51 protein-coding genes and 9 tRNA genes (1 of these 60 running past the window's edge) are annotated in these 57671 nt (G+C 39.0%); 12 read left to right on the forward strand and 48 right to left on the reverse strand.

The features are described 5' to 3' along the window. Positions 1–748: 748 nt before the first annotated feature. The 7 genes from JEP40_RS11275 to JEP40_RS11305 all read right to left on the reverse strand — a co-directional run bounded on the left by JEP40_RS11275 (position 749) and on the right by JEP40_RS11305 (position 1495). Positions 749–824, reverse strand: a tRNA-Val gene (locus JEP40_RS11275). A gap of 14 nt (positions 825–838) precedes the next feature. Then, positions 839–914: transfer RNA gene (locus JEP40_RS11280), tRNA-Lys, on the reverse strand. 40 nt (positions 915–954) lie between these two features. Beyond that, positions 955–1030: transfer RNA gene (locus JEP40_RS11285), tRNA-Lys, on the reverse strand. A 38-nt stretch (positions 1031–1068) separates the two neighbouring features. Next, positions 1069–1144, reverse strand: a tRNA-Lys gene (locus JEP40_RS11290). Positions 1145–1185: 41 nt separating this feature from the next. Continuing rightward, positions 1186–1261 (reverse strand) — tRNA-Val (locus JEP40_RS11295). A 43-nt stretch (positions 1262–1304) separates the two neighbouring features. Beyond that, a tRNA-Val gene (locus JEP40_RS11300) sits at positions 1305–1380 on the reverse strand. A 39-nt stretch (positions 1381–1419) separates the two neighbouring features. Then, positions 1420–1495: transfer RNA gene (locus tag JEP40_RS11305), tRNA-Val, on the reverse strand. Positions 1496–1816: 321 nt separating this feature from the next. Here JEP40_RS11305 and gltX point away from each other — a divergent pair. The 3 genes from gltX (at position 1817) to JEP40_RS11320 (ending at position 3571) form a co-directional block, all read left to right on the forward strand. Further along, on the forward strand, positions 1817–3235 hold the full coding sequence (gltX, locus tag JEP40_RS11310; RefSeq protein WP_109407295.1) for a glutamate--tRNA ligase: 1419 nt from the start codon (positions 1817–1819) through the stop codon (positions 3233–3235). Positions 3236–3392: 157 nt separating this feature from the next. Beyond that, a tRNA-Ala gene (locus tag JEP40_RS11315) sits at positions 3393–3468 on the forward strand. 27 nt (positions 3469–3495) lie between these two features. Beyond that, positions 3496–3571, forward strand: a tRNA-Ala gene (locus tag JEP40_RS11320). A 58-nt stretch (positions 3572–3629) separates the two neighbouring features. Here the strand turns inward: JEP40_RS11320 and JEP40_RS11325 are convergent. Next, positions 3630–4385: an SDR family NAD(P)-dependent oxidoreductase gene (locus tag JEP40_RS11325; RefSeq protein ID WP_198623635.1), complete on the reverse strand. Its 756-nt coding sequence runs from the start codon at positions 4383–4385 to the stop codon at positions 3630–3632. 179 nt (positions 4386–4564) lie between these two features. Here JEP40_RS11325 and JEP40_RS11330 point away from each other — a divergent pair, with 179 nt between their 5' ends. Then, on the forward strand, positions 4565–5005 hold the full coding sequence (locus JEP40_RS11330; protein WP_198623636.1) for a MarR family winged helix-turn-helix transcriptional regulator: 441 nt from the start codon (positions 4565–4567) through the stop codon (positions 5003–5005). 2 nt (positions 5006–5007) lie between these two features. On the opposite strand, the gene JEP40_RS11335 is transcribed toward JEP40_RS11330, so the two are convergent. The 4 genes from JEP40_RS11335 to zipA form a co-directional block, all read right to left on the reverse strand. Next, the gene (locus tag JEP40_RS11335; RefSeq protein WP_023581656.1) at positions 5008–5223 is read right to left on the reverse strand and encodes a DUF3820 family protein; all 216 of its coding nucleotides are present in this window, start codon (positions 5221–5223) and stop codon (positions 5008–5010) included. Positions 5224–5386: 163 nt separating this feature from the next. After that, positions 5387–6571 carry a NupC/NupG family nucleoside CNT transporter gene (locus tag JEP40_RS11340; protein ID WP_036935465.1) on the reverse strand — a complete coding sequence of 395 codons (1185 nt, stop codon included), beginning with the start codon at positions 6569–6571 and terminating at the stop codon, positions 5387–5389. 228 nt (positions 6572–6799) lie between these two features. Beyond that, positions 6800–8827 (reverse strand): NAD-dependent DNA ligase LigA, encoded by a 2028-nt coding sequence (ligA, locus tag JEP40_RS11345; RefSeq protein WP_198623637.1) that lies wholly within the window; start codon positions 8825–8827, stop codon positions 6800–6802. Positions 8828–8884: 57 nt separating this feature from the next. Continuing rightward, positions 8885–9913 carry a cell division protein ZipA gene (gene zipA / locus JEP40_RS11350; protein WP_198623638.1) on the reverse strand — a complete coding sequence of 343 codons (1029 nt, stop codon included), beginning with the start codon at positions 9911–9913 and terminating at the stop codon, positions 8885–8887. A 223-nt stretch (positions 9914–10136) separates the two neighbouring features. Here zipA and cysZ point away from each other — a divergent pair, with 223 nt between their 5' ends. Next, positions 10137–10907, forward strand: coding sequence for a sulfate transporter CysZ (cysZ, locus tag JEP40_RS11355; RefSeq protein ID WP_198623639.1), 771 nt, complete (start codon positions 10137–10139; stop codon positions 10905–10907). A 106-nt stretch (positions 10908–11013) separates the two neighbouring features. Here cysZ and JEP40_RS11360 read toward each other — a convergent pair whose 3' ends face one another. Beyond that, positions 11014–11544: a hypothetical protein gene (locus JEP40_RS11360; RefSeq protein WP_232799258.1), complete on the reverse strand. Its 531-nt coding sequence runs from the start codon at positions 11542–11544 to the stop codon at positions 11014–11016. 236 nt (positions 11545–11780) lie between these two features. On the opposite strand from JEP40_RS11360, the gene cysK reads away from it, so the two are divergent. The 4 genes from cysK (at position 11781) to crr (ending at position 15749) form a co-directional block, all read left to right on the forward strand. Then, positions 11781–12734: a cysteine synthase A gene (cysK, locus tag JEP40_RS11365; protein WP_198623641.1), complete on the forward strand. Its 954-nt coding sequence runs from the start codon at positions 11781–11783 to the stop codon at positions 12732–12734. A 333-nt stretch (positions 12735–13067) separates the two neighbouring features. Continuing rightward, positions 13068–13325 (forward strand): phosphocarrier protein Hpr, encoded by a 258-nt coding sequence (ptsH, locus tag JEP40_RS11370; protein ID WP_006533407.1) that lies wholly within the window; start codon positions 13068–13070, stop codon positions 13323–13325. A 137-nt stretch (positions 13326–13462) separates the two neighbouring features. Then, positions 13463–15190 (forward strand): phosphoenolpyruvate-protein phosphotransferase PtsI, encoded by a 1728-nt coding sequence (gene ptsI, locus JEP40_RS11375; protein WP_198623642.1) that lies wholly within the window; start codon positions 13463–13465, stop codon positions 15188–15190. A gap of 49 nt (positions 15191–15239) precedes the next feature. Next, a complete protein-coding gene (gene crr / locus JEP40_RS11380; protein WP_036935451.1) occupies positions 15240–15749 on the forward strand; it encodes a PTS glucose transporter subunit IIA in 510 nt (169 codons plus the stop codon). A 244-nt stretch (positions 15750–15993) separates the two neighbouring features. Here crr and cysM read toward each other — a convergent pair whose 3' ends face one another. The 8 genes from cysM to JEP40_RS11420 all read right to left on the reverse strand — a co-directional run bounded on the left by cysM (position 15994) and on the right by JEP40_RS11420 (position 23503). Next, the gene (cysM, locus tag JEP40_RS11385; protein WP_198623643.1) at positions 15994–16875 is read right to left on the reverse strand and encodes a cysteine synthase CysM; all 882 of its coding nucleotides are present in this window, start codon (positions 16873–16875) and stop codon (positions 15994–15996) included. Between the two features lie 169 nt (positions 16876–17044). Next, complete coding sequence (gene cysA / locus JEP40_RS11390) at positions 17045–18133, reverse strand: sulfate/thiosulfate ABC transporter ATP-binding protein CysA (protein WP_198623644.1); 1089 nt, start codon at positions 18131–18133, stop codon at positions 17045–17047. A 32-nt stretch (positions 18134–18165) separates the two neighbouring features. Then, positions 18166–19008 (reverse strand): sulfate/thiosulfate ABC transporter permease CysW, encoded by an 843-nt coding sequence (gene cysW / locus JEP40_RS11395; RefSeq protein ID WP_198623645.1) that lies wholly within the window; start codon positions 19006–19008, stop codon positions 18166–18168. Beyond that, complete coding sequence (gene cysT, locus JEP40_RS11400; RefSeq protein ID WP_072068681.1) at positions 19008–19841, reverse strand: sulfate/thiosulfate ABC transporter permease CysT; 834 nt, start codon at positions 19839–19841, stop codon at positions 19008–19010. Before cysT ends, cysW begins: the two co-directional genes overlap by 1 nt. Continuing rightward, entirely contained in the window at positions 19841–20860 is a 1020-nt protein-coding gene (gene cysP / locus JEP40_RS11405; protein ID WP_198623646.1) for a thiosulfate ABC transporter substrate-binding protein CysP, read from the reverse strand. Before cysP ends, cysT begins: the two co-directional genes overlap by 1 nt. Positions 20861–21095: 235 nt before the next feature. Beyond that, entirely contained in the window at positions 21096–21992 is an 897-nt protein-coding gene (locus JEP40_RS11410) for a Dyp-type peroxidase (RefSeq protein ID WP_198623647.1), read from the reverse strand. A 120-nt stretch (positions 21993–22112) separates the two neighbouring features. Next, the gene (locus JEP40_RS11415) at positions 22113–22730 is read right to left on the reverse strand and encodes an RpoE-regulated lipoprotein (protein ID WP_232799259.1); all 618 of its coding nucleotides are present in this window, start codon (positions 22728–22730) and stop codon (positions 22113–22115) included. Positions 22731–23065: 335 nt separating this feature from the next. Continuing rightward, positions 23066–23503, reverse strand: coding sequence for a GNAT family acetyltransferase (locus JEP40_RS11420; protein WP_109407309.1), 438 nt, complete (start codon positions 23501–23503; stop codon positions 23066–23068). Between the two features lie 133 nt (positions 23504–23636). Between JEP40_RS11420 and hemF the strand changes: the two genes are divergently transcribed. Beyond that, on the forward strand, positions 23637–24545 hold the full coding sequence (hemF, locus tag JEP40_RS11425) for an oxygen-dependent coproporphyrinogen oxidase (RefSeq protein WP_198623648.1): 909 nt from the start codon (positions 23637–23639) through the stop codon (positions 24543–24545). Between the two features lie 87 nt (positions 24546–24632). On the opposite strand, the gene JEP40_RS11430 is transcribed toward hemF, so the two are convergent. After that, positions 24633–24980 (reverse strand): hypothetical protein, encoded by a 348-nt coding sequence (locus tag JEP40_RS11430; protein WP_232799260.1) that lies wholly within the window; start codon positions 24978–24980, stop codon positions 24633–24635. A gap of 242 nt (positions 24981–25222) precedes the next feature. Between JEP40_RS11430 and JEP40_RS11435 the strand changes: the two genes are divergently transcribed. Next, positions 25223–26137: a Gfo/Idh/MocA family protein gene (locus tag JEP40_RS11435; RefSeq protein ID WP_198623649.1), complete on the forward strand. Its 915-nt coding sequence runs from the start codon at positions 25223–25225 to the stop codon at positions 26135–26137. A gap of 67 nt (positions 26138–26204) precedes the next feature. On the opposite strand, the gene der is transcribed toward JEP40_RS11435, so the two are convergent. The 22 genes from der to trmJ all read right to left on the reverse strand — a co-directional run bounded on the left by der (position 26205) and on the right by trmJ (position 52098). After that, entirely contained in the window at positions 26205–27695 is a 1491-nt protein-coding gene (gene der, locus JEP40_RS11440; RefSeq protein WP_198623650.1) for a ribosome biogenesis GTPase Der, read from the reverse strand. A gap of 119 nt (positions 27696–27814) precedes the next feature. Next, positions 27815–28987 carry an outer membrane protein assembly factor BamB gene (gene bamB / locus JEP40_RS11445; RefSeq protein ID WP_198623651.1) on the reverse strand — a complete coding sequence of 391 codons (1173 nt, stop codon included), beginning with the start codon at positions 28985–28987 and terminating at the stop codon, positions 27815–27817. Positions 28988–29001: 14 nt separating this feature from the next. Continuing rightward, entirely contained in the window at positions 29002–29622 is a 621-nt protein-coding gene (locus tag JEP40_RS11450; RefSeq protein WP_198623652.1) for a YfgM family protein, read from the reverse strand. A 10-nt stretch (positions 29623–29632) separates the two neighbouring features. After that, positions 29633–30916 carry a histidine--tRNA ligase gene (hisS, locus tag JEP40_RS11455; protein WP_198623653.1) on the reverse strand — a complete coding sequence of 428 codons (1284 nt, stop codon included), beginning with the start codon at positions 30914–30916 and terminating at the stop codon, positions 29633–29635. A gap of 122 nt (positions 30917–31038) precedes the next feature. Further along, entirely contained in the window at positions 31039–32160 is a 1122-nt protein-coding gene (ispG, locus tag JEP40_RS11460) for a flavodoxin-dependent (E)-4-hydroxy-3-methylbut-2-enyl-diphosphate synthase (protein WP_198623654.1), read from the reverse strand. A 47-nt stretch (positions 32161–32207) separates the two neighbouring features. Further along, positions 32208–33164, reverse strand: a complete 957-nt coding sequence (rodZ, locus tag JEP40_RS11465) for a cytoskeleton protein RodZ (protein ID WP_198623655.1) — start codon at positions 33162–33164, stop codon at positions 32208–32210. A gap of 74 nt (positions 33165–33238) precedes the next feature. Then, the gene (locus tag JEP40_RS11470; RefSeq protein ID WP_198623656.1) at positions 33239–33673 is read right to left on the reverse strand and encodes a hypothetical protein; all 435 of its coding nucleotides are present in this window, start codon (positions 33671–33673) and stop codon (positions 33239–33241) included. A gap of 88 nt (positions 33674–33761) precedes the next feature. Further along, positions 33762–34943, reverse strand: coding sequence for a bifunctional tRNA (adenosine(37)-C2)-methyltransferase TrmG/ribosomal RNA large subunit methyltransferase RlmN (locus JEP40_RS11475; protein ID WP_109407318.1), 1182 nt, complete (start codon positions 34941–34943; stop codon positions 33762–33764). Between the two features lie 156 nt (positions 34944–35099). Beyond that, the gene (gene ndk / locus JEP40_RS11480) at positions 35100–35525 is read right to left on the reverse strand and encodes a nucleoside-diphosphate kinase (protein WP_023581630.1); all 426 of its coding nucleotides are present in this window, start codon (positions 35523–35525) and stop codon (positions 35100–35102) included. A gap of 344 nt (positions 35526–35869) precedes the next feature. Beyond that, positions 35870–38191 carry a peptidoglycan glycosyltransferase PbpC gene (gene pbpC, locus JEP40_RS11485; RefSeq protein WP_198623657.1) on the reverse strand — a complete coding sequence of 774 codons (2322 nt, stop codon included), beginning with the start codon at positions 38189–38191 and terminating at the stop codon, positions 35870–35872. Between the two features lie 48 nt (positions 38192–38239). Then, positions 38240–43333 (reverse strand): alpha-2-macroglobulin family protein, encoded by a 5094-nt coding sequence (locus tag JEP40_RS11490; protein ID WP_198623658.1) that lies wholly within the window; start codon positions 43331–43333, stop codon positions 38240–38242. Between the two features lie 296 nt (positions 43334–43629). Next, a complete protein-coding gene (locus JEP40_RS11495) occupies positions 43630–44055 on the reverse strand; it encodes an enhanced serine sensitivity protein SseB C-terminal domain-containing protein (RefSeq protein ID WP_198623659.1) in 426 nt (141 codons plus the stop codon). 27 nt (positions 44056–44082) lie between these two features. Next, positions 44083–45378, reverse strand: a complete 1296-nt coding sequence (gene pepB, locus JEP40_RS11500) for an aminopeptidase PepB (protein ID WP_198623660.1) — start codon at positions 45376–45378, stop codon at positions 44083–44085. 278 nt (positions 45379–45656) lie between these two features. Beyond that, on the reverse strand, positions 45657–45851 hold the full coding sequence (gene iscX / locus JEP40_RS11505) for a Fe-S cluster assembly protein IscX (protein ID WP_198623661.1): 195 nt from the start codon (positions 45849–45851) through the stop codon (positions 45657–45659). 15 nt (positions 45852–45866) lie between these two features. Continuing rightward, a complete protein-coding gene (gene fdx, locus JEP40_RS11510; RefSeq protein ID WP_006533442.1) occupies positions 45867–46202 on the reverse strand; it encodes an ISC system 2Fe-2S type ferredoxin in 336 nt (111 codons plus the stop codon). A 2-nt stretch (positions 46203–46204) separates the two neighbouring features. Next, on the reverse strand, positions 46205–48055 hold the full coding sequence (gene hscA, locus JEP40_RS11515) for a Fe-S protein assembly chaperone HscA (RefSeq protein ID WP_198623662.1): 1851 nt from the start codon (positions 48053–48055) through the stop codon (positions 46205–46207). Between the two features lie 11 nt (positions 48056–48066). Then, positions 48067–48588, reverse strand: coding sequence for a co-chaperone HscB (hscB, locus tag JEP40_RS11520; protein ID WP_198623663.1), 522 nt, complete (start codon positions 48586–48588; stop codon positions 48067–48069). Positions 48589–48636: 48 nt separating this feature from the next. After that, positions 48637–48960 (reverse strand): iron-sulfur cluster assembly protein IscA, encoded by a 324-nt coding sequence (gene iscA / locus JEP40_RS11525; RefSeq protein WP_036935396.1) that lies wholly within the window; start codon positions 48958–48960, stop codon positions 48637–48639. 89 nt (positions 48961–49049) lie between these two features. Then, positions 49050–49436, reverse strand: coding sequence for a Fe-S cluster assembly scaffold IscU (gene iscU, locus JEP40_RS11530; RefSeq protein WP_036935393.1), 387 nt, complete (start codon positions 49434–49436; stop codon positions 49050–49052). Positions 49437–49460: 24 nt separating this feature from the next. Continuing rightward, positions 49461–50675, reverse strand: a complete 1215-nt coding sequence (locus tag JEP40_RS11535) for an IscS subfamily cysteine desulfurase (RefSeq protein WP_072068700.1) — start codon at positions 50673–50675, stop codon at positions 49461–49463. Positions 50676–50743: 68 nt separating this feature from the next. Then, complete coding sequence (gene iscR, locus JEP40_RS11540; protein ID WP_006533450.1) at positions 50744–51238, reverse strand: Fe-S cluster assembly transcriptional regulator IscR; 495 nt, start codon at positions 51236–51238, stop codon at positions 50744–50746. A 131-nt stretch (positions 51239–51369) separates the two neighbouring features. Continuing rightward, positions 51370–52098: a tRNA (cytosine(32)/uridine(32)-2'-O)-methyltransferase TrmJ gene (gene trmJ / locus JEP40_RS11545; RefSeq protein WP_072068756.1), complete on the reverse strand. Its 729-nt coding sequence runs from the start codon at positions 52096–52098 to the stop codon at positions 51370–51372. Between the two features lie 124 nt (positions 52099–52222). Here trmJ and suhB point away from each other — a divergent pair, with 124 nt between their 5' ends. Further along, positions 52223–53026: an inositol-1-monophosphatase gene (gene suhB / locus JEP40_RS11550; protein ID WP_023581619.1), complete on the forward strand. Its 804-nt coding sequence runs from the start codon at positions 52223–52225 to the stop codon at positions 53024–53026. Between the two features lie 89 nt (positions 53027–53115). Here suhB and JEP40_RS11555 read toward each other — a convergent pair whose 3' ends face one another. The 4 genes from JEP40_RS11555 to glyA all read right to left on the reverse strand — a co-directional run. Further along, on the reverse strand, positions 53116–53778 hold the full coding sequence (locus JEP40_RS11555; RefSeq protein ID WP_198623664.1) for a CerR family C-terminal domain-containing protein: 663 nt from the start codon (positions 53776–53778) through the stop codon (positions 53116–53118). Between the two features lie 26 nt (positions 53779–53804). Next, complete coding sequence (locus JEP40_RS11560) at positions 53805–55073, reverse strand: M24 family metallopeptidase (RefSeq protein WP_198623665.1); 1269 nt, start codon at positions 55071–55073, stop codon at positions 53805–53807. A gap of 169 nt (positions 55074–55242) precedes the next feature. Beyond that, complete coding sequence (locus tag JEP40_RS11565) at positions 55243–56397, reverse strand: 3-phenylpropionate MFS transporter (protein WP_198623666.1); 1155 nt, start codon at positions 56395–56397, stop codon at positions 55243–55245. Between the two features lie 92 nt (positions 56398–56489). Continuing rightward, positions 56490–57671 carry the 3' portion of a serine hydroxymethyltransferase gene (gene glyA / locus JEP40_RS11570; protein ID WP_198623667.1) on the reverse strand. It continues 72 nt past the right edge of the window, so only the last 1182 of its 1254 coding nucleotides appear in the window; its start codon lies beyond the right edge, outside the window — the gene reads right to left on this strand; it ends in the stop codon at positions 56490–56492.

The following is a 57671-nucleotide window of genomic DNA, read 5'->3' on the forward strand; positions in this document are numbered from 1 at the left end:
TAACTAAAAAATGTATTTTTTTATCTTTATTCCTTCAATTTTCTCATCAAAAATAAATGAATGAACATTTTTTATAGCCATAAAAAATGTTTTAACCCACTCATTTTATGGAAGATTTAGCTCATGAAACACATTAGAGTCACTCAATATGCTGTTTTTAAAGTTATTTAATTTTGTAAATAAACCGAAAAAACCTCTAAACCATCAAAAAAAGAGTAGATCTTTCTTTTGATACCTGCTTCTTTTTTTGAATTTTAGGGCTAATACATAGAAAGCATTCAAAGAATTGCTCACCTTTAGTTTAAATATAGGATGCCAATTGAGACGTAAAAGCCCTTATTTCCTCTTTCGGAGCAGCTCTATTTTCCTGATAAAACATAACAGAATGTAAAAAACGCAATGGAAAATTGCTTTTTAATCTTTTTGAATATAGAAGGCTTAATGTCTGAATAGACTAAAACAACCGTATAGAAGGAAAGCGCATAGAAGAAAAGAACTAAAGAAAACAAGCTATGGGGACATGGAAATAAAGTAAAACCATTAGGATAACTTAGAAAGCGTATACGCTTGAAGTAATTGTAATAGGTAAAACGATGTAATAACCACTAAAAAGTTAAATTAAAAAAAAATCAATTAGTTAGGTTGTAGCAATACATAAATGAAACGTTAAATTACTAACAGTAACTATGATTATTTAAAGAAAATTAGGGAAGTAAATAAGGAAGTAATGACTGAGGATAAGAAGAAGTGGTGGGCGGTATTGGGCTCGAACCAACGACCTCCTCCTTGTAAGGGAGATGCTCTACCAACTGAGCTAACCGCCCGCTTGATTATTAAATGGTGGGTCGTGGGCGATTCGAACGCCCGACCAATTGATTAAAAGTCAACTGCTCTACCGACTGAGCTAACGACCCATTTAATAATTTTGCGTAAATCTGTAAGTAGCTTTGTGAATGGTGGGTCGTGGGCGATTCGAACGCCCGACCAATTGATTAAAAGTCAACTGCTCTACCGACTGAGCTAACGACCCGTCACAATGTTCACTACTTTATGTTGTATTCTTAGGAATGGTGGGTCGTGGGCGATTCGAACGCCCGACCAATTGATTAAAAGTCAACTGCTCTACCGACTGAGCTAACGACCCATACCTAATTATGTGATATTGCGCGAAATAACCGAATGAAGTGGTGGGCGGTATTGGGCTCGAACCAACGACCTCCTCCTTGTAAGGGAGATGCTCTACCAACTGAGCTAACCGCCCACTTCATGATGACTAAATTCTCACTACCACGCTTTAATGTAATTGGTGGGCGGTATTGGGCTCGAACCAACGACCTCCTCCTTGTAAGGGAGATGCTCTACCAACTGAGCTAACCGCCCAATTACATCAAATCATACAACTTATCACAACGAAAATAATGGTGGGCGGTATTGGGCTCGAACCAACGACCTCCTCCTTGTAAGGGAGATGCTCTACCAACTGAGCTAACCGCCCGTCGTGATGGGGTGCATTATAGGGATACTGCGCTATGAGTCAACGATTTTTATCAGATTTTTATCGTGAAAATGACTGTTCGTTTTATTTTTAGTCAAGATGCTTTTTTTAGCACCATAAGTGACGCAGCAATTAACCAAAATAATCTTATAGGTAGTCTTCGTCAAACAAAAAATCATCAATTTGAAATTTTTATCTCTGTTAAAAGCTTAATGCCATTGAGGAATTAGCATCCAGTGATAAAATAAGGCAACCATTTCGTTTTTTTGATAATCACGATTACTTATCTATACATAAGTAAGACGTACTAAGGCAATCCCAATGAGTAAAATAAAAACCCGTTTTGCACCAAGTCCTACTGGCTATCTACATGTTGGTGGTGCGCGTACCGCACTTTATTCCTGGTTATATAGCCGTCACAATAAGGGCGAGTTTGTACTGCGTATTGAAGACACCGACTTAGAACGTTCTACTCAGCCAGCCATCGATGCAATCATGGACGGTATGAATTGGTTAAATCTGAATTGGGATGAAGGTCCTTATTATCAGACTAAACGCTTCGATCGCTATAACCAAGTTATCGATCAAATGTTATCTGCGGGCACCGCGTACCGTTGCTATTGTTCTAAAGAACGTTTAGAACAATTACGCGAAGATCAAATGGCGAAAGGCGAAAAACCTCGTTACGATGGTTGTTGCCGTGGTGGTAACCATAATCACAGTGCTGATGAACCTCATGTTGTGCGTTTCTTAAACCCACAAGAAGGCTCTGTGATTTTTGATGATAAAATCCGTGGCCCGATTGAATTTAGTAACCAAGAATTGGATGATCTCATTATTCGTCGTACTGATGGTTCTCCAACTTATAACTTCTGTGTTGTTATCGATGACTGGGATATGGAAATTACGCACGTTATTCGCGGTGAAGATCATATCAATAACACACCTCGCCAAATCAATATTCTTAAAGCATTAGGCGCACCTGTACCTGAATATGCTCACGTATCAATGATTTTAGGTGACGACGGTAAAAAACTGTCTAAACGTTATAATGCTGTAAGTGTGATGCAATACCGTGATGACGGTTATTTACCAGAAGCACTATTAAACTATTTAGTACGTTTAGGATGGTCTCATGGTGACCAAGAGATCTTTACTATTGATGAAATGATCGAACACTTCACTTTAGAAGCTATTAGTAAATCAGCCAGTGCATTTAACACTGATAAATTACTTTGGTTAAATCATCATTACATCAATACACTGCCAGCAGAAAAAGTCGCTGTTCATTTAGATTGGCATATCAAACAACAAAATATTGATACCAGTAATGGCCCATCATTAGTTGAACTGATCAAATTATTAGGCGAACGCTGTAAAACATTAAAAGAGATGGCTGAAAGTTGCCATTACTTCTATGTTGATTTCGAAACCTTTGAAGAAACAGCAGCGAAAAAACATTTACGCCCAGTCGCTCGCCAACCATTAGAAGTAGTTCGTGATAAATTGTCTGCAATTACTGATTGGACTGCTGAAAATGTTCACCAAGCTATTCAAGATACCGCTGATGAATTAGAAATCGGTATGGGTAAAGTCGGTATGCCATTACGTGTTGCTGTAACAGGTGCAGGCCAATCCCCTGGCTTAGATGTTACTGTTCATGCTATTGGTAAAACACGCAGTATTGCACGTATTAATAAAGCATTAGACTTTATTACAGAAAGAGAAAACCAAGCTTAATTTGCACATTAAACTTGCTGGCTAAGAGAGATACATTCCTAAATTACGGAATGTATCTTTTTTTTGTATTCTTTTTCAGCAATCAACAAATAATGTGAGATTAACTGATTGACAGTATTGTGCTTGTTGCCTATTATCAAGCCCGTTCCAGTATGTTGGGGCTATAGCTCAGTTGGGAGAGCGCTTGCATGGCATGCAAGAGGTCAACGGTTCGATCCCGTTTAGCTCCACCAATATACTTTTAGAACAATACAATATGTGGGGTTATAGCTCAGTTGGGAGAGCGCTTGCATGGCATGCAAGAGGTCAACGGTTCGATCCCGTTTAGCTCCACCAGAATTTCAAGATCCTGAAGAGAAATCTTCGGGATTTTTTATTTCTACTTTCCTATTAGTTATTGAGCTGTATAGCCACCATCAATAGCGTAAAATGCCCCTGTAGAAAAACTACTCTCATCTGAAAGTAAAAAAGCAACGGTTTTAGCAACTTCTTCTCTAGTTGCCATACGTTTCATTGGATGTGTATTTGCCATCCATTCACGCACTTCATTTGGTAGCATTTGCATTTTAGGCGTATCGACATAACCAGGGCCTATTGCATTGATCCTCACGCCTTTATCTGCAAATTCAAGAGCCACAGAACGCGTAATACCCAACACAGCATGCTTTGCTGCAGTATAAGCTGAAATTCCCGCTATCCCAATAATACCATTGGAAGACGATAGATTGACAATACTCCCTCCTCCACTTTTTAATATTGCAGGTATGCCATATTTTAAACCATAAAATACGCCATTAATGTCTGTATCAATCACAGCTTTCCAATCTTCAATCTCATAATCCACAATAGATGTATTATGAGGCCCCGTGATCCCAGCATTATTAACTAAGCCATGTAATGCCCCAGCTTGCGACATAACAGCCTCAATCATTTTTTCGACTTGAGAAGGTGAGGTCATATCAGCCTGTAAAGCAATGACTTTTTTACCCGTTGAATCAATGGAGTGCGCTGTTTTTGTTACTTTATCTAAATGCCTACCTGTAATGAAAACCGTTGCACCATGTTGAAATAGCAATTGCGCAATACCTTCACCCACACCAGTACTTGCACCAGTGACTAAAATCACTTTATCTTTAAAATAGTCCTTCATTTCTATTTCACCTCTTATCAATGACATCTCGTTTTGTCGTACAATCGAAAGTAATTAACCAAAGTTAACTATACACCATCATATTTGATTAACTTTAGTTAATCAATATAAAGTTTCTTCACACGGAATGACCTGATAATATTAACTTTAGTTAATATTATTCATGAGATATCGTATTTATGGAAAAATGTGAATTAGAAAATGCATTGTCATTATTACAATGTACATTAGTCGCGCAGCGAACTCGTTACACCCCAGAGCAAGTCACTTGGAGCCAATATGATATTTTAGAATTATTGCGCTTACGAGGTGATTTAACTCCATCCCAATTAAGTAATTCGTTAGCGATTTCAAGACAAAATTTATCGAAGTTTATGCGCGGATTAAAAGCCTTAGGATTTATTGGACAGTATCGTTCAGAAAAAGATAAACGTGAGTTTATTACTCATTTAACTGACGATGGCCACGCTTTTTTAGCAAGAGCTGCATTAGGTCGAAAACAAAATGCTGAAAAAATAAGTGAATGTTTGACATTGGGAGAACAAACATTATTTATTGAATTAAGTCAGAAAATTATTAATGCATTAGCACCTGAGAAATCAGGTCTAGATAATAATTAACATCACCGCTTTAAGGGCTTTAATAGTCCTTCTAAGCCTTCAATTTTAATTGCAAGGGTCATTTCCATGAGTTGCCCTAGTTTTCCCTCAGGGAACTCTCCTTTCTTAGCAAACCATAATAAATACTCTTCAGGTAAATCAACCAACATTCGCCCTTTGTACTTACCAAATGGCATTTGTGTGTTTGCTATATCAATAAGATGCTGTTTTTCTAGCATGTTCTATACCGTTATTATCGAAGAAATAGAATCAATTATAGGGTAATTTAAAGATAAAAAAAGCAGTACCCAAAGGTACTGCTTGATTTTTATTACCTGATTAACAAGTAACGTGGTTTACATTGTTATTTTATTCACATGCTATCTGTTTTATCTTGAGCGATTAAACAAACAAACCTGCGATAGCTGCTGATAAGAAGCTAACTAATGTAGAACCGAACAGTAATTTCAAACCGAAACGAGAAACAACGTTACCTTGCATTTCGTTTAGACCTTTAATTGCACCGGCTACAATCCCGATTGAAGAGAAGTTAGCAAATGAAACTAAGAATACTGATAAAATACCCACTGAGCGTGGTGAAATATCGGCTGCGATATCTTGTAAGCTGCCCATTGCAACGAATTCGTTAGACACTAATTTTGTTGCCATCACACTACCAACACGTAATGCATCTTGTTCTGGTACACCAATTACCCATGCCAATGGATAAAAAACGTAACCTAAGCAATCTTGGAAGCTAATACCAAAAATCATGCTAAAAATTGCATTCACTGCAGCAATTAAGGCAATGAAACCAATCAGCATTGCAGCTACGATTAATGCAACTTTGAAACCTGCTAAAATGTATTCACCTAACATTTCAAAGAAGCTTTGACCTTCATGCAGATTACCCATTTGAATATCTTCTTCATTCTCAACAGAGTATGGGTTAATCACAGAAAGGACGATAAAGGTACTGAACATATTCAGTACTAGAGCAGCAACAACATATTTTGGATCTAACATTGTCATGTATGCACCAACAATTGACATTGATACTGTCGACATTGCTGTTGCAGCCATGGTGTACATACGACGCTGAGACATTTTGCCTAAAACATCTTTATAGGCAATAAAGTTCTCTGATTGACCAAGAACTAATGAGCTAACTGCGTTGAATGATTCTAGTTTCCCCATACCGTTCACTTTAGAAAGCACTGTACCGATAATGCGGATCACGAAAGGTAATACTTTGATATGTTGAAGAATACCAATTAATGCAGAAATAAAGATAATTGGACATAATACATTCAGGAAGAAGAATGCTAAACCACCTTTCATCATGCCACCGAATACGAATTCAGTACCTTGAGCAGCGTAACCTAATAAGTGATCAAATAATCCAGCAAAACCACGAACAAAGCCTTCACCAACATCAGAGTTGAGGAAGAACCATGCTAATGCGATTTCGATAACTAATAACTGCACGATATAACGCAGACGGATCCCTTTGCGATTATTACTCGCAATGAATGCTAATGCGCCAATAACGGCGAGTGCTAAAACGAAGTGAATGATAGAAGACATGCATGCTCCAAAAATAAAAATAAATCTTGAGGAGCATTTTATGTAACGCGTAACATTAGGATGTGACTATTGTCACAATATCATGAAACCGCATACACACTATTTATTAAATAAGATAGGTTGATCACACTTTAGAAGTTACTAAAGAAACATTAAATGTAAATTTCACTTAAGTAAAAAATGCTACTGAGAGCGTTTCTCAGTAGCATTTATTAAATAATAGAGTGATTATTTAGATTGATCAAGTAATCTTATCATCTCATCTTCATCAATAACGGCTATCCCTAATTCGTTAGCTTTAACTAATTTAGAACCTGCCGCTTCACCTGCAATCACCATATCGGTTTTTTTAGAGACACTTCCACTCACTTTTGCCCCTAAAGCCACTAATCTATCTTTTGCTTCATCACGTGTTAATTGTGATAGTGAGCCAGTTAACACCACGGTTTTACCTGCAAAAGGATTATCTCCTGCTTCATGAGCAACAATCACTGGCGCTTGCCATGTAATGCCTGCATCATTAATTAGCTGATCAATAACCGTTTTATTGTGTTCTTCTTGGAAGAAATTCACAACATGCTTAGCCACAATATCTCCCACATCAGGGACTGATTTTAGTGCTTCAACATCTGCATTTCTCAATGCCTCAAGCGTAGAGAAATGGGCAGTTAATCCACTTGCCGTCGCTTCACCAACTTCTCTAATTCCGAGCGCATAAATAAAACGCGCAAATGTTGTCGATTTAGATTTATCTAATGCAGCAATTAATTTTTTTGCTGATTTTTCACCCATTCGCTCTAAACCTGACAGGATTTTTTCATCTAAACGGAAAAGATCTGCTGGCGTTTTGACATACTCTTTTTCAACCAGTTGGTCGATAATTTTATCGCCCATACCATCAACATCCATCGCACGGCGAGAAACAAAATGCTTAAGCGCTTCTTTACGTTGCGCACCACAAATTAATCCCCCAGTACAACGTGCGACGGCTTCGCCTTCAATACGTTCTATATCAGATTGGCAAATTGGGCATTGCGTTGGAAAAATAATCTCTTGTGCATCGATAGGACGTTTCTCTTCAATCACACTAACAACTTGAGGAATAACATCACCCGCACGACGAATAACCACGGTATCGCCAATACGTAACCCTAAGCGTTCAATTTCATCGGCATTGTGTAATGTGGCATTACTCACGACAACACCAGCAACTTGCACAGGCTCTAAACGGGCAACAGGAGTAATTGCACCCGTGCGTCCTACTTGAAATTCAACATCCTTGATAATCGTCATTTGCTCTTGTGCTTGGAATTTATAAGCAATAGCCCAACGTGGCGCTCTTGAAACAAAACCCAGCTCTTCTTGCAGAGCAATATCATCCACCTTAATAACGACACCATCGATATCAAAGCCTAAGTTAGGGCGTATTTCTTCTACATGACGATAAAACTCAAGAACGGCTTTACTGCCCGTACACAGTTTTACCGCATCACTGACAGGTAATCCCCATTCTTTAAATAGTTGTAAACGGGCATAGTGGCTTGTAGGTAACTCTCCACCTTCAAGCACACCAACGCCATAACAGAAAAAGGTTAATGGGCGTTTCGCTGTGATGCGCGGATCAAGTTGTCGTAAAGATCCCGCAGCTGCGTTACGAGGGTTAGCAAAGACTTTCCCCCCTGTACGACGTGCTTCTTCGTTTAAATATTCAAAGCCTTTTTCATTCATAAAGACTTCACCACGGATCTCGATACGTGCAGGAATATTTTCACCATATAAACGTAGAGGAATAGCTTTAATGGTTCTTACGTTTTCAGTGATGTTCTCTCCTGTTGTACCATCCCCACGCGTTGCAGCTTGTACTAACACTCCATTTTCATAAAGTAAGCTAACTGCGAGTCCATCAAGTTTTAATTCACAGCAAAAAGTTATTTCTTCGCTATTTTTTAAACGATCTCGCAAACGCTTATCAAATGACTGATAGCTGGTTTCATCAAAAGCATTATCCAAAGACAGCATTGGAATTTCGTGTCTCACTTGCTCAAATGCAGTGAGCGGTAGTGCACCAACACGTTGTGTGGGTGAATCAGAGGTAATTAATTCAGGGTGTTGGGCTTCTAATGCTTTTAGCTCATTCATTAAGCGGTCGTATTCAGCATCAGGTATTTCAGGCGCATCCATGACATGATAAAGATATTCATGGTGACGTAAGGTAACGCGAAGTTTATTAATTTTTTGTTGAGTATTCTTATTCATGATTTATCACCAAAGAAGAAAAACCCCCGCAAGCGGGGGCTTTTTTACAGATAAAAACTATTGATTTAAATCCAGTGTCCTGCGAATTCTAGATTTATAAAGCTCGATTTTTTGTGGTGTTAAGAGTTTGCGCTCATCATCAAGTACAACGCCTCCCACATCAGATGCAATACGTTGAGCTGCAAGCAACATCAATTTAAAGTTTTGGTTAGCATCACCATAAGACGGCACCATCATAAACATAGAGACACCTGGTGTGGTTAATTCAGCCATAGTATCAATATCAAAGGTTCCCGGCTTCACCATGTTCGCTAAACTAAATAAAACAGGTCCATTAGCTGTTGGATTTAGATGGCGATGGAAAATATTCATTTCTCCAAACTGGAATCCAGCTTGAATAATACTTTGCATCAATAGTTCACCATCCAACATTTGACCATGGTGTGCACTTACGTTTAAGACAATAACCAGCTCTTTTTCTGCTTCTTCTACAGGTGGAGCAGCTCCCACATTTGGCTCTTCAGCCGGAGCATGATGCGATGATTCAGTTTCAACAGAAGTCACATGAGCCGTTGTCTCTGAAATCGAAGGCTCTGAGCTCACCGATGGGCTAACTGTATTAACGTGTGATTTTATTTCACCCGCTACATTAACCACAGGAACTTGTCCTGGCTCATCCCTGACAGCAGGTGCAGACTCTTTTTCAATAGCATCAAACACACCAAGGCTTGGCTCTTGTTGTAATGATATCTCGTTAGAATGCCCTTTTGCTTGGTTTTCAGACATTAATGGATCTCTATCTGCCACCGAAAATTCAGGTTCATGTAGAGACTCCGATTTTATCGGTGGCTCACTCTCCCGCTTTTCAGTAGAGGATAAAGTTGATGTCTGATGACTAGCCTCAGCATAATGTGGTTCGTCATCGTTCTCATCTGACTGATAATTCTGTTTCTGACGTTTTACTGGGCGATTACGGAAAAGCTTAGAACGCTCTTTTCGACCAATCCATAAGCCGTGTAATAACAAAGCTATGATTAAAATCGCACCAACAACGATTAATATCAGACGCAAATTTTGCTGCATCATTTCTATCTCTGTTGTCTTGAGGTTTAATAGCCACGTTGGCAAATATTACTTTTTACTAAGAGTATTTGCCAATGCTCATAAGTGCAAGCCAATACTTAATTTTCTTATCACAAAGATACACACTTCAATCTCTTATGTGCATTTTTTAGACAATTCATGACTAGTAAGGCTGATTATCTCCCTATATGATACTAGCTTGCCCTCATTGGAGAGAATAGGAAGTATGACAAATTTGACAGAAACGAATAAAAATTTAAATGGATTTCATTATTTTGCTCTTGGTTGGCGTTTAATTACACGCAAAGGGCTAAAACGTTTTGTTATCTTGCCGTTACTTGCCAATATTATTATTCTCGGAAGCGCCTTTTGGTGGTTATATGGTCAAATTGGCGATATGGTCAATTGGATGATGGAAAAAGTCCCTGATTGGTTACAATGGCTAAGTTATTTAATTTGGCCATTATCCGTTATTTTTATTTTATTGGTGTTCACTTATTTCTTTAGCACTTTAGCTAATATTATTGCCTCCCCTTTTAATGGCCTGTTAGCTGAAAAATTAGAAGGTCAAATAACTGGCATTACTCCACCAGATACAGGAATTGCGGGTATATTAAAAGATGTTCCACGTATTTTAAAACGTGAATTAACGAAAATAGTTTATTATTTACCTCGTGCTATTGTCTTGTTATTACTTTATTTTATCCCTGTTGTCGGACAAACCGTTGCCCCTATCTTATGGTTTGCTTTTGGTGCTTGGATGATGGCAATTCAATATAATGACTTCCCGTTTGATAACCATAAAATTTCATTTGCGACGATGAAGTCCTCACTCAAACAGGACAAATGGAACAATCTTCAATTTGGTATGATTATTAATATTTTTACCATGATCCCTATTCTAAATTTAGTCATCATGCCTGTCGCTATTTGTGGCGCAACTGCAATGTGGTGCGATCGTTATCGCAAACAACATACACAAGAAGGACAGTGGTAAGTATTATTTCGTTACTTATCGATAATGTTGAAAAACCCCGTTTTATTAAAGACGGGGTTTTATTTTATAGATTATATTTAAGACACTGATTTAGCTATTGAGTATATTACTCAATGAGTGAACGAATATAATCTTTCGTTTCTTCTCTATCCATCGGCTCGCGTTCATTAATGCCCATCTCAAAGATATTTAAAGCACCATCTAATTTTTCAATCAGCTCTTCATCATCTCGAATACAGAAAATATACGCATTTTCAAACGGTGTGAGATCTACTAATCGTAACCCTTTTTCTGTCAAGAAGTGGTTAATATATTCCAGATAAGGTAATTCATAAGGCAACATATAAGGATCAACACTTACCTCATCCCAATCAATATTTTCTACTTGAGATAAAATCAGTGCGCTGGGTGATTCAGAAAAAGAGATTTGTTCTAACGATTTCAGCTCAGGAATATCACCGAAATATTCTGTCCATTCTACATAATCCATTAATCCTTGAGCAGAGAGTGATTCATATAGCCAATTAAGTACATCTTCTTGTGCATCAGATTCAGGTAAGTTCTCACGCAACGCTTGCGTATCTAATTCAGGTACAGCGAGTTCAAGTGCTGTAATCAACTCTTCGATCGTTTCCATTATGACCCCTGCATTTACAATAGATATAGTTAAAAATAGATTATCAGTCATCAATATACCGCACATCTCTTGATTTATTAATTTGTGAATCTTCTCACTCACTCTTGATTAGAACCTTTTGGAATAAAAAGAAGAAAAAGTTATAAGGTTATTCATAAAGCTTATTTCCATCTTTGTCTTGATGGCGTATGGTAATTTCATCTGACCTTATAAAAAATCATGTACCGAGGATAAAAATGAGCAAGATTTTCGAAGACAACTCGCAAACTATTGGACACACTCCCTTAATTCGCTTAAAGCATTTCGGAAATGGTAATATTCTGGCTAAAGTGGAATCTCGTAACCCAAGCTTTAGTGTGAAATGCCGTATCGGTGCTAACATGATTTGGGATGCTGAAAAGAAAGGTATCCTAAAAGAAGGTGTTGAACTTGTAGAGCCAACAAGTGGTAATACAGGGATTGCACTTGCCTACGTTGCAGCTGCACGCGGGTACAAATTGACCCTAACCATGCCGGACACCATGAGCGTTGAGCGCCGAAAATTACTCAAAGCGCTAGGTGCCAACTTAGTGTTAACGGATGGCGCAAAAGGCATGAAAGGCGCTATCGATAAAGCCAATGAAATTCGTGATAGCGATCCTAGTCGTTATCTCCTGCTACAGCAATTTAGTAACCCGGCTAACCCTGAAATTCATGAAAAAACCACAGGCCCTGAAATTTGGAACGACACTGATGGTGAAGTCGGTGCTGTGATTGCAGGTGTTGGTACTGGTGGTACTATTACGGGGATTGGCCGTTACTTGAAAAAAACCAAAGGCAAAGCGGTGACAATGGTTGCTGTTGAGCCAACAGGTTCTCCTGTTATTACACAAGCCTTAGCTGGTGAAGAAATTAAACCTGGTCCTCATAAAATCCAAGGTATTGGTGCTGGTTTTATTCCTGAAAACCTAGATTTATCGTTACTGGATCGCGTTATTCAGATCACAAACGAAGAAGCTTTTGATACTGCACGAGAATTAATGACCAAAGAAGGTATTTTAGCGGGTATTTCTTCTGGAGCAGCGATTGCGGCAGCCGTAAAATTGTCAAAAGACCCCGAATTTGCAAACAAAGAAATTGTGGTAATTTTACCTTCTTCAGGTGAACGTTATTTAAGCACACCACTTTTTGCTGACATTTCTGATAGCTAAATCGCATCATCTCAATTGTAAAATATTTATTAAAAAAGCACCTTAATGGTGCTTTTTTTGTGGTAGAGATCAAACTTTGTCATCCAGACAGGTGATTTATTCCTTCGAGTTTAGTATTTAATCAATTAATTATTTCGAAGGTCGAAATTAATCAGAAAATAATCGAGACGATAAAATCACACTCTTTTATTTTCCCGAACACTATTTTTATCAGATGACGCTTTACGACTTAATATTATCTGATATTGCTACGCAAAGCAGGACAATTTCATCTACACTTACTAAAGTCCTGACTTAATGTGAACAATTGAGTTATAAAAGGAAAAAAATCCTATGTACCAGCAAGAAGTTACTATTACAGCACCAAACGGCTTACATACTCGTCCTGCGGCACAATTTGTAAAAGAAGCCAAAACGTTCTCTTCTGATATCACCCTTATCTCTAGTGGTAAATCTGCTAGTGCTAAGAGCCTTTTCAAATTACAAACCTTAGGTTTAACCCAAGGTACTGTAGTGACTATCTCTGCTGAAGGCGAAGACGAAAAACAAGCCGTTGAAGCACTGGTAAAATTAATGGCGGAATTAGAGTAATTCGCGATTAAGCATTAGCCCGTATTTATTCCCCTGAAACCATTCAGGGGAGTTAACCTCTAATGATGATTTTAAAACAACAGTATTTTGCAATCCTATTCTTTTAAGATTATCACCAGCAAGTCGTAGGATAAATTATGATTTCAGGAATTTTAGCATCACCCGGTATCGCATTTGGTCAAACCCTTCTCCTCAAAGAAGAACCTATCATCATTAGCCAACGTAAGATCCAAAGTGATGAAGTTGAGAATCAAATCGAGCGCTTTAAAGATGGCCGTAATAAATCTGCACAACAACTAGAAATCATTAAAGAGCGTGCTGAAAAGAATCTCGGTGCAGATAAAGCCGAAATCTTTGAAGGCCACATCATGTTGTTAGAAGATGAAGAGTTAGAACAAGAAATTGTTACTCTTATCAAAAGCGACAAAAAAACTGCCGAAGCTGCTGTTCAATCTGTTATTGAAGATCAAGCCACTGCATTAGAAGCATTAGATGACGAATACTTAAAAGAGCGTGCTGCTGACGTTCGTGATATTGGTAAACGCTTGATGCGTAATATTTTAGAAATGCCAATTATTGATTTAAGTGCTATCTCAGAAAAAGTTATTTTAGTGGCAACTGACCTCACCCCTTCTGAAACAGCTCAATTAAGCCTAGATAACGTATTAGGCTTTATTACTGACTTAGGCGGTAGAACATCCCATACCTCTATTATGGCGCGTTCATTAGAAATCCCTGCTATTGTGGGTACATCTAATGCGACACAAACCATTAAAAAAGACGATTATCTTGTTCTTGATGCAATTAATAACAAAATCATTATTAATCCATCTGACGAAGAACTCGAAGCATTAAAAGCCATCAAAGAAGAGTATCTGCACGAAAAAGAAGAATTAGCCAAGCTCAAAGATTTACCTGCTATTACACTTGATGGGCACCAAGTCGAAGTTTGCGCTAATATTGGTACAGTTCGAGATGTTGCTGGTGCTGAACGTAACGGTGCTGAAGGTGTTGGTCTGTATCGTACTGAATTTTTATTTATGGATAGAGACTCTTTACCAACAGAAGATGAGCAATTCCAAGCCTATAAAGCGGTAGCTGAAGCGGTTGGAAGTCCTGCGGTCATTATTCGTACTATGGATATTGGCGGTGATAAAGACTTGCCTTACATGAATCTACCTAAAGAAGAAAACCCATTCTTAGGCTGGCGTGCAATTCGTATTTGTCTTGACCGTAAAGAGATCCTTCATTCACAATTACGTGCTATCTTAAGAGCATCTGCTTTTGGTAAACTACGCATTATGTTTCCAATGATCATCTCTGTTGAAGAGATCAGAGCATTGAAAGCAGAACTTGAAATATTGAAAAGCCAACTTCGTGAAGAAAATAAAGCTTTTGATGAGTCTATTGAAGTCGGTGTGATGGTAGAAACACCCGCAGCCGCAGTGATGGCTCGCCATATGGCAAAAGAAGTTGACTTTTTCAGTATTGGGACTAACGATCTAACACAATATACTCTGGCTGTAGACCGTGGAAATGAGCTGATATCTCATCTATATAATCCAATGTCACCTGCCGTACTCAACCTGATAAAACAGGTGATTGATGCATCACATGCTGAAGGTAAATGGACTGGAATGTGTGGTGAACTTGCTGGAGATGAACGAGCAACATTGCTCCTTCTAGGCATGGGATTAGATGAGTTTAGTATGAGTGCTATTTCAATTCCTCGCATCAAAAAAGTGATCCGCAATGCGAATTACGACGATGCAAGAGCACTAGCAGAGCAAGCACTTGCTCAGCCGACTGCAAAAGAATTGATGGACTTAGTAGAAACTTTTACTAAAGAAAAGACACTGTGCTAATCGCATTAGCCAGAGCCCGGTCCCAACTACAATAATTAGGAGAAGATTCATGGGTCTGTTTGATAAATTAAAATCACTGGTTTCAGAGGAAAAGAAAGGCAGTGGCACGATTGATATTGTTGCACCACTTTCAGGTGAAATCGTCAATATCGAAGATGTTCCTGATGTTGTTTTCGCTGAAAAAATCGTAGGTGACGGTATTGCTATCAAACCTGCTGGTAATAAAATTGTTGCGCCAGTCGATGGTACTATCGGTAAAATTTTCGAGACTAACCATGCTTTCTCTATTGAGTCTGACAACGGTATCGAGTTATTTGTCCACTTCGGTATCGACACTGTTGAACTGAAAGGTGAAGGGTTTAAACGTATCGCTGAAGAAGGTCAGCAAGTAAAAGTTGGTGATACTATTTTAGAATTTGATTTGGCTGTATTAGAAGAAAAAGCAAAATCAGTTCTAACACCAGTTGTCATTTCTAATATGGATGAAATTCAAGGTTTAACCAAAATGACAGGCCCAGTTACTGTTGGTGAAACCGTTATTATTCAGATTAAAAAATAATCTTCTGTGATGTTTTCTATTTAAACCGCCACCAATATGTGGCGGTTTTTTTTATATTCAACACCCCAAAAACCTAAATATAGTAACAACGCTACAGTTTGAATTATGACGAAATAGATACTCTAAATAATTCAAGGTGTAGCTAGGCGACAAGTGAATGAGTCGCTAGGAGCATACATAAGTATGTGACTAGTGCGAGTAAACGCCGTCAACAACGCTACAGTTTGAATTATGATGAGTAAAGTTAGCCAAAAACACCCGTCGATAAATAACGATCCCCCCTATCACACACAATAGCCACAATCACTGCTCCAGGATTTTCTTTTGCAACGCGCAGAGCGCCAGCAACAGCACCTCCAGAACTCACACCACAGAAGATACCCTCTTGACTTGCTAAAAGGCGCATCGTTGATTCTGCTTCGGTTTGAGACATATCAATCACACTATCCACCAGCTCTTTTTTAAAAATTCCCGGTAAGTAAGCCGGTGACCAACGACGAATACCTGGAATTTGGCTTTTTTCTTCTGGCTGAAGACCAACAATTTGCACTTGATCAGATTGTGTTTTTAAATAACTTCCTACACCAGTAATGGTGCCTGTTGTGCCCATACTTGACACAAAATGTGTAATACGACCTTGCGTCTGTTGCCAAATTTCAGGGCCTGTTGACATAAAATGAGCTCTTGGGTTATCTGGGTTATTAAATTGATCTAATACCTTTCCCTCTCCCTGCTGTTCCATTTGTTGTGCAAGATCTCGTGCACCTTCCATTCCTATTTCGCGACTTACCAAAATAAGCTCTGCGCCATAGGCTTGCATAGAAGCTTGACGCTCTTTGCTCATATTTTCCGGCATTAATAATTTTAAGCGATAACCTTTTACTGCTGCAATCATGGCTAAAGCAATCCCAGTATTACCACTGGTTGCCTCAATAAGCGTATCACCGGGCTTTATTTCACCACGTAATTCTGCTTGTTCAATCATAGATAATGCAGCTCTGTCTTTCACTGAACCTGCGGGGTTATTACCTTCGAGCTTAACCCAGATTTCAGCGTCTACCTCTTGTGTAAGTCGTTGTAGTTTTACTAATGGTGTATTACCAATAAATTGTTCTAACCCTGCCACAATAAGTCCCTGCTCAATTATTTGTCTGTATTAATGAAGAAATCATATTTAACTTATTAACGCAATAGCATTAACGTATTTCGATAACCTTAAGTCATTGTAAAAACCAAAACACCCATGCATAAAAATAAGCATGGGTGAAAATGAGGGAGTACAAGGAGAAATATAATTACGCGGTATACGCCAACGATACCGTTTTTAAGGGAGTATCTCCCGAATATAAACGGGCTTGGGCACCTCCCATATAATAGGTGTTTCCTTTTTCTGGCGTTAAAGACATCTCATTGCATACTGCCGTAATTGGCGTTTTACTCCACCCAATGGGTTGTAAAATCAATTGCCAATAATGCCCTTTAGGTGAAGCCTCAATCACTTTAACAGGTAATCGACAAACACTATTTTCATGTGTGCTTAATGTTATTTCCCAAGGGCGTAAAAATACATCTACTTCACCTTGATAAAGCGGTGTTACCGACAACGGCAAGTGATAGCCCCCGATGTGTAATTGGGCGCCATTAATCTCACCTTGTAGATGATTAACATCACCTAGAAATTCGAGTACAAAACGGCTTGAAGGCGATTGCCACACTTCTTGTGGTGTACCCACTTGTTCTATTTTTCCATTTCCCATTATCACAATGCGATCAGCCACTTCCATCGCTTCTTGTTGATCATGAGTCACAAAGACGCTAGTAAATTTAAGCTCTTCATGCAATTCACGTAACCAACGGCGTAATTCTGTTCTTACTTTGGCGTCTAAAGCGCCAAAAGGCTCATCTAATAATAAAATTTGAGGCTCTACAGCCAAAGCTCTAGCTAAAGCCACCCGCTGTTTTTGCCCACCGGATAATTGTGCCGGATAGCGTTGAGCTAAGTGAGGCAATTGGATCATTTCCAATAGTTGAGTCACTTTTTTATGAATAGCATCTTTGTTTGGTCTTTCACGACGTGGTAATACGGTTAAACCAAATGCAATATTCTCAAATACGGTCATATGGCGAAACAGTGCATAATGTTGAAAAACAAAACCGACTTTACGTGAACGTGCATGTAATTGACTAACATCTTGCCCTTCAAAACAGATGTTTCCTTGGGTTTGATGTTCTAATCCCGCAATAATACGTAAAAGCGTTGTTTTTCCTGATCCTGAAGGTCCTAACAATGCCACCATTTCACCTGAAGCGACATCAAGACTGACATCATGCAACACTTCGGTGCGATCAAAATATTTTGTGACGTTATTAATTTCAATACTCATATTTTGCCTCTACTTTTGTGTCAATAATGATGTCATTGCTGGCGAGCTAAATGCCATTGCAATGCACTTTTAAACATTAAGGTGAATATCGCCATCATGGCGAGTAATGCAGCCGCCGTAAAAGCACCAACGGTATTGTAATCTTGATGCAGTAATTCAACTTGTAACGGCAGTGAATATGTTTCACCACGAATGGCACCGGATACTACTGAAACAGCACCAAACTCACCAATGGCTCTGGCATTGGTTAATACCACACCATAGAGTAACGCCCAACGAATATTCGGCAATGTCACGCGCCAAAACATTTTCCATCCACTCGCCCCTAATAACACAGCCGCTTCATCTTCTTGACTGCCTTGACTCATCATTACAGGTACCAGTTCTCTAACAACAAAAGGACAAGTCACAAATACGGTGACTAAAACCATCCCTGGCCATGAGAACATAAGTTGAATATCAAACTGAGATAACCATTGACCTGCCCAGCCATTACTACCGTAAAAAAGTAAGTAGAGCAGTCCAGCGACAACAGGCGATACCGCAAAAGGAATATCAATCAATGTCATTAACAGTTGGCGTCCCGGAAAACGAAAACGAGTGACCAACCATGCCATACTGACACCAAACAACATATTGACAGGTACTGTGATTAGCGCGATTAATACCGTTAGCCAGACAGCATGTAACATATCGCTGTCTAATAAGTTCTCTGTAAATATTTCAACACCCTTTGAAAACGCGGTCATAAAGATCCACGCAATAGGCACAACTAAAAATAAAATGGATAACACAATACCTGTAAGGATCAATCCCCACTTCACCCAATCAATTTGCCGACGATAAATAGAGCGTTGTTGTATAATATCTGACATCAATGCCCCCTCAACCGTTGACCAAATCGGCTTTGTAATCCATTAATTGAAAACAGTAAGACTAAAGAAACAAGTAAAATCACAGAAGCCACAGCACTAGCCGCAGGATAATCAAACTCTTGTAATCGAATAAAAATCATCAAGGAAACTACTTCTGTTTGCCATGCAATATTGCCGGCAATAAAAATAACGGCACCAAACTCACCTAAACTACGCGTAAAAGAGAGCGCGGTTCCAGCAATTAATGCGGGTGATAATTCAGGTAATACAACTTTACGAAATGTTTGCCAACGGCTCGCCCCTAGCGTTTCAGCGGCTTCTTCATACTCTGGGCCTAATTCTTCAAGTACTGGCTGAACCGTTCTTACTACAAAAGGTAAGCTGGTAAAGGCCATAGCAACAGCTATCCCAATCCATGTATTAATAACTTTGATATCAAATTTATCTAGCACAAAGCCATACCAGCCTTGTGTTGAGAACAGAGTAGCAAGCGTTAATCCTGCAACCGCAGTGGGTAAAGCAAAAGGCAAATCCATTAAACCATCAAGTAATTGTCTGCCCGGAAAACGATAACGTGTAATGATCCACGCAAGCAACATGCCAAAAATAGCATTAAAAATACTGGCAACCGCAGCCGCGAGTAGTGTGACTTTATACGCAGCAACAATTTGAGGATGCGTTATGACTGCCCAATATTGCGCCCAGCTCATATCAGAAAGTTGCACAACCAGCGCACTCATTGGTAATAGTAAGATCAAGCAGGTATAAAATAAGGTTCCGCCTAAGCTTAATCCAAATCCTGGTAATACCCGTTTGCTGGTTGTGGTAAACATTATTGACGTCCTTGCGCTAATAACTTGTCAAGCATGCCATCTGTTGTGAAATGCGTTTTCATCACGTTATTCCAGTCGCCAAATATCTCTTCAACAGTAAATAAAGACGTTGCTGGAAATTGTGCTGCCTTTGGAGCCATCACAGCTTTATCATTTACGCGATAGTTAAACTGCGTGATGATCTCTTGTGCTTCAGGGCTATATAAATAATTGAGGTAAGCTTTTGCCAATGCTTCGGTATCGTTACGTTGCACATTTTTATCAATCCAAGCAACTGGAAACTCAGCTAGGATATCTACGGGTGGCACAATAACTTGATATTCATCTTCGCCATATTGCTGGCGAATATTATTAACTTCCGATTCAAAACTGATCAGCACATCCCCTAGTCCACGCTCAATAAAAGAAGTTGTAGCTCCACGACCTCCGGTATCAAACACTTCAACATTTTTAAGGAACTTTTTCATTGCTTCTTGGGTTTTTGCATTATTACCATAGGCTTTTTCAAAAGCCCCCCAAGCAGCTAAATAGGTATAACGCCCATTACCTGATGTTTTTGGATTAGGGAAAACCACTTTGACATCTTCACGGGTTAGATCTTCCCATGTCGTAATATTTTTAGGATTACCTTTGCGAACTAAATAGGCCATAGTGGAATAATAAGGTGAGCTATTATTGGGCAAACGTTGTTGCCAATTCGCAGGAATAAGCTTGCCTTTATCATGCAGAATTTGCACATCTGTCACTTGGTTGTATGTCACCACATCCGCAGGTAGCCCTTGCAATATCGCAAGTGCTTGCTTAGAAGAGCCAGCATGAGATTGTTTGATTGTCACTTTGTCATCAGGATGCTGTGCATCCCACTGGGTTTTAAAATGACTATTTAGCTGTGTGAATAACTCTCGCGCAATGTCATAAGAGCTATTAAGTAATTGAGCCGCCCCTGCATAACTGCTGACAACCAAAGACAATGCTGTAGTTGCTTGTAATGCAAAGGTTCTGATTGTATTTTTCTTCATCAAGAGTACCCATCATTGTAAGTTTTATTCTAATGGTTACTTTATCGGCTTTATTTATAACAGTGTAGTTAGCTTTTGTTATTTGATATAACCGAAAGCTATTAAAATTAAGTGAAACGCAAGCTAATTCATTAAATTTATATTGATTAAGATTAATGTGAAAAAAATTCAGACAAAAATGCCTGCGATTAAAGCAGGCATTTCATCAATAAAAACTTATTTAATACTCGGTAATTTACAGTGCTTTTAAGACTTCATAAGATGGAGCAAAGTAGTAACTTCCTGTAACAGGTTTACTCATACGTAGTAAGTCATCATGTTTGCCGTCTAATTCACCAAACATACTTAGTAATTGCTGTTCAATATTATATAAACGACCACAATAAGCTAAGAAATATAAACCATGTTTACCACTTGCAGTACCATAAGGTAGGCTGTGACGTAAAATTGCCAACTCTTCACCGTCTTCTTCAATTACAACACGAGAAACGTGAGAGGTAACATTACGTTCAGATTCATCAAGTTCAACACTATCTTTTTTAGTGCGACCGATCATTTTTTCTTGATCTGATTCACTAAAACGAGCCCATTTTTTTAGATTATGCTCATAACGCTGAACTAAAACATAACTACCACCAGCATCAACACCATCATTAATCAATGCAACACCGTAGCGCTCATCATCTTGTGGGTTTTCTGTACCATCAATAAAACCACTTAAATCGCGCTCTTCTATCCAACGGAAACCATGAATTTCTTCTTCAATTTTAATGGCATCACCAAAAGCAGCAATTGCCGCTTGTGCCAACGAAAAGTTCACATCATGACGCATAGATTGAATGTGAATAAGTAGATCTCGTTGTGTTGCTGGTGCTAAACCTTTACCTAACGGGCGAAAAGGTTTTAGTTCAGGTGCACTATTTTCATCTGATAATTTTTTCCAAAGATCGGAGCCAAATGCAACAACTGCGCCTAATGACGCATCAGGAAATTGCTTTTGTAAATCAGATAATGATTGCATAAATTTCTGACATCCTTGACGCAGAAATTCTAATTCACCCACGACCATTGCTTCGATGAAAAGACCAAATTTACTATGTGCGACTAAAATGCCACTTTGTGCATGAGACATATTGCTTCCCTAATCAATAATCAAAACGCTCGGAATAATGTTAATTATATCGAATATTTTTTTCCGAAGATTTGCCTTTTAACAAAAATCAGACAGTCTGATTATAAAATCTTCCATATATTATAGGGAATAGCGTGTAGGTGTTTTGTTCTGCCAAATAATTTGCGTTAATGTCCAATTCGATAAAACTTCATCCGGTGGCATTAATCCATCAGGGCCGTCCCATTGTCCACTAAAGACATAACTCACTGATTTAGCTTGCTCTGATTGGCATAATATTGTTCTTTGTTTTTCATCTTTAGGGCCTTTGCTACACGCACCAAAGGCTTTTTTATAGATATCTTTAAATGGCGTACCCATAGTCGTGCCCCAATCCGTCGTTGCTTTGACATCAAAGACTTCTATTTTCTCAACGGTGCCTTTTTCTTTACCATAGAAAGCCACTTGAATTTTATTATCTTCTAGACCCTGAACAATAACGGTAATATCACTACCTTGCATTTCCATGCCTTCACGATAATGGAAACGACTCCCTAGCTCATTCTTAATATCATTTTCTGTTATTTTTGTTGAGTTTGTAATATTACCTAATCCATTAGCAGAAACGGTCAGTGTATCATTTGAAAACCAATTCATCGGATTTAGTGCAGAAAAAGACATTCCTCCCATGGATGAACAGCCACTTAATAGCAAAACGCTTGTGCTTAAACACAAGGGTAACCAAAACTTAGGCATCATTTGTTTCTCCGTTAAACTTTTTCATCACTCATTAAAATAGATATTGATGTCATTAGGCACACCTTATCTTACTCTTTACTGCACCTCAATCATCAGACTAAAACACTCACAATAAATTAGCATAACAATGTATTGTCTAATTTAACGCCAAATAACCCCATGAAAAAGAAAGCCTAATTACGACCCTTTACATCACAGTTTGTTCCATAGAAAAAGCAATATCAGATTTTACGTATAAAATAAGAGAATTAAGTGTAGAGATAAAATTAGAGAAACCGAAAGGACAAACACAGAAGTAAAAATAACCCTCAAAATACTGAGGGCTTATGACATAGTTAGAGATCGAAATCCTGATCGATAATTAACCGTTTAGTATAAGTTGTACTTTCTTGGTTTTGATCTTCATACAATAACTTTTCAAACATAAAAATCGTTGCATCATTTTCTTCTGGTACAACTAATGTAATTTGTGGACATCCTTTCGCGATCAGCTTTTTCTCTAATCGAGAGATCAATGCATTCGCAATGCCTCTACCACGAAAGTCAGGATGAACCCCTAAATAGTATAAAGATCCACGATGACCATCATAGCCCCCCATCACACTCCCTACCAGTTCACCGGCCACTTCTGCAATCAAAAATAAATCAGGTGAATGGTTTATTTTTCTTTCAATATCAATTTCGGGATCGTTCTCTGGCGAAATTAAATCGCAACGTTCCCAAAGAGTAATAATTGCCTCAAAATCATCTTGGCGAAATACACGTATTTCCATGGTTTTGCCTGTTATTGTTCATATAAATCTGAATTTATTATCGCTTGTTTGGTTTATGAATCAACTTGAAAATGAGAACATAGACAATATGGAGTTCTATTTTTAATAAATATGATAAAAATTGTAGGTTATTATGAATTTACCTGATATTCATCGTGTTAAAGAATTTTTCTTATCACTACAAGATACGATTTGTCACTCTCTTGAAAACATAGACCAAAAAGCGACTTTTCAGCAAGATAATTGGGAAAGAAAAGAAGGTGGCGGTGGCCGTACTCGCGTATTAACCCATGGGGCACTTTTTGAACAAGCAGGCGTTAACTTTTCACATGTCTATGGTGAATCACTCCCTAAATCTGCAACGGCGCATCGCCCTGAATTAGTAGGACGTCGTTTTCAAGCAATGGGAGTTTCATTAGTTATTCATCCACTTAATCCTTATATTCCAACCTCTCATGCGAATGTCCGTTTTTTTATTGCTGAAAAAGAAGGTGAAGATCCCATTTGGTGGTTTGGTGGTGGCTTTGATTTAACACCTTATTATGGGTTTGAAGAAGATGTTATTCATTGGCATAAGGTTGCTAAATCCGTTTGCACCCCTTTTGATGAAGATTATTATCCGCGTTATAAAAAATGGTGTGATGATTATTTTTATATTAAACACCGCAACGAGTCTCGCGGTGTCGGTGGGCTTTTCTTTGATGATTTAAATACCCCCAATTTTGACCATTGTTTCGAGTTTGTTCAACGTGTCGGCCTTGGTTATCTTGATGCTTACTTACCTATCGTTGAAAAGCGTAAATCAATACCTTGGGGAGAGCGTGAGCGCCAATTCCAACTCTATCGTCGTGGTCGCTATGTTGAGTTTAATTTAGTGTGGGATAGAGGAACCTTATTTGGGCTACAAAGTGGAGGGAGAACAGAGTCAATTTTAATGTCTATGCCACCTTTAGTCCGTTTTGAGTATGATTATTCGCCCGAGCCAGATACTCCAGAAGCAAAGCTATACAGTGACTTTTTGATCCAAAAAGAGTGGGTATAAAGCCAATAAATCATTAAATGTAGAGCCACTTTATAAAGTGGCTCTACTAAGACAAAACAAGAAAGTTAATAAAAATATTTTCTAAGATCAATTAAATAAAAAGGCCAGTAATCCGGTGACTTTATTTTTATTTTCCCAACCTTCTCCTCTCATACAGGTATTAAAATAATCTCTACGTTGCCATTCATTCGCATCTGAAGGAAAAGATGTACCTGCCCCTGAATTTGGCATATCTTTACCATTTATTTTCATTGGAGCAAAAGAAGGTTGACTTGAAGCCATATATCTCGCGGGATATCGCGCTTTGGCTTCTTGCATACACATGTTCTTAGCGATATCTAAAGGAGATGGTGTGGTGGTGTTTGCTTCCCATTTTTCAGGTGTTGCACAAGCAGAAAGAACAAAAACAGACGCAACAATAATATATTTTTTCAAGATAGCTGGCTCATTAAAGCAAATAAGAATCACTCTTATTTTAAGTGTTTATTGAAATCGCTAAATTAATTATTTATGAAATACGAGAAACCCCGATCTCAATAACTTTAAAATTTATCACTCTATCTACCATGATGAGTTCCTAGCTAAATTTCTCATTGAAATAATAGCCACGTATATCGTACAAATAGAACGAAATGATCTAGAGTTAACAGGCTCTGCATTAATAAGAAAGGTGAATAATGACGAAATTACGTATCGGTATGGTCGGCTTAGGATCAATTGCACAAAAAGTTTATCTTCCTATTTTAACTAAAGCTTCTAACTGGGAATTTTTAGGTGCGTATTCACCTAATAAAGAAAAAGGAACTAAGATTTGTACTGATTATCGTATTCCTTACTTCGATAGGTTAGATACGCTTGCTAATCAATGTGATGCTATATTTGTGCACAGTGCAACTTCAAGCCATTTTGAAGTTATAGACTTTTTATTAAATACCGGTGTTCATGTTTATGTTGATAAGCCTTTAACTGAACATATTCATCAATCTGAAGAATTGATTGAGCTTGCTACTAAAAAAAATAAAAAGCTAATGGTCGGTTTTAATCGTCGTTTCGCGCCTTTTTATCACCAGTTAAAACAAAATATCTCTCACCTCTCTTCATTAAGAATTGATAAACATCGGTGTGATAGCGTTGGCCCTAACGATACACGTTTTACTTTGTTGGATGATTATTTACATGTTGTTGATACTGCACTTTGGCTTACAGGCTCAAAAGCAGAGCTGCTCAGTGGTAGTATTACTCAAACAGAAAAAAACTCACTGTTTTATGCGGAACATCATTTAAAAAGTAAGGATTGTTGGATAACAACCTCTATGCATAGGAAAGCGGGTAGCCAACAAGAACAACTTATTGCTGTAAGTGAAGATGCCATTCATCAAATTACAAATATGAATTTATGGCGCAGTGAAAATAATAATTCAATAACTGAAAAACACCCTGAAAATTGGGATCCCATTCTATTACAAAGAGGTTTTATTGGTGCAGTTGAGCATTTTATTCAATGTGTAATAAATGATACCACACCAATGACAAGCGGTGAGCAAGCGATTATTGCTCAACTCATGGTAGAAAAAATGCTAGCCAATCAATAGGTTGAGATTTAAAAAAACTGAGTTCATTATAAATTGAACTCAGTTTTTATTTTGATACTAAATTAACTTATTTCGATTTCTTCAAGTGAGACATTAAACGTTTACGTTTACGCAACTGAGATTGTGTTAATTTGTTTTTCTTATCCGCATAAGGGTTTTCACCCTCTTTAAATTGAATACGGATTGGCGTGCCCATAACTTGCAGAGTACGACGGAAATAGTTCATCAAATAACGCTTATAGCTATCTGGTAAATCAGTTACCTGATTACCATGAATAACCACAACAGGTGGGTTATAACCACCGGCGTGTGCATATTTCATTTTTACACGACGTCCACGAACAATTGGTGGCTGGTGATCATCTTCTGCCATCTTCATGATGCGAGTGAGCATTGATGTACCTACACGACGTGTCGCACAGACATAAGCTTCTTGAATAGATTCAAAAAGATTACCTACACCACTACCATGTAATGCAGAGATAAAGTGAACTCGCGCAAAGTCAACAAAACCGAGTTTAAGATCAAGCATGGCTTTTACTTGTTCACGATCATCTTGTGTCATGCCATCCCATTTATTAACAGCAATCACCAATGAACGACCTGCATTCAAGATATAACCTAATAATGAAAGATCTTGGTCTGAAATACCTTCACGGGCATCAATAACTAACAATGCAACGTTAGAATCTTCAATCGCTTGCAGTGTTTTGATAACAGAGAATTTTTCTACTGTTTCTTTCACTTTACCGCGCTTACGAACACCTGCTGTATCGATGATGATATATTCTTTATCATCACGCTGCATAGGAATATAGATACTGTCACGTGTTGTACCGGGCATATCGTAAACAACAACACGATCTTCACCAAGCATACGATTTGTCAGCGTCGATTTACCTACATTAGGACGACCAACAATCGCCAATTTTACAGGTAATGTAGAAGGATCGAAGTCATCTTCTTCCTCTTCTAATGCTTGTGCTTCTTGCTCAGCTTCTAATGCAGCCCAATATGCTGCATTCTCTTCTTCTTCAGTCAGCTCTTTTTCTTCTTCAACCACTTTCCCTGTAATAGGTAATAATGCTTGTTCAATTAATTGAGCCACACCACGACCATGCGAGGCTGCAATTGGGAAAATTTCACCTAAACCTAAAGAATAGAAATCAGCTAACGCAGTATCAGTATCAATACCGTCAGTTTTATTCGCAACTAAATATGTTTTTTTCTCAACACCACGAAGATGTTTGGCAATACCTTGGTCTGCTGGCATTAAACCAGCACGCGCATCAACTAAAAATAGTACAACGTCGGCTTCTTGAATTGCCTGTAATGATTGTGATGCCATATGGGTTTCAACACCCTCTTCAGCGCCATCAATACCACCAGTATCAATAATAATAAATTCTTCGCCCTCTAACTCTGCACGACCGTATTTACGGTCACGAGTGAGGCCAGGAAAATCGGCAACTAATGCGTCTCTGGTGCGTGTTAGTCGATTAAATAACGTGGATTTACCCACGTTAGGGCGCCCTACTAAGGCAATAACGGGTATCATTTTTTGATGCCTCATAAAAATACAATCATAATTCTGATTGTATTTTACATGTAATTACTAAAAAGACGAAACGGCTCCTTTAAAGGAGCCGTAAAATAAATGGATTTGTCAGTAATTAATTACCGACTATAAAGATAAAGCTTACCGTCACGAGCTTGGATCATCAGTTTATCATTTACCGCTTGAGGGCGACTTAATAAACCTGAGCTATTTACCTCGTTTTGTGCAATGAATTTACCTGTTGAGGTATCAATCCAATGGAGATAACCTTCAGCATCACCAACCACTAAATAGCCATCAAAAATAGCAGGGGCGGTTAAATTACGATGCAACAAATCTTCTTGTGTCCATAATGTCACACCATCAGATTTACGAACAGATAAAACTCGGTCATTTTGGTCAACAAGGTAAAGATTATCACCTAATAGCACCATATCATTGACTGAACCTAAATCGCGTTTCCAAAGAATTTGTCCAGAACGCATATCAAGGCTAACTAAGTTACCGTTATACGCCATCGCATATACCGTATTTTCATCAATAATCGGTGTCATATCCACATCATTTAATCGGCTAATTTCAGTTGAGCCTTTAATCTGTGAAATATTTTGTTGCCAAATCAACTGTCCTTGAGAAAGGATAACTGCACTGACACGGCCATTATCTGCACCAATGATTGCAGCACCATAAGCGACAGCTGGCGCAGATTCACCACGCAGAGATAATGATGGTGTATCTAAATTAACCGTCCATGATATTTCGCCAGTTAATAAATCCAACCCTTGCAATAAGCCATTACTGGTATGAATAAGCACTAACCCATCGCTAACAACAGGTTTTGAAAGGGCTTCGCCTGCAACATCGGTTTCCCAATCAATAGAACCATTATCAGTATTCAACGCATAGACTTTTGCTTTTTCAGTTCCCACAAAAACGCGAGTACCTGAAACAGTCAATCCACCAGAAAGTAATGCGGATTCATTGGATGAAAGAAAACCCGTTTTAATAGAGAGATCTTGTGACCAGAGCTCTTTACCTGTTTCCAAATCTAACGCTTTAACTAAACCATGGCGATCAGCGACATAGACAACTGAGCCATCCCATGTTGGTGACAAGTGAGAATAGTATTTACCAATACCATTTCCAACTGATTTGTCCCAAACAGCTCTAGGTGTAAATTGGCTCTGCACCTCAGGTAATGGAGACATTGTCACATTATCCTGTTCACTAGAACACCCTGCCAATAAAGCAGATGCTAGTAGACCAACCAGGAGAGTTTTACGCAGTTGCATGTCTGAAGATCCCTTTAATTGGATAAATTATTGAGTTTAAGTTCAACCAGTGAGCGAATAGCACCCGCATTTTCATCAGTTAATGCGCTACGATAAGCGGTTGCTGCACCTGCATTATCGCCTTTTTTCGCTAATACATCACCACGGATATAATTTTTCATTCCATTCCATGCTTTGCCTTTCACTTGCTCTAACGAAATCAAAGCAGCATCAGTTTTATCTAATGCTAATTGTACGCGAGCTAAACGAAGGTTAAGCATATCTGCAAATGCATCATTTTTTACTTTTGTAATAGCGGCTGTCAGATGACGCTCACCATTAACTAAATCATTAGCATCGATAGCAATTTGTGCAAGTTCTAGTGACGCTAATGCGCCATAAACATCATTTGTATCTGTAACAAATTTTTCAGCTAACGCAATATTTTCAGGGGTTGGTTTAGCGAGTGCTTCACTCACGGTTGCAAAAGCACTTGCACTTTCTTGCAAGCGATTTGTTTGATGTGATTGCCAATATTTCCAACCAAACACACCACCAAAACCAATAACCGCGGCTAAAACAATGGTTAAACCGTAATTTTTTATAAACTGTTTAATTGCATCAACTTGTTCGTTTTCAGTGCTATAAACTTCCACAAGTCTCTCCTTAACCTAATAACAGAGTCAATTGCTGAGCTAGCTCATTACGAGCAACGATTGTTTGTTCTCCTGAACGCAAATCTTTCACTGCAACGGTGCCGGCATTAATTTCATCTTCGCCTAAAATCAATGCAATTTTAGCGCCTTGTTTATCGGCACGTCCTAATTGTTTTTTAAAGTTGCCATTACCATGATTTGTCATTAGACGTAATGTTGGTAATTGGTCACGAATTTCTTCAGCAAGCATTAATGCTGCGCTTTGACTCTTCTCACCAAAAGAAGCAAGGTAAACATCAGCCACATTGGTATCTGCAACAAATTCAGGGTTAACCGCTTGAACTAATAAAATCATGCGCTCCATACCCATTGCAAAACCCACAGCAGGTGTTGGATGTCCGCCAAGTTGCTTCACAAGTCCATCGTAACGACCACCAGCACAAACTGTGCCTTGTGATCCTAATGCGCTGGTAACCCACTCAAAAACAGTACGGTTATAATAATCTAAGCCTCGCACTAAGCGCTGATTAACACGATATGTAATACCCACAGCATCTAATAATGCACAAAGACCATCAAAGTGCGCTCTTGATTCGTCATCAAGATAATCGAAAAGTTCAGGCGCATCATTCAATAAAGTCTGAATTTCTGGATTTTTTGAGTCTAAAACACGCAATGGGTTAGAATACATACGACGTTTGCAGTCTTCGTCTAACTTATCAACGTGCTGCTCTAAAAAGGCAACTAATGCTTCACGGTATTTGGCACGAGCTTCTAACGAACCAATAGAGTTTAGTTCTAATGTTACGTGTTCTGAAATACCTAACGCTTTCCACCAGCGCGCCGTTAACATAATTAACTCAGCATCAATGTCTGGGCCTTGTAGACCAAAGACTTCTGCTCCTAATTGGTGGAATTGGCGATAGCGACCTTTTTGAGGGCGCTCGTAACGGAACATTGGCCCCAAATACCATAAACGTTGTTCTTGGTTGTAAAGCAAACCATGTTCGATACCTGCACGTACACAGCCCGCAGTATTTTCTGGACGTAACGTCAGGCTTTGTGCATCTTCACCACGATCGGTAAAAGTATACATTTCTTTTTCAACAACATCAGTGACTTCACCAATTGCTCGCTGAAATAGAGGGGTATGCTCTACGATAGGTGTTCTGATTTCACTAAAACCATAACCCGCTAAAATTTGTTTTAACGTGTTTTCAATTTTCTGCCATACACGAGTGTCAGCAGGTAGATAGTCGTTCATACCACGAATGGCTTGGATTTTTTGTGCCACTTTTCTTCTCTAATAGTTATTAGTTGATTGTTAAGCTGATTATAGAAGCGATATCAATCAGTATTCAATGTGAAATCAATAGTAAAACTGGCTCATTGATTAATGAGCCAGTTTTTTGAGTGTTATTTATCCAATTGATTTATATTTATACGCATGCTGTCATCAAGCATTGACGCTTTAGCACGGATCTTCGCTTCTAATAAATCAATCATATTACCATTATCAAGACGTTCTTTTTGCCTTACACCGTCTTCATAAAAACCACTGCGTGTTTTAGCACCAGTAACACCTAAAGTTGATACCTCTGCTTCACCAGGGCCATTAACGACACAGCCAATAATAGAGACATCCATTGGAGTGATAATATCTTCAAGACGTTGTTCTAATTCATTAACCGTTCCAATAACATCAAATTCTTGACGGGAACATGTCGGACAAGCAATAAAGTTAATCCCGCGAGAACGAATACGTAATGATTTTAGAATATCAAAACCGACTTTAACCTCTTCAACAGGATCAGCCGCTAATGAAATTCTTAATGTGTCGCCAATACCTTCTGATAATAAGATCCCTAAGCCAATAGCCGATTTAACTGATCCTGCTCTTGCGCCACCAGCTTCGGTGATCCCAAGATGTAAAGGTTGATCAATTTTTTTCGCTAATAAGCGATAAGAATCAACTGCAAGGAAAACATCAGAGGCTTTTACGCTAACTTTAAATTGTTCAAAGTTCAGTCGATCGAGAATATCGACATGACGCATTGCTGACTCAACTAATGCTTCAGGTGTAGGCTCTCCATATTTCTCTTGAATGTCTTTTTCAAGCGAGCCACCATTTACACCAATACGAATAGGAATATTATAATGACGAGCACAGTCAACAACTTGACGAATACGTTCTTCACTACCGATATTACCTGGGTTGATACGCAAGCAATCAACGCCATATTCGGCGACTTTTAATGCAATACGATAGTCAAAATGGATATCAGCCACTAAAGGCACATTAACTTGTTGCTTAATTAATTTGAATGCTTCGGCTGCATCCATTGTAGGTACAGAAACACGAACAATATCCACCCCAACACGTTCCAGAGATTTTATCTGGCGAACAGTCGCTTCTACGTCTGTTGTTCGTGTATTCGTCATCGACTGTACAGCGATAGGTGCACCATCGCCAACAGGAACATTACCTACATAAATTCGAGTCGATTTGCGACGAATAATAGGTGATTCTTTATGCATTGATTAATTCTCCCATGCTTCCATGCTTGCTCAAATGTGTAGTCAGATTAAGCGCTCGGTACTGTTATTTTTGCTATTTTTCCAGTAAAACGACTTAAATCAATTGATTCACCATTAAACTGTAAGCGAGTAACAGAAGGTGCGCCTATTTTTAGTTTATAAGGTTGCTCACCATCAAATTCCAAACGATCACCCGCTTTCTTAATACCATTAAATAAAACTTTATTTTGAGCATTACGAATTTCTAACCAACACTCACCATCAAACATTAACACTAATTGATTTGCGATCGCAGGCGCTTGTGATGATGTTGATTCTTGTGTTGAATTTGCACGAGAAGTTGTCGATGTTGTTAACGGAGATACCGGTAATGGAACTGTTCTGACTTCTGTTGGTGCAGGTGTTGTCGTTTCAATTGTTGGTGACGTAGCAACATTACTCCCCTGAGTATCGACTAATGACGATGCAGGTACTTGTAAATTATCACCTTCAGATGTTGACGTATTATCTAAAGAATCTACCGGATTGGTGTTTTCTTGTGTACTATTTTGCCCTATGTCTTGTGATGCCATAGAGACTAATTCTTGTTGATCCGCCTGATGACCTTGCCACCACCAAACACCAACGAGTGCGACCATTACAATAACAATCACCCATGTGATTTTCATCAGCCAACCCTCACGTTTTTTGTGACGTTTACCTAATGAGTAATTTTGTGTGGTTGTCATTCTAATTTGTTTAACAGGCGCTTGTTGATCGATAAAACCAAGGATGTCTTTTTCAGGAACGCCAACTAATTTGGCGTAAGAACGCATATATCCGCGTAAGAAGGTTGGTGCAATATCAGAAGAAACGGAATCTGTTTCAATTTCGCGAACTGTCGATAACTTCAAACAAAGTCGATCAGCAACAGTTTGTTGTGTTAGCCCTACTTTTTCTCGTGCCTGACGTAAAAGTTGACCTGCTGTTAATTTCACTTCTTCGGTTTTGTTTTCAGTATTCATTAGCAATCTAGGCACTGTGGCTATTGGATGTTTAACATTGATGAACTCGCAAAAGCACAAAGTACCTTAGCGTATCACCGCGAATTTTTTGATATTTCATGAAAACTTTGCTGACAGACCAAATAATCTGGCGGTATATCCTCAATTGACACACTATTATTGTTTAATAGTTTTTGTTCACAAAGGAAATTACCATAAAGCCTTAATACATTAACATTTACTGGCTTCGACTTCATCGCTAATTTGTAATAATCTAACGCTTGAATAGAATTCCCCAATAACTGCGATGTTAACGCCATTCCTAAATTAGCATCAGGGTGATTTGGCATCACCGATAACACTTTTTGGAAATGATATTGTGCGGCTTGGTATTGTCTTTCAGCTAAATAAGCATCACCTAATTGTAAACGTGTCGATACTGCAACACGTTCTTGATTGGCTGATGATTGACAACCTAATGTCAATAACATCAAGCCAATAGTTATAATTACTGATGATATCCTTATCATCGTCATATTCCTTAAATATATTCATCCTTGTACTCCCTACTTTGTAATTATGTAATACACTTCACAAAGAAAGAGACATCCAACTGTATCAGACTGCTTTTACTGAAATTAGTTCACCTTGTTGGCGTTTTTTCAGCGTACGTTTTGTGCGGTCAATAACATCACCGGCTAATTGTCCACATGCCGCATCAATATCATCACCACGCGTTTTGCGTACAATTGTCGTAAAACCATACTCCATTAATACTTTAGAGAAACGATCAATACGGCTATTAGAGCTACGTCCATATGGTGCCCCTGGGAACGGGTTCCATGGAATTAAGTTAATTTTACATGGCGTATCTTTTAAAAGCTCGGCTAATTGGTGAGCTTGCTCTGTGCTATCATTTATGTGATCAAGCATGACATATTCAATAGTAACACGCCCTTGATTCGCATTTGATTTAGCAATATAACGTCGAACACCCTCAAGAAACATTTCAATATTATATTTCTTGTTAATTGGTACGATTTCATCACGAATGTCATCGGTTGGTGCATGTAATGAAATAGCTAAAGCTACATCAACGGCATCACCTAATTTATCTAATGCAGGTACAACACCTGATGTAGATACGGTGACACGACGTTTAGATAAACCAAAACCAAAATCATCCATCATGATTTCAAGTGCTGGAATAACATTGTTTAAATTCAGTAATGGCTCACCCATTCCCATCATAACAACGTTCGTAATAGGACGACGGCCTGTCTCTTTTAATGAGCCAATAATTTTAGCAGCACGCCACACTTGTCCAATGATTTCAGATACTTTTAGGTTACGGTTAAAACCTTGCTGTGCAGTTGAACAGAATTTACACTCTAAGGCGCAACCAACTTGTGAGGAAACACATAATGTTGCACGATCATCTTCTGGGATATACACAGTTTCGACTTGTTGATCACCAACTTTAATTGCCCATTTAATCGTGCCATCAGTTGAACGTTGTTCTTCAGAAACTTCAGGTGCTTTAATTTCAGCAATTTCTTTTAATTTATTGCGTAACACCTTATTGATATCTGTCATTTGATCAAAATCGTCATAACAGTAGTGATACATCCACTTCATAATTTGGTCAGCACGGAAAGGTTTTTCGCCCATAGAGACAAAAAGCTCTCGCATCTGTTTACGATTTAAATCCAACAGATTAATTTTAGTTTTTTGATTCACAGTATTTTCTTTAGAAACAGCGACAGAAGCGCTTGGCGCTGGGGTGGTAGATTGGGTCATGACATTGCCTCGTTGTTACACTATGCGGCCTGCATTAGCATTGATGCTAATGGGATACTTATATATTTGTATAATTAAACAATAATAAAAAACGCCCTGTTAATAATCAAACAGGGCGTCGCATTGTACTGTTTTTCGCGTAGAGATGCTAATAAATTAGCGTGCGCAAACTTCGTTTTCAGTGAAGAAGTAGGCGATTTCGCGAGCAGCAGAAGCTTCTGAATCTGAACCGTGTACCGCATTTTCGGTAAAGCTGTCAGCATAATCAGCACGTAATGTGCCTGCTAATGCGTTGTCTGGATTAGTTGCGCCCATCAAATCACGGTGACGTTGGATCGCATTTTCACCTTCTAACACTTGAACCATAATTGGGCCAGAAGTCATAAATTCAACTAAGCCATCAAAGAATGGACGGCCTTTGTGCTCTTCATAAAAGCCTTCAGCTTGTTCGCGAGTTAAATGCAACATTTTAGCACCAATGATGCTAAAGCCCGCGCTTTCAAAACGGTGATAGATAGCACCGATAACATTTTTTTTCACTGCGTTTGGTTTGATAATAGAAAATGTGCGCTGAATAGCCATGTCTTACCTCTAAATTATTTTATTAATGATAACTTTTGTTATCTCTTTTATCGCAGATCATGGAAAAACGAATCAAAAACCGCATTCCCTGCAAAAAATAAGGGCTCGATTATAGGAGGATAAAAATGAATTGCACAGATTGAATAGCTTTTTTTTTAAAAAACTGTGGCAAAAAAGTTATAAATTATCGATCTAATCACATTTTTAACGTTTTCCATGTTCAAACTGAAAAATGAGAATAAAAAAGAACCGTAATGAAATGCTATTAATAACCCTTTTATGTTTATTAAAAAGCGTATTTTAGTTAAAAATCACTCGGTTCTCATTTATCTCTTCGTTTCAGTTTAACGGAATATAAAATTAACCATATTCGTTTGACCACTTAGATCAAGCACCGATAATTGGTATTTACCTCGTTTCTCTAATAAATAAGAGAACGTTTCACCATTTTCAGTCTTTCCTATTTGTTCACCATTTAAAAACCACCATTGCATACCACTCCCACCTTGCGTAGAAACTGTTATTTCGAGATTAGTTTCACCAGGTAATGGTCTTAGTAAATCACCCGCACGAATACCCGAGATAAACAAGGGAATAATGTCTTCTTTAATAGGTGGACATGTTTGAGATACAGGTGGTAAACGCCTTGCTCTACGCTCTTTTTCGGGTAGCCATGCTTCTAATGCTATCGGCCATAAGGCAATATCTTTTAACTCTACATTAGGGCAATTAGGCCCAGTGCGTTTACCTTCATTATCTAACCAAATTTTTTCGTTGATCCCCAAAATACCTTCTTGACCATCATTTAATAAAGTTGGTGGAATGGTGTTATCTAAGATCCAGCTTCGACGACTGACTCTACAATTGCTATCTTCTTTTGGTAATGCCTTACCCGTTGGCCAACAAATGGTTGCAGCGGTTACACTACTAGGGCGTAGATCTGTTGGTGGTCGCTGTTTATTTTGATAGAAATAACCAGTTAATAGGTTATTAACCTGATTCATAATAGGTACAGCTGTCGCAAAACCAAATTGTCCTGCAACTGGTGTGCCATCAGGCCTCCCCACCCAAACTCCAATGGTATAACGTGCATTCACTCCAATAGACCATGCATCTCGATAGCCATAACTGGTACCAGTTTTCCAAGCTAAAGGAACAACGGGCGAAATTGCACTATCTGGACGAGGTCTAGCTTCTCCTGCCAAAATACGCCTTGTGATCCACGCAGAGCCCGGTGACATTAATACCCGATTTTCGATTATCTGTTCCGGTTTGAAACGTAAAGGTGCTGTTTTTCCTTGTCTTGCCAGCGCACTAAAGGCGGAAACAAGTTCATCCATGCGTGTTGCTGTTCCCCCTAAAATCAAGGCTAAATTAGGTTCTGAACCATAAGGAAAGCGCATTTCAAGATGATTATGCCGTAGTTTTGCTGCAAATTTCTTGGCGCCATACACTTCAATAAGTTGTACTGCGGGTAGATTTAAAGAACGACTTAAAGCTTCGCTGGCACTGACTGGGCCATTAAAACCAGAGTCAAAATTACCGGGGCGATAATTATCAAATCGGCGAGGTACATCTTGTAAAAGTGATTCCGCATGAATAAGCCCTTCATCTAATGCAAGTGCATAAATAAAAGGTTTTAATGTTGAACCTGGCGAGCGCCATGCACTAATCATATCGACATGACCAAAGCGTGAATTGTCATTAAAATCCGCAGAGCCAACATACCCTTTCACACTCATATCCGTATGATCAACAACTAAGATGGCTAAGGATGTTTTATCTGCTAGCTGATATTTCCATTGATTTGCAATATCTTCGAGTTGTCGTTGAATATTAATATCAATCGTTGTTGTAATAACAGGCTCTCGTTTTTCGTTATACATACGGCGAGCGAGCAATGGTGCTAATTGTGGCGTTTGTCTTGGTGCTAATAAAACCTGTTCTTCTTTTATTTCATCAATTTTTTCTTGTGGCCATATCTGATATTCAGCCAGCCTATCTAGCACTTTATCACGAGCTGCTTGAGCTCGTTCAGGATATCTATCAGGCCGTAAGCGACTTGGTGCTTGTGGTAATACCGCCATTAATGTTGATTCACCCGCAGACAAATCAGCGGGCGATTTGCCTAAATAAGCCCAACTTGCTGCACCAATACCTTCTAAAGTGCCACCAAAGGGTGCTCTATTGAGGTAAATCTCAAGAATTTCATCTTTTGAGTAATACCATTCTAATTGCAAGGTACGCCAAAGCTGTTTGATTTTTCCGCCCAAAGTTCGAGAATGGGGATCAATCAAGCGAGCCACTTGCATTGATAACGTACTTCCCCCTGAGACAATCCTTCCTGAGCTTAAGTCTTGCCATGCGGCTCGCAATATTGCCATTGGATTAACACCAGGATGTTGATAAAACCAACGATCTTCATAGGTGATGAGAGCATCTAAATATTCAGGAGAGACATCTGCAAGTTTTACATGATAACGCCACACGCCCTCTTTATCAGCAAAGCGCCAAAGAGGTGTGCCATCTTGCGCCGTGACAATAGTAGCTATTTGAGGTTCAGGATCAGGAAGAGGCCAAATTTTGTCTGCGATCCAGACTAAAATGGGAGTTACAAACAGAAAAATAATGATAACAGCAATAAGCCGTTTATATCCTAGTTTCATTCAATCACTCAAAGGAAAAAGCCCTTTCCGAAGAAAGGGCTACAAGATTTAAGGAACAATATCAATCTTGGTTTCTGTTGAACCTATTGCTCGCCAATAAGGCACATACATTGATTCAACTTGTGGAGGTGGTACTTGATAGCTACCCGGTGTAACTGCTCTTGCTAAATAGAGTAATGTTGTCGGACGATATCGGTCTACAGAAACCGCTGCGACAAAGCGATCATCACGATATTCAAGGTGCTTAATATTCGCTTGCCCCATATCATCGATAAACTCTTGCAAGTCTGCCGCACTATCACTCAAGCTTGCACTGCTTGATGCTAAGTTTTGGTTTTCAATTTCAAGACCCGCAGGTAATAAATCAACAACCAAAGCATCAGGTACATCTCTATCTGCTGAAACGTCTAGTTTCACCACCAGCATTTCACCACTTTGTAAGCGATTTGGATGAACGCGATTTCCTTTCAAGTCGTAGTAACTACGATGAACATTTAACACATTACTATAAGGCGCTGGAGCCACTTTCGGATAGCCTACGATATTCATGCGAGAATAAATCGCAGCGCCACCACGGTTGTTTAGTTCCAGCCCTGCTTGTAATTGCATTGATGTTAATGTTTCATTCACCGCACGATCGCTACTGATTGCGGGAACTTGGCGATTTACAGCGACTTCCCAAGGCTGCTCATCCATGTTAATAAAGAAGCGACCTGCAAGATACAGAGAGTTGCTTTCTTGTGTTGAGAACCATTCACGACTCGTTAAGTTATCTGATAACGTAATCACACTTGCATCACGAGATTGTGTTTCAAGATTATTTTCACTTAATAAAGCAATAATTAATGCTTGGTCACGAATAACACTACCATAGTCACCTAACCCATAATTATATTTACGAGTTGTTGTCACACCTTCTGCAATTAAACCTTCTGCTCGACTGTTATCACCCATCAGTTTTAACGCAATGCCTAATTGAACTAACGCCAAACCACTACCGGCATCGTTTCGCTCAAGATAAAGACGACGCAATTCACCTAAAGGTGCTTTTTGCTGATTCGCTAATACAAGTGCTGCATATGCTCTGGCAGAGAAGCGGGCTGCATCTTGGTTAACCGCATATTCATAGTTAACTAAGCTTTTATCTTGTAAATAACGTAATAAACGATCATTGGCTCGTTTTAATGGATCCGCAGGAACCGCATAACCTTGTTGTGAAGCGCGGAATAAAAAGTCAGTGGCATAGGCTGTTAACCAATACTCTTCACGTCCATCTTGGCTCCATAAAGAGAATCCTCCCTCTGCTTTTTGCATTGTCAGCAGGTGGGCAATACCTTTTTCAATCGCTACTTTTCTATCAGCATCAGTTTGCGTTTTTATTCCTAATTGCTTCAACTCTTTTTCTGTTGAATACAAAGAAGGATAAAGCCCACTGACGGTTTGTTCTAAGCAACCATAAGGGTAAGCAAATAACTCTCTTACATAACGTGCAATCTGTAATGGAGGACGGCTTGTCAGTAATAACTCACCTTCAAGCGTTGAATTATTAAAACGATTTAAAACATCTGTTGGCAAACGCCACGTCTCTCCATCTTGTAACGTACTTGCATAATGAAGTGTTTCTGCTGGATAAGCAGGACGAACACCTATATTCCATGTGTTGTGGTAAGGCTTAATTTCTTCACCAGGCACTTTAATACCATAAATAGACAGTGAGAATTCGCCTTGACCAAAACCATGTTTCGCTTTTACGGGTATTTGAACTTGAGTACGTTCACCTTTTGTCAGCGATACCGTTTTACTTTCTGCACCACCTAATCCCACCAAGCCAGAAGCGGTGTAATTTAATGTAATAGATTGTGCGTCATCCGTTAGATTGGTTAAATCTAAAGACAATAATGCATTATCACCACCTGCCATAAATCGAGGTAATGAAAGTTGAGTCACTAAAGGGGCCGCAATAACCACTTTACCTTCTTGACTACCAAATTTATCAGCCGTCCAAGCTTGCGCCATTAAACGAACTTCGCCATTAAATTCAGGAATAGGTAAAGAAACTTCCCCTTCACCTTGGGCATTTAATTTTACAGGGGCTGTTTGTTGAGCAATGATTTGCACATCAGTTAATGGTTTTTTACCACCACGAGATAGAGCAGCGGCTTCACCACCATCACCACCGAAGCGCAGATTCGCTAAACGACCTTGCCCTTCAATTAATTGTCCATAAACATCATATTGATCGATGCTATAACGTTTACGACCAAAGAAGGCATCATAAGGATCGGGCGTTTTGTACTCTGTAATATTTAATACACCCGTATCCACTGCAGAAACTAGGACATTAATATTTTCAGGTAATGGTTGACCCGCAACTGGATTCGCTTTAATGCGGATTTTTAAATCTTGATTTGGGCGAATTTTTTCAGGCGCATCAAGTGAAATATCAATACGACGGTTTTTATCCTGTAATGGTAAATGCAAAATACCAACAGCTCGTTTTACAGTCGCTTGTTTTGAAGTATCACCGGGTCTTACGACAACAGATGTTAGATAGAGATCGTGTCTTGCCCATTCTTTATTAATAGGCACTTCAACATCGAGTCCTTTTTCTGGCACATCAATTTCTTGCCACCATAAAGGCCCATTGCTTGATTCTAATAAGACATAGCCTTTACCCGGATGAGGTGCAACAATGTTTAACTTCACTTTCTCGCCCGGCAAATAACCTTCTTTATCCAGTTTAAGTTTAACTTGGTCAGGTCTTACAGCACCTGTTCCACCTGTATTATCCATCCAAGAATAACCTGCCCAGAACCGTAAGCTACTAACTAATTCTGTTTTAGGATCGACCACTTCAATGCGGTAAGATCCCCATTCAACAGGGAAGGCTACTTTTGCTGTACCGTCTTTCGATATTTTGATGGTTTGTTCATCCATTTGCAGATCTTTTTCGTTATAGCCTGATTCCCAGCCATTAGAACTAGACCAACGCCAATAATAATCATGGCGCTCATAGATAAACTTCACTTTAAGATCGTTAGCTGGTAGTTTTTTACCATCTTGATCTGTATAGACAATTTCAAATTCAGCCATTGAGTTTTCATCAACGCTATAACCTGATTTATATTTGTCTGTACGGTAGTCATAAACTTCTTTTTTAGGGAAAACTGGACGAATACCAGCAAGATGAGTGGCAGGCCAAACAGCTTGTTGATAACGACGAGTAACCGGACGTCCACCCGCTTCAAGTAAGCTTGCTTGTAAAATAATATTAATTGGTGATTTCAGTTCAGCATAGCGATCACTGTCAATACTTAACTCACCTTGTCCATCAGAGTCTAAATTAAGCTCAAACTCATCCAGTAAACGGTTGAAGTTTTCATCTTTTACGGCACCAAATTCATAGCCTGGTAATTTACTGACCGCTTCACGAGAGGCTTTTAAGAAGACTTGTCCTTGTAAGCGATTATCGGCCGCTGGTGCGCCATAAAGGTAACGACCTTCAAGATCAAAATAAGCATCATTACCACTAAGTAGAATACCTTTTTTACCCGTGATGACTAACGCCATTCTCTCTGGCATAAAGTCTTCAACCTGAAATTCATAGAACCGAGGCGTTCCATCACCGATATCAAAACGCAAAGTACGTGTACCAGTATTTTCATCAGCAGGAATAGCTAATTTTAACTGGTAAAGCCCATTTTCAGGTTGCCATACAAAACTACGTGATACTTGGCCATCTGTTTTAAGTAAATCCACTTTAACGGGTTGCTCTTTAATTGGATTACCGTCGCCATCGCGCAGTAATGCATTAACAATTAAAGTTTCACCTGGGCGATAAAGATCACGAGGACCAAAAGCAAAAAACTGTTTGCTATAACCTTGAGGGCCTCCGATATCAAACTCAGAAAGATCAAGCGCAGGTTTACGCAAATCAATCATACTAGTTTGACCATCACGAATAGCCATTAATAAACGCGCTTTATCACTTTTCTCAAGTGTGGCATGTCCTTGGCTATCTGTTTGCGCTTTGGAGATCAAACCGCCTTTTTCATCTAATAAGCGGATTTCTACTTTACTTAACGCAGAACCATTTTTAAGTGATTGGGTGAAAACATCTAACGAATCAAGGTAACTGTGCATCGATAATCCGATATCACTAAAAGTGAATACCGTAGCAGGTACCGTATAAGAGTATTTACCAGCTTGTTGCATTACAGCAATATAAGCACCTTCTTTTTTCAGAGCATCTATTGATTTTAGCGGTAATAATACGTTTTCACGGGTATTTTTTTCTGTATTTAACTCAAAACGACCGGTATAAACCAAATCAGCTTGAGATAAAAATTCATCAGATTCCCAATAGTTAATGTTAGAACGACTTTCCCATTGCGTTAAGAATTGAGCTAACTGCTCGTCTTTTACACGGAAAAAGTTCACATCCACTTGATCCACATTCAAGGCAATAATAGGTAAGCCTTCGGCAGCATCAAATGGTAATAACGATCCTTTACTAGTAAATCCAACTGAAGGGAAAATTTCTTCTGTGGTTAACTTCTGACTAAAAGGCGTTGTTAATGTACGCTCATTAATACCTTTAATTTTTTCATCAATGGTCAAATTTAATTCTGTTGATGGTGGTAAATGACGAAAACGCAACTCCATCAAGTTGTCTGATAATTCCCACGCACCTTCCAGTTTTCCCTTTTTGGTATCAACAAGATGAATAACGTTATCAAACTTTTGGTCTGGATCAAGTGGGACAGAGAAAGTCACCACCATAGTACTTGCACCATCACGTTGCAGTTCTGATGCATCTAACACAGTGATATCTTTTCCTGCAAAACGCATAGCCAACTCATCACGAACTTCTTTACTTTTTAATGCAGTTTCATTATTCGTTTTTGTTGTAACTGCTGATTTTTCGCTAGTTTGAGTGGCAGTATCTGGTGTATTTTGAGCTGTGTTTTTTTGCTCAGTTGTTTGTACGTTTTGCGCTTTGTCTGTTGATGACGAGCTTTCATCAGCTTTGTCATCACACCCACTCAGTGCCAACGCAGACGCCAATACAACAGCAAGCGAGCTCCAACGATAGCCTCTCTTTTCTGTATATTGTTTAAATTGGTTTTGATTCATATCCATTTCCTTTAAATTCAACCCCTGAATAATGCGATGTTTTATGCAGGCCGGGCAGAGATAATATAGATTTTTCTTTGTTCTAATAAGATAAAAATTAACAATATTGACTATATTTTATCGAATATAACTAAATTCTTTACAGTGAAAAACAACCCTATTTTTGCATCAAAAATAAAGATCTAACAAAACAATGTGTTATATAAAAATGCAAACTATTTGCTAAATTAGTCAATTTTCTATTATAGGATAAAAAAAAGCGATATCTGATGAGATATCGCCTAAATTTAAAGGGCACTGAATTAACTATCCAAATTCACTATCGGGATCCCTTTTCTTAAGAACCCCCCAAGTTTGCGTTGATAAAAAGGTGATACGTGGTGGATCATAAAATGGCTCACACCTTTTTCCTCTTTATTCACAAAACAAAAATCTAAGGATTGCCCTTCTTCTAAATATTCAAAAGCCGATTCAGCCGCTTGTGGGAGTATCTGCGCAATCACATCTTCTTCACCAGTTATCTCTAAACCGATAAGATAAAATTCCTCTTCATTATCTTGCTCCTGAGCATTAACAATAAAGGCACGGCGGATTGGTTTATGTTCACCAAAAAACTCGCTAAGTGCGGTTGTCAATTTTTCAGGTTGTGGTTCTAAAACACTTAACGTCAAAGAAGAACCTTCAACAGAAACAATTTCTTGTGTCTCAAATTGTTCAGATACACCCATTGCAAACTCCAAATCCAATAACGTTTATTATTTTGCTTTTGCTAATAACAGATTTGCGATAGAACGCACACCATAACCTGTCGCACCGGCAGCCCATTGTTCTACAGAGGATTTTCTGTAAGTTGCTGAACAGTCGATATGTACCCAACCTTTTTTATAATTAGTGACAAAGTGCGATAAGAAAGCGGCTGCTGTACTTGCTCCCGCAGTATGCGAAGGAGCTGCAATATTATTTAGATCAGCAAAGCTTGAAGGCAATTGGCTACGGTGGAAATCAGCTAATGGTAAACGCCAGAACAACTCATTTTCTTGTTCAGCACTTGTTAGTAATTCAGCCACTAATTTATCATCGAAACTTAATACCGAATGATAGTCATTACCCACAGCAACTTTAGCTGCACCTGTTAGTGTTGCTGCATCAATGATCAGTTCTGGGGCAATATTACTTGCATCAATTAAGCCATCAGCTAGTACTAAACGACCTTCCGCATCTGTATTCATGATTTCGACTGATTTACCATTACGGTAACGAATGATATCACCCAGCTTAAAGGCATTACCGCTAACCATGTTATCTGCGATACACAGCAGTAGTTTCACACGTTTATTTAAACCACGAGTAATTGCTAATGCTAAAGCACCCGCTAATGTTGCAGCGCCTCCCATATCCGCTTTCATTGAATTCATAGATGATGAAGGTTTGATGCTATAACCACCTGAATCGAAAGTAATACCTTTACCTACTAGACATGCAAATACAGGTGCATTGCTATCTTGAGTCGGATTAAAATCTAATGCTAAATAGACAGGGTCACGAGAAGAACCACGGCCTACAGTATAAATGCCGGCATAGTTTTGATCGCGCAGATCGGCGCCTTTAGTGATCTTATAGCTGATATCTTCTTTATCAAGACCGCAGAAAAGATCAACCGTGCGTTGTGCCAGTTGCTCTGGGCCTAATTCTTCAGCTGGGGTATTAATTGTGTCTCTAACCCAATCAACGATACGAATACGTGATTCTAATTCGTGTTTATCCGCTTCGCTTAATTGTGGCCATTCGATAGAACGGGCGCCTTTAGGTGCTCTAAAACCTAACCAAAAAGCCCAGCTACGCTCTATATCCCAGCCTTCACCAACAAGAGCAACATTACGAATACCTTGGCTATCTACTTTACGTCCACCACGCTGAATAGCGCCTAAACGGTTTTCTTCCGTTAAGTGGATTGTCATGCCGGTTTCACTAGTGCTAATTAGTGCTTTTTCACCCCAACACGCTGCTGCTGGTTCATTAGACAGCATGATAGGCATAATTTGTTTATTCATTTATTATCTCTCTATTATTACTGGTGACAGTTAACCTATTCAGACTACCAGATATTTACCTTTTAGCATGATCAATTTACTGCAAAAATCCAGAGACCACTATCATCATCATTTGATATTAAGTGCTTGCATTGTATTCTTCGAGATATCTCTTATAACAAAAACTCAAGGCATCCCTATTTGGAGTTATTTCTAACGTGATTAACCTATTCAATGCAGAACGCCATAATGCAAAAAGACCAGCAATTAGCCAGTCTTTCGATTTGTGGTACAATCAATTATTCAAATTCATCAAGCCAAACAAGCAAAATGGCTTCAAGAATTTTTTCATTTGATTTTTGTGGATCGTCATTAAAATCGTCTAAATTACAGATCCACTGATGCATATCTGTAAAGCGCACAGTTTTAGGATCAGTGTCAGGGTATAGATCAAATAATGCTTCCCCTATTTCACGAGTATCACTCCATTTCATACTTGGCTCCTAAAATTAGTGCTCTCTTGCATGGTTAATCGAATATTTAGGGATCTCAACGACTAAATCTTCGTCAGTCACTTTAGCTTGGCAACTTAAGCGACTTTCAGGCTCTAAACCCCATGCTTTATCTAACATGTCGTCTTCAAGCTCAGAGCTCTCTTCCAGTGAATCAAAACCTTCACGCACTACACAGTGACAAGTTGTACATGCACAAGACATTTCACAAGCATGTTCAATCTCGATACCGTTGCGTAAGGCAACATCTAGAATAGACTCACCTTCTGTTGCGTCAACAACAGCACCTTCAGGGCACAGTGTGCTATGGGGTAAAAATACAATTTTAGGCATAGTTATATCTCATCCACAGAATGGCCTGCCAACGCTTGACGAATAGATGAATCCATTCGACGCGCTGCAAAATCCTGAGTTTGCTTATCCAGTAGTTTAATCGCGTTTTCAATGGCAACAGGATCTGTTCCTTCAACGCTCTCTATTAAGGTATTTACAACGTTGTCGATAGCGGTTTTCTCATCTTCATTTAGCAGATGAGCATCTTCTTCTAATGCCGCAGTTAAACTTTCTAACACGCGTGCTGCTTCGACCTTTTGCTCGGCTAGGCGACGAGCTTGTAAATCTTCTTGGGCATTTTCCATCGAAGATTGGATCATCTTAGCGATTTCAGTATCACTAAGACCATAAGAGGGTTTAACTTGTACTGAGGCTTCAACACCCGTTGATTTTTCCATAGCACTAACACTCAGTAATCCATCAGCATCAACTTGGAAGGTCACGCGAATATGAGCACCACCTGCGGCCATCGGTGGAATACCTCGTAATGTAAAACGTGCAAGAGAACGACAATCACTAACCAATTCACGCTCACCTTGAACAACATGAACGCTCATTGCCGTTTGACCATCTTTGAATGTCGTAAATTCTTGTGCTCTGGCAACAGGGATCGTGGTATTGCGTGGGATCACTTTCTCAACTAATCCGCCCATCGTTTCAAGACCAAGAGAAAGTGGAATAACATCTAACAATAGCATTTCACTATCCGGTTTATTACCCACTAAAATATCAGCTTGAATTGAAGCGCCAATAGCCACGACTTTATCAGGATCGATAGACGTCAGTGGTTCACGTTTAAAATAGTCGCCAACCATTTGACGAACTAATGGCACACGTGTTGAACCGCCAACCATAACCACTTCTAGAACTTCATCAACTTCAACATCGGCATCTTTTAAGGCACGACGAACAGATAATAGAGTGCGCTTCACTAATGATTGAATTAATGATTCAAACTCAGCACGAGTAATTTCACCTTTCCAGCCATTAACACTGATATCAGCAACATCATTATCACTTAATGCAATTTTAGTTTCTGATGCTACATCCAGCAGTTGGCGTTGTAATATCGCATCTTTTTGATGACCAAATCCTGCGCGTTCTCTTATCCAGTCCGCCAATATCATATCAAAATCATCGCCACCTAAAGCGGTATCACCACCGGTTGCCAAGACTTCAAAAACACCTTTGCTTAAACGTAAAACAGAAATATCAAAAGTACCACCACCTAAGTCATAAACAACAATGGTGCCCTCTTTTCCTGAATCTAAACCATAAGCAATAGCAGCGGCTGTTGGTTCGTTTAATAAACGTAAAACATGCAAACCAGCACGACGAGCAGCTTCTTTTGTACCTTGGCGTTGAGCATCATCAAAATAAGCTGGCACAGTGACTACAACACCATCAAGTTCACCACCTAATGATTGCGTTGCACGATCTGCCAATGTTTTTAAGATGTCAGAAGAAACTTGAATAGGATCGACAATTCCCGCTGCTGTTTTAATTAACGGCAAACCATTGTCATTTTCATGGAAATGATAAGGAAGATTTGGATAACGGCTTGTCACATCACTTAGTGAGCGACCCACCATTCTTTTAATTGAACTTATCGTGTTAGCAGGATCTTTTTCTGCTTCTTTTTTAGCATTCCAACCAACGTTGATATTATCAACTTGATACTGCACAACAGATGGCAATAAATAGCGACCTTCGTTGTCTGAAAGCGCTTCGGCTTGCCCACTACGTACAGTGGCAACTAATGAGTGTGTCGTTCCTAAATCAATACCCGCTGCAAGTCTGCGCTGATGCGGTGCAGGCGTTTGACCTGGTTCACTAATTTGTAATAATGACATAACAGTTTCCCTTAAAAACCATCAAACAAGCGTTCTTCAAGTTGCTCTACTTGCTCTTTTAATTTTGCAAGAAAACGTAATTTTCTTACATTATCAGCAGCAATATCCCAAGTTTGGCTATCTAGCGTTTTAACCATTTCGTCATGGCGTACAGTGTACATTTTTTCTAAACGCGCAGAAAAATCAGCTAACAAACTTTCGGCATCAGCACTGTGCTCAATGTTATCCAACTCTTCACGTAATGAGAGTTGCTCCATTAAAAATGCAGTATCGTGCATCGTTTGTTGCTCATTGGCAATATCGATACCGTGCAATGAGAGCATATATTCAGCTCTAGAGAGTGGATTTTTTAAGGTCTGATAAGCCTGATTGATAGTTGAAGCAAACGAGATAGCTTGAACCTGTTCTTTGTCAGATTTACCAGCAAAGCGATCTGGGTGATACTGACGTTGCATATCTTGATAACGTGTAGCAAGTTGCTGTTTATCAATATCAAAATGATTAGGCATACCTAATAGTGTGAAATAGTCCATACATCTACTCTTGGATTAATTAACGTTAATACCGTGTTTTAACACAAATTACACGGTGAAGCTTTCACCACAACCACACTCATTGGATACATTGGGGTTGTTAAATTTAAAGCCTTCGTTTAATCCTTCTTTGACGAAATCAAGCTCAGTTCCATCTAAATAGACCATGCTTTTACCATCAATGATAACTTTCACACCTTTGTCTTCAAAAACAGTATCTTCGTCATTGATGACATCAGCAAATTCAAGAACATAAGCCATTCCAGAACAACCGGATGTTCTTACGCCTAAACGCAAACCTTCACCTTTACCACGATTAGACAGGAAAGAGCGAACACGATTAGCGGCGGATTCTGTAAGGGAAATTGACATGGCACACCTCACTCATAAAGAACGAAAGCGGATACTGAAAAAAAGTTTCAGCATCCGCCAATATTTTATTTTTTTATTATAAAAGACAATTACTTGCCTTGGCGTTTGCTTTTATAGTCTGCAATCGCTGCTTTTATTGCATCTTCTGCAAGAATCGAACAGTGAATTTTCACTGGTGGCAATTCTAATTCTTCTGCAATTGCGGTGTTCTTGATGGACTCGGCTTCATCTAATGTTTTGCCTTTCATCCATTCTGTAACCAGTGAACTTGATGCAATCGCTGAACCACAACCATAAGTTTTAAAACGCGCATCTTCAATTACGCCGTTATCATCAACTTTGATTTGCAGTTTCATGACGTCGCCACAAGCGGGGGCGCCTACCATACCACTTCCTACAGAAGGGTCGTTGTTATCAAATGAGCCCACGTTACGAGGGTTTTCATAATGATCAATTACTTTATCGCTATAAGCCATGATTTAACTCCTGAAAACGTCTGATTAATGGTGAGACCATTCGATACTGTTGATATCAACACCTTGCTTATGCATATCCCAAAGAGGCGAAAGATCACGTAGGCGACCAATAGCACTGTGGATTTGTTTAATTGCATAATCTATTTCTTCTTCTGTTGTGAAACGCCCCAGAGAAAAGCGAATAGAACTGTGTGCGAGTTCATCTGTTAACCCTAAAGCACGCAGTACATAAGAAGGTTCTAAACTTGCTGAAGTACAGGCTGAACCTGAAGAAACAGCAAGATCTTTCAGTGCCATCATTAATGATTCGCCTTCAACATAGTTGAAACTTACATTAAGAATATTTGGCGCAGTGTGTTCTAAAGAACCGTTGATATAAACTTCTTCAATATCTTTAATGCCATTCCATAAACGTAAACGTAATTCGTTTAATCGTTTAGTTTCATCAGCCATTTCTTCTTTCAAAATACGGTAAGCTTCGCCCATACCTACAATTTGGTGAACGGCTAATGTACCTGAACGCATACCCCGCTCATGTCCACCACCATGCATTTGTGCTTCTAAACGAATACGTGGTTTACGGCGAACATAAAGCGCACCGATCCCCATAGGGCCGTATACTTTATGCGCAGAAAGAGAAAGTAAATCAACTTTTAACTTAGAGAGATCAATAGGTAACTTACCAACGCTTTGCGTTGCATCTACGTGGTAAATAATCCCTTTGCTACGGCATAATTCACCGATAGCAGCAATATCTTGAACAACACCAATTTCGTTATTTACATGCATGATAGAAACTAAAATAGTATCTTCACGCATTGCTTCTTCAAGCTCTTTGAGGTCAATCAGACCATCACTTTTTGGTGCTAAATAAGTGACTTCAAAACCTTCACGCTCAAGTTGGCGACAAGTATCTAAAATCGCTTTATGCTCAGTTTTTGAAGTGATGATGTGCTTACCTTTTTTCTGGTAAAAGTTAGCAACACCTTTTAGTGCGAGGTTATCAGCTTCAGTTGCACCTGATGTGAATACAATTTCACGAGGATCAGCACCAATTAAATCAGCAATCTGATTACGTGCAATATCAATAGCTTCTTCTGCTTGCCAGCCAAAACGGTGTGAACGAGAGGCTGGGTTACCAAAAATGCCATCAATAGTTAGGCATTGCATCATTTTTTCAGCAACTCGTGGATCAACAGGAGTGGTTGCTGAATAATCTAGATAAATGGGTAATTTCATTGCTCACTAACTCCAAAGACGACGGATCTTCTTTAATAATTTTGTTTTTGCCTACCTAGAGATCGCCGTTAAACTCGCATATTAACAATGGTTTCTTGTAAACGACCATTGATAGCATGGCGTTTTTCATTGTCTTGACGATCGGCGACATCCATAACCTCTTCGTTATTCACTAACTCTTCAAGGCTGATACTGCTTAGGAAACTGGTTATACGATCACTTAAATCACGCCACAAAGTATGAGTCAGGCAACGATCGCCACCTTGACAACCTTCTTTGTTACCCTGACAACGGGTAGCATCGACAGATTCATCAACCGCAGAAATAACTTGAGCAACAAAAATTTGCCCAGCGTCACGGCCTAATAAATAGCCGCCACCAGGGCCACGAACACTTGCAACTAATTCATTTTTGCGTAAACGCGAAAAAAGTTGCTCAAGATAAGAAAGGGAAATCCCTTGACGCTCTGAAATATCGGCGAGGGGAACAGGACCTTGCTGTGAATGCAATGCAACATCAAGCATTGCAGTAACTGCGTAACGCCCTTTTGATGTCAGTCTCATAACAAATACTCCGTGGTGAACAATAATCAAATTGTGTCATTCCCGAGTAATTTAGTCAACTATTTATCCGAGTGTTTTAGTCAAGTATTATACTCAGCCCAAAGTTGACTTAAGTTAATCAACTTTGCCCTCTATTTTTTAGCCCATTTCTCAACTGACGTTAGAATACCACGTAAGATATGAAGCTCTTGTGTTTCTGGGCGTGCGCGTGTAAATAGACGGCGTAAACGGCTCATCACTTGCCCTGGATGTTTAGGACGAATAAAGCCTGATTCATTAAGCACCTGCTCTAAGTGAACATAAAAACGTTCAATATCATCTGCTGGTGGATAATCAATCTCTGATGGGGTATTTTCCTCTTGTTTTTCTTCTTGGGCAAGTGCTGCCATACGAATTTCATAACAAACAAGCTGAACTGCCATCGCTAAATTTAAAGAACCATATTCTGGGTTAGTCGGAACATACAAATGAAAATCACATTTTTGTAATTCTTCATTGGTTAAACCTGTGCGTTCACGACCAAAGATTACCGCAACTGGCTTATTTTTAGCTTCCATAACACAACGCTCACCACATTCACGGGGGGCAAGCATGGGCCAAGAAAGTGTGCGACTACGGGCGCTCGTCCCAATCACTAAACCACAACCTTCAATCGCTTCATCGATGCTATTAACAATGTGTGCATTGCCAATAACATCACTTGCACCTGCAGATAGGGCAATAGAATGTGAATCTGGTTTTTCTTTCGGATTAACAAAATAAAGGTTGGTTAATCCCATGGTTTTCATAGCACGAGCAGTAGAGCCCATATTGCCTGTATGTGAGGTCTCTACAAGGATGATGCGAATATTTTCTAACATTGATTTCTTGTTAATTGCTTTGTGATCCATCTATTTTATCACAAATGTAGCCAGAAACACGAATGCCTGTTATACTCTCGCACGTTTTTTATCCCCGTTCTTTAACATCTTGTGGAAGATAACCATGCATCCGATGCTGAATATTGCCATACGTGCCGCACGTAAGGCTGGTAATTTAATCGCCAAAAATTACGAAAATCCTGAATCTGTAGAAACTAATCAGAAAGGTACCAATGATTTTGTCACTAATGTTGACCGTGACGCAGAACAAGCAATCATTGAAATCATCCGTAAGTCTTATCCAAAACACACCATTATTACGGAAGAAAGTGGCGAGTTACTCGGTGAAGATCACGACATACAATGGGTTATTGATCCACTTGATGGCACGACTAACTTCATTAAACGTCTTCCACACTTCTCTGTTTCTATCGCTGTGCGCATTAAAGGCCGTACTGAAGTGGCTGTTGTTTATGATCCTATGCGTAACGAATTATTCTCAGCTGTTCGTGGTCAAGGCGCTCAATTAAATGGTTATCGTCTGCGTGGCTCTAATGCCCGTGATTTAGATGGTGCTGTTCTTGCAACTGGTTTCCCATTCAAAAGCAAACAACATTCAGCTGCTTATATGAACATGTTAGGTAAACTATTTGTTCCTTGTGCTGATTTTCGTCGTACTGGTTCAGCAGCATTAGATTTAGCTTATGTCGCTGCTGGCCGTGTTGATGGTTTCTTTGAAATTGGCTTAAAACCTTGGGATTTCTTAGGCGGTGAGTTAATTGCTCGTGAAGCAGGAGCTATCGTTTCTGACTTTACAGGTAACCATGGTTATCTCCAAACAGGTAATATTGTTGCGGGTAACCCTCGTGTCGTTAGAGCATTATTAGCTGAAATTCGTAGCGAACTAACAGATGCATTAAAACGTTAATTTGTCAGTACAAATAACGACAAAAATATAAAGAAAAAGGCCATCATTGTAAAATGTAATGGCCTTTTTTCTTACCTCTCTGTTTCGCATTATATTAATAGTGAATTTACTGATAACCTGCTGATTTCTAATGCTATTTTGTCTAGTAATTGTGATGTCATTTCTTGCTTATCAATACGTAATAAAAATGCTTTTCGGGCTATCACAAATCCTAGTATTTGCCCAATTACCGCATGAGCACGAATAGTAGTGGTTAATTTATTGCAATCTTTATCTATTAATTCAATAAGATGAGAAAGTCTTATATGAAAAGGCTCTATGAGATTATGATAAATTAATTCATAATTTTCAGTCGGTTCTAACTGTTCCCGTAAAATTAATTGACTATAATAATGGCGTTCTGGTGCTAATAACGCACGCGTTAGTCCCGTCATTAATAAAGGAATTAACTCAGCAAATAATTCACGATTAGGTTTATCTTCTTTTAATATACGCTGAAGCTTATTATCAAAATGGTCAAAATGAATTTCTGAAGCTAATTCAGTCGCAATAAATTGAATAACAGCGGTATAAACACCGAGCTTTCCACCAAAATGATAAGGAATTGCTGACTGATTAACACCAGCATCCTGCGCAAGTTGTCGCGTTCTCAACCCACTAATTCCATGTAGTGCAAAAAGCTTAATCCCTTCTTGAACTAACTTTTCTTGAGTCTGTTCTGTACTTATCGCGGTTTTACTGGTGTTTTTCATTATTTGTTAACTATTTTATATTTGGCTTATAAATCAGCACGCATTAATTGTGTTGAGTTTGAATTTAACTCAATCCCTTTACTTTTACCAACAACAACCGTACCACCTAAGTTACATAAGTGATGACCAAAGCCACAGTTAGGTTCAAACGCAAACGTCATGCCTTCTTGTAATACAAGCTCTCGTCCCGGATTTGGCAATCGTTCAATTTGTTTATAACGACTCGCTAATGGTAATGATTCGATACCTGGAGCTGTACCAAACCCAATAGGTCCGTATGGATTGATGCTATGGATAAGTGGATGAACATGCCATCCCCCTGATTTTAATAATGGTTTTTCCATTAAATCAACTACTTCACCAAAAGTAACTCCTGCCTTTAAATGTTCAACTCCTATTTCATAACATTCACGAGCAACCAAAGCGGCTTTTTCTAAGTTTTCGTGAATTTTACCTACTGCAACAGCAGCCTGATGTTGTGTTTCATACATTCCATATAAAGCAAAAATTTCTGATAACACAATATCACCGGTTTGAATTTCACGAGGTGCTTGTGAACGATATTGCCAAGCTGGAGGTCCCCAACCAATATATTCAGAACCTGATCCCATTAGAATTTCAGCCGTGAATCCACCTCTAGATAAGCAAGTTGCAGTAATAGCAGCTGCAAGATCAGCTTCTGTCGCTCCAGGTCTGGTTGTGACTCTCATTGCTTCACTCATTGCTTCCCCAATAGCGGCAGCATATCTTACGTGAGTCAGTTCTTCTTCACTTTTAACTGATGCTCGTTTAAAGAAATCACGATAGACACAGCTAAATTTTGCATAAGGAAATGCATCTTTAATACCGTTTAGAGTATTAAATGGCATTGCACCATCAAAATAGAATGGAGGATAAGGCTCTAAACCAATAACACCGATATGCGCATTTTGTTGTACTCCCATTTCTTTCAGAAATTGAGCAATACTGCGCCCTGTTTTTCCCACAACGAGATTATCTTCATCAATCCACTGCAAATCACCACGTAATTTTGCCTGCATATGATCAGCGATCATCATTGGTGCAAAAGTAATTATTAATGGCTTTTTATCTTCATGAAAAATAACAACTGATCCTAGTCGATCATTTGTAAAATAGTGGTCAATACAAAATGGTGCAGGTGCAGCAGATTCTCTATCACCATAAATAATCAATGTATCTAACTGATTATCTTTCATAATATCTCTAGCTAATTGCCAGCGTCTGTCTCTTTCTTGTAAAGAAAAACTGGCTGGGATCACCGATTTATTGTTCATAATAATACCCTTTTTCACATTCATTCATTTGAATGAATTAAATCTAAACCTAATAATTAGAATGGTCAATTATTCTTTTGATCAAAAAATGCGCTTTTTAAATAAGAAAAGAAAAAAATCTGCAATATCAAGAGATATTACAGATCTTAATTTTTATGAAATAAAGAAATTAGGTATTTTGAGGCTGTACTTTAGGCCTAATAAACATCGCAGGGATCGTTAATGCTGCCATTAACCAGAATATAAACGATTCTTGATTTGGGAGTTTTTCATATAGCCAACCCGATATAATCGTCATAATAGCAATACTACCCCCCATTGCTAAGGCGGAATACACAGCTTGCAGACGAATAATTTCGTGTTCTTGTCGGGCGCTAATAAAACGCATTGCAGCCAAATGACACACTGTAAACGTACCACTATGTAAGATTTGAACAACAATAAGCGCGGGTAATGCGGTAAAACTCCCCATTAATCCCCAACGTAAAAGTCCTGCAAAAGCAGAAAGTAATAGTAGATCCCTTGCCCCCCACCGACGGAATAAACGGTGGCTAAGCATAAAAACGATGACTTCAGATATCACACCTAATGACCAAAGGTAGCCAATTGTTGCAGTGTCGTACCCTGCTTTTTCCCAATAAAGTGCGCTAAAACCATAATAAGCAGCATGCGCACCTTGTAGTAGAGAGACACATAACAAAAAGCGCCAAACAGGCCCATCAGAAATGAGTTTCATAAAAGACACATTACTGTGTTCTGTTTTTTTCACCTTACCTTGAGGCATGATTTTAGGACGAAGCATCGATGTAAGGAATAATGCAAGGGTACTGGCAATCAACCCATAAAGAATGATGGGATGCCCAAAAACATCAATTAAAATCCCCAACAATGATGAACTAATGATAAAAGCAATAGAGCCCCAAACGCGGATTTTTCCATAATCAAAAGGAAACTGTTTTTGCCAAGTTCCAGCTAAGGAATCCCCTAAAGGCACCATAGGTGAAAAGAATACGTTAAATCCAGTCATTACAAAGAATAACCATGCCCAATGGCTACCCATCATAAATGCAACAGTAAAGAGTAATGAGAGAAAGGCGAATAGTCGTAATGCTGTGATAAGTTTTGATGGATCTTTTACTGCGGGTGTTAAAATGAGGCTACCGACAAAACGTGCAGTTAAACCTACACCTAATAACAGACCTATCATTGCAGGATCGACACCCTCTCCTTTTAGCCATATTGACCAAAAAGGTAAAAAGATACCGTATGAGAAGAAGTACGTAAAATAATCTAAGGCAAGCCACAGTGTTGATGGAATAACCATCCAATCCCCCATTTTTAAAATGCAAAAAAACCCGCCAAGAACAAGTTCTCGAAGCGGGCTTGTACAACGGGTTTTATTATATCGTTACAAACTTATGCGTAAACTGGAAATTTAGCGCAGATATCCAAGACATCTCGTTTCACATTCTCAATGTTCGCTTCATCATTGATATCATCAAGGACATCACACATCCAACCGGCTAATTTACGAGCTTCCGCTTCTTTAAAACCACGGCGTGTAATTGCTGGAGAACCGATACGAACACCTGAAGTGACAAATGGACTACGTGGATCATTTGGCACACTGTTTTTGTTAACAGTGATATTTGCACGACCGAGCGCTGCATCTGCATCTTTACCCGTAATATCTTTATCAACTAAGTCTAATAAAAACAGGTGGTTTTCAGTTCCGCCAGACACTACTTTATAACCGCGTTCTAAGAAAACGTCTACCATTGCTTTCGCGTTTTTAGCAACTTGTTGCTGATAAACTTTAAATTCTGGTTCCATTGCTTCTTTTAATGCAACCGCTTTACCCGCGATAACGTGCATTAAAGGGCCACCTTGAGAGCCAGGGAATACTGCTGAGTTCAGTTTTTTGTAGAACTCTTCATCTCCACCTTTAGCAAGGATAAGACCACCACGTGGGCCAGCTAATGTTTTATGAGTTGTTGTTGTAACTACGTGAGCATGAGGAACGGGGTTAGGATAAACACCCGCAGCAATCATCCCCGCAACGTGTGCCATATCAACAAACAGGTAAGCACCAATGCTATCAGCAATTTCACGCATTTTCGCCCAATCAACCAAACCAGAATAAGCAGAGAAGCCACCAATAATCATTTTTGGTTGATGTTTTTTAGCTTGAATTGCGATATCTTCGTAATCAATTTTACCTGATTCATCAATGCCATAAGGTACGATATTATATAGCTTACCAGAGAAGTTAACTGGTGAACCATGAGTTAAGTGACCGCCTTGTGCTAGGTTCATACCTAAAACTGTATCACCCGGTTTTAACAATGCCATATAAACAGCAGCATTCGCTTGTGAACCTGAGTGAGGTTGTACGTTAGCATAGTCAGCACCAAATAATGCTTTTGCACGATCGATTGCCAGTTGCTCTACAACATCCACATACTCACAACCGCCGTAGTAGCGTTTTCCCGGATAGCCTTCAGCATATTTATTTGTCAGCTGAGATCCCTGCGCCTGCATAACACGAGGACTGGTATAGTTTTCAGAAGCAATAAGTTCGATGTGCTCTTCTTGACG

Source organism: Proteus vulgaris (assembly GCF_016239305.1).
In the GTDB taxonomy this organism is placed as follows: Bacteria; Pseudomonadota; Gammaproteobacteria; order Enterobacterales; family Enterobacteriaceae; genus Proteus; species Proteus vulgaris_C.

Bases quoted from the DNA above. Each gene is read 5' to 3' on its own strand.
- cysK (WP_198623641.1), top strand. From the start codon at position 11,781: ATGAGCAAGATTTTCGAAGACAACTCGCAAACTATTGGACACACTCCC.
- JEP40_RS11475 (WP_109407318.1), bottom strand. From the start codon at position 34,943: ATGACCCAATCTACCACCCCAGCGCCAAGCGCTTCTGTCGCTGTTTCT.
- JEP40_RS11420 (WP_109407309.1), bottom strand. From the start codon at position 23,503: ATGGAAATACGTGTATTTCGCCAAGATGATTTTGAGGCAATTATTACT.
- cysZ (WP_198623639.1), top strand. From the start codon at position 10,137: ATGACAAATTTGACAGAAACGAATAAAAATTTAAATGGATTTCATTAT.
- crr (WP_036935451.1), top strand. From the start codon at position 15,240: ATGGGTCTGTTTGATAAATTAAAATCACTGGTTTCAGAGGAAAAGAAA.
- JEP40_RS11560 (WP_198623665.1), bottom strand. From the start codon at position 55,073: ATGAACAATAAATCGGTGATCCCAGCCAGTTTTTCTTTACAAGAAAGA.
- JEP40_RS11555 (WP_198623664.1), bottom strand. From the start codon at position 53,778: ATGAAAAACACCAGTAAAACCGCGATAAGTACAGAACAGACTCAAGAA.
- hscA (WP_198623662.1), bottom strand. From the start codon at position 48,055: ATGTCATTATTACAAATTAGTGAACCAGGTCAAACGCCTGCACCGCAT.
- hemF (WP_198623648.1), top strand. From the start codon at position 23,637: ATGAATTTACCTGATATTCATCGTGTTAAAGAATTTTTCTTATCACTA.
- JEP40_RS11360 (WP_232799258.1), bottom strand. From the start codon at position 11,544: ATGGAAACGATCGAAGAGTTGATTACAGCACTTGAACTCGCTGTACCT.
- JEP40_RS11565 (WP_198623666.1), bottom strand. From the start codon at position 56,397: ATGGTTATTCCATCAACACTGTGGCTTGCCTTAGATTATTTTACGTAC.
- JEP40_RS11330 (WP_198623636.1), top strand. From the start codon at position 4,565: ATGGAAAAATGTGAATTAGAAAATGCATTGTCATTATTACAATGTACA.
- iscR (WP_006533450.1), bottom strand. From the start codon at position 51,238: ATGAGACTGACATCAAAAGGGCGTTACGCAGTTACTGCAATGCTTGAT.
- ptsI (WP_198623642.1), top strand. From the start codon at position 13,463: ATGATTTCAGGAATTTTAGCATCACCCGGTATCGCATTTGGTCAAACC.
- JEP40_RS11415 (WP_232799259.1), bottom strand. From the start codon at position 22,730: ATGATGCCTAAGTTTTGGTTACCCTTGTGTTTAAGCACAAGCGTTTTG.
- JEP40_RS11495 (WP_198623659.1), bottom strand. From the start codon at position 44,055: ATGGGTGTATCTGAACAATTTGAGACACAAGAAATTGTTTCTGTTGAA.
- JEP40_RS11470 (WP_198623656.1), bottom strand. From the start codon at position 33,673: ATGATAAGGATATCATCAGTAATTATAACTATTGGCTTGATGTTATTG.
- JEP40_RS11490 (WP_198623658.1), bottom strand. From the start codon at position 43,333: ATGGATATGAATCAAAACCAATTTAAACAATATACAGAAAAGAGAGGC.
- ptsH (WP_006533407.1), top strand. From the start codon at position 13,068: ATGTACCAGCAAGAAGTTACTATTACAGCACCAAACGGCTTACATACT.
- JEP40_RS11535 (WP_072068700.1), bottom strand. From the start codon at position 50,675: ATGAAATTACCCATTTATCTAGATTATTCAGCAACCACTCCTGTTGAT.
- zipA (WP_198623638.1), bottom strand. From the start codon at position 9,913: ATGATGCAGCAAAATTTGCGTCTGATATTAATCGTTGTTGGTGCGATT.
- iscU (WP_036935393.1), bottom strand. From the start codon at position 49,436: ATGGCTTATAGCGATAAAGTAATTGATCATTATGAAAACCCTCGTAAC.
- cysP (WP_198623646.1), bottom strand. From the start codon at position 20,860: ATGAAGAAAAATACAATCAGAACCTTTGCATTACAAGCAACTACAGCA.
- ispG (WP_198623654.1), bottom strand. From the start codon at position 32,160: ATGCATAAAGAATCACCTATTATTCGTCGCAAATCGACTCGAATTTAT.
- cysA (WP_198623644.1), bottom strand. From the start codon at position 18,133: ATGAGTATTGAAATTAATAACGTCACAAAATATTTTGATCGCACCGAA.
- suhB (WP_023581619.1), top strand. From the start codon at position 52,223: ATGCATCCGATGCTGAATATTGCCATACGTGCCGCACGTAAGGCTGGT.
- der (WP_198623650.1), bottom strand. From the start codon at position 27,695: ATGATACCCGTTATTGCCTTAGTAGGGCGCCCTAACGTGGGTAAATCC.
- JEP40_RS11410 (WP_198623647.1), bottom strand. From the start codon at position 21,992: ATGTCTCATGCACAAAGTGGCATTTTAGTCGCACATAGTAAATTTGGT.
- bamB (WP_198623651.1), bottom strand. From the start codon at position 28,987: ATGCAACTGCGTAAAACTCTCCTGGTTGGTCTACTAGCATCTGCTTTA.
- gltX (WP_109407295.1), top strand. From the start codon at position 1,817: ATGAGTAAAATAAAAACCCGTTTTGCACCAAGTCCTACTGGCTATCTA.
- iscX (WP_198623661.1), bottom strand. From the start codon at position 45,851: ATGAAATGGAGTGATACTCGTGAAATAGGGGAAGCATTATTTGATCTA.
- fdx (WP_006533442.1), bottom strand. From the start codon at position 46,202: ATGCCTAAAATTGTATTTTTACCCCATAGCACACTGTGCCCTGAAGGT.
- ndk (WP_023581630.1), bottom strand. From the start codon at position 35,525: ATGGCTATTCAGCGCACATTTTCTATTATCAAACCAAACGCAGTGAAA.
- JEP40_RS11340 (WP_036935465.1), bottom strand. From the start codon at position 6,571: ATGTCTTCTATCATTCACTTCGTTTTAGCACTCGCCGTTATTGGCGCA.
- hscB (WP_198623663.1), bottom strand. From the start codon at position 48,588: ATGGACTATTTCACACTATTAGGTATGCCTAATCATTTTGATATTGAT.
- JEP40_RS11335 (WP_023581656.1), bottom strand. From the start codon at position 5,223: ATGCTAGAAAAACAGCATCTTATTGATATAGCAAACACACAAATGCCA.
- pepB (WP_198623660.1), bottom strand. From the start codon at position 45,378: ATGAATAAACAAATTATGCCTATCATGCTGTCTAATGAACCAGCAGCA.
- cysT (WP_072068681.1), bottom strand. From the start codon at position 19,841: ATGTTTACCACAACCAGCAAACGGGTATTACCAGGATTTGGATTAAGC.
- iscA (WP_036935396.1), bottom strand. From the start codon at position 48,960: ATGTCAATTTCCCTTACAGAATCCGCCGCTAATCGTGTTCGCTCTTTC.
- rodZ (WP_198623655.1), bottom strand. From the start codon at position 33,164: ATGAATACTGAAAACAAAACCGAAGAAGTGAAATTAACAGCAGGTCAA.
- JEP40_RS11435 (WP_198623649.1), top strand. From the start codon at position 25,223: ATGACGAAATTACGTATCGGTATGGTCGGCTTAGGATCAATTGCACAA.
- JEP40_RS11325 (WP_198623635.1), bottom strand. From the start codon at position 4,385: ATGAAGGACTATTTTAAAGATAAAGTGATTTTAGTCACTGGTGCAAGT.
- cysW (WP_198623645.1), bottom strand. From the start codon at position 19,008: ATGTCAGATATTATACAACAACGCTCTATTTATCGTCGGCAAATTGAT.
- pbpC (WP_198623657.1), bottom strand. From the start codon at position 38,191: ATGAAACTAGGATATAAACGGCTTATTGCTGTTATCATTATTTTTCTG.
- trmJ (WP_072068756.1), bottom strand. From the start codon at position 52,098: ATGTTAGAAAATATTCGCATCATCCTTGTAGAGACCTCACATACAGGC.
- ligA (WP_198623637.1), bottom strand. From the start codon at position 8,827: ATGAATAAGAATACTCAACAAAAAATTAATAAACTTCGCGTTACCTTA.